This window comes from Massilia aurea (genome assembly GCF_014200505.1).
Classification (GTDB): domain Bacteria; phylum Pseudomonadota; class Gammaproteobacteria; order Burkholderiales; family Burkholderiaceae_D; genus Telluria; species Telluria aurea_B.
Map to the genome: position 1 here is coordinate 1 of NZ_JACHBX010000001.1, position 57,671 is coordinate 57,671.

The following is a 57,671-nucleotide window of genomic DNA, read 5'->3' on the forward strand; positions in this document are numbered from 1 at the left end:
AATTGGCCCATCTGATTTACGGCGTCGTCCGAACAGGCAAGCCATTCGACGCAAATTTCTTATCGAATCGGCTTGCAATTCAAGACGGTATCTGATTTACGGCGTCGTCCGAACAGGCAAGCCATTCGACGCAAATTTCTTATCGAATCGGCTTGCAATTCAAGACGGTATCTGACCCTCGCTTTGTGCAGTATCTACGCGACATGATGAGCGGGCGCGGCAAACTGCACCTGCTCGATAACGATCGCTACGGCGTTCGCGCGTGAAATGCTCAAGGAAATACATGCGGGCTGAATGCGGACAAGGCATCTGTAAGCTGCGGCGATGCTCGGTAGAGCGGCACGTAACCGCGCAGCAGAATTTGCGTGCTGCGCCGATACGCGGCGCTTAGCACGTGGAGTCCGTCGTCATCGTGTTTCACGACGACAGTAGCGTCCAGGATTCCGGCCGGGTTTTCGATGGAGACGCCAATATCGGCGAATGTCCCCGTCGTTGCTGCCAGGCCGTGCGCCACCTGCTGCGCGACCGAGCCGGGGATCAGTGCCGCTGCCGCGAGGCAGCAACCGCCGGACACTGCCATCGATCCATGCCCAGCCTGTGGCGTGAAATAGCGCACCGCGATGTTGCCGCCTGCCCGCGGCGGCGCGACGAGGCAGATCTTCGGGATCGTTTCGCTGCGTTCCAGTTCGGCTGCCGTCATCAAGCTGCCATCGCGGCGGGTTAGGCCCATGCGCAAGCCGGCTTCCACCCACACGGCGCGCAGGCGCGCCTTGAACACCGGGTCCGCATCGAGCTCGCGAACCGGTTCGTACCCCGTCTTGCCAAATTCGCTGGCAGCGCAGATGACCATCGGAACTGCCACGTCAACGCACGACACGTGCACGCCATCGATGAGGTCGATCACCGCGCCGGTCGGCAGCAGCTTGCCGGTTTTCGAGCCGGTTGGCGCTTGCATGAACAGGTCGACGGCAGGATAGGCGCCATCGACGCCGGGTATGTCGGCGTCAAGGAAACCCCCGTCGGCGCAACGTTCCATGCGGGACACCGTGATCACGCCGGTATTTGTATTGCGGATCCGCACCTCGGTCTTGCCAGCGCCTGGAACAACGATCAAGCCCATGTCGATGGCCCACAGCTGCAGCGCTGACGACATATTGCCGCAGTTCACGCTCCAGTCAACGCCGTCGTGGTCGCTTGCAAGTTGGGCCAGCGTACTAACGATGACGGGCGCACCGTTTTCGGTTGCTGTATCCGCGAAAAACACTTTATTGCTGGTTGGCCCGCCGCGGCCGAGGCCGGTGATCTGCTTGTTGTTCTCGTTCGTCCCCGCAAGCGGTGCGCCCATCAGATGGCGCAGCAATTCTTCTTTGAGGTAGCGATCAAGGGGCGTGCTGGCCGTCCACAGCACGAGCCCGGTCGAAGTCCCGCCGCGCATATGGTGCACAGGAAATTCAATAACACCGTTCTGCAGACGTGGACGGAATGCGTCGCGAAAAGACGAAGCGGTCGGCATTGGCAACTCCAATGGCAAACGCCGATTATCGCATGCAGAACGGCGCCTGCCGGCAGGGCGCCGGCAGACGAAATAACGCCGGGCGCCGGATCAGCGCAGCGTGCGGGCGAAGAACTCGTCGGTGCGGCTGTTGGCCAGCGTGGCCGCATCATGGTCGTAGTGACCGCCGCCCGGCCGCGCAAACGCGTGGTCGCAACCAGGATAGACATGGATCTCGGCATCGGTGCTGTCGGCGAACGCTTCCTTGATCTTCTCCTGCGCCTCAGGGCCGATGTATTCGTCGGCGCCGGCCAGGTGGTACAGGATCGGTGCGCCGATGTTCTTTGCTTCGGACAGGTAATTGTCGGTGCCGCCGCCGTAGTAGGCCGCGAAGGCATCGCCATCGGTGCGCGCTGCGCTCAGGTAGGTCATCAGGCCGCCCAGGCAGTAGCCGGTAACGCCGACCTTGCCGGTGCTGCCTTCCATCGTGCGCGCTGCGCTGATGGTGGCGGCAATGTCCTGCACGCCGTGGTCGAAATCGTAGCTCTTGTACAGGGCGAATGCGCGCGCGACGTCGGCTTCATTGGCTTCCGACAGATCCACGCCTGGCTCTTCGCGCCAGAACAGGTCGGGGGCGACGGCGATATAGCCTTTGGCGGCGTAGTTGTCGGCGATGCTGCGGATGCCGGCGTTCACGCCGAAGATTTCCTGCAGCACGATGATGACCGGGTAGGTACCGACGACGTCGGGACGGGCCACGTAGCAATCGAAACCGCGTTCAGCGGTGGTGACGGTGAGTGTTTCGGACATGGAATTCCTTTAGGTTGACGGGGAAGTTGCCGGCCGGCTTGCGTGGGCGGCCGTAGCGAGACATATGATAAGACGAATGGGACGGATGCTGCCACCAGCACGATTGCGGCGCAGACGTCAGCCCTGGAGACTGACGCCCATTTGCCGGCAATACTGGGCAAGATGATCGGGCAGATCCGCTGGGCACACGCCGCACGCCCGGTTGCCCGGCACGGCATAGTCGATGAAGGTCGGGTAGGGCAGGGCAAGTTCGGCCATGATCGAGCGAAACGCCTCCAGCGTCTTGCCGGCCCCGAGTCGTGCATTGCGCTGTTTTTCCTGGGCAATTGAGGAAACGCGGCGTTCCTTGTAGTCATGCGCCGGATAGACCAGCGTCTCATCCGGCAGCGCGAACAGTTTTTCGGTCACGCTGCGATACAGCGCATCGGCATCCCCATTCTGGAAGTCGGTGCGGCCGCAACCGTCGATCAAAAGGGCGTCGCCGGTGAATACGCGCTCGCCCAGCAGATAGGAAAAATGGCCATCGGTATGGCCGGGCGTATGCAGCGGCTGCAGGGATATGCCGCCCACCTCGAACGGGCAGCCTTCCTCGATCGCCACATCGGCGCACGGCAGGCAGTCGAACGCGGGTGCGGCGATCTTGCTGCCGGTGGCGTTGCGCAACGCCAGCGCCGCGGTGATGTGGTCGGCATGGATATGGGTGTCGAGCGTGTAGGCCAGTGTCAGTCCCAGTTCGTGCAGAACGCCAAGGTCGCGCTCCATGCTGACGATCACCGGGTCGATCAGGATGGCCTGGCCAGTCTGCGGATCCCCCAGCAGATAGGTATAGGTGCTCGACAACGGTTCGAAAAGTTGCTTGAAAATCATGGTGCCTCCTGTGATCGGTGGATCAGGACCTGCGTCGTTCGAGCAGTTCGAAGATGCCCATGCCCGCCAACATAGCGGCGCAGAAAATGAGCGGCTGCACCGCGCCCGTCGCGAGCGAAGCCAGCGCTGGACCAGGACAGAAGCCGGCCAGTCCCCAGCCGGCCCCGAAGGCCAGGCTCCCCAGCACCAGCCGCCGGTCGATCCGGGTGGCGGTCGGCAGGTACATGGGCTCGCCCAGCAGCGATTGCCGTCGCTTGGCAGCAATCCGGAATGCGGGGAGCGCCACCAGGATCGCGCCGGCCATCACCAGTGCCAGCGACGGGTCCCAGCGGCCGGCCAGGTCGAGAAAACCCAGGACCTTGGCTGGATTCGTCATGCCGGAAACGATCAGGCCAATGCCGAACACCAGGCCGGTAATCAATGCCATCAAAATGCGCATGCCGTTCTCCTCAAGCCAGTAGATGGCGCACGATGAACACGGTCGCGAAGCCCGCGCCCATGAAGGCCAGCGTGGCCGCCAGCGAACGGACAGAACCGCGCGCCAGCCCGCACACGCCATGGCCGCTGGTACAGCCGGCGCCGTAGCGGGTACCCACGCCGACCAGCAGCCCGGCGGCAATCAGGGTGCCCGTGCCGGCTTCGATGCGCATGGCCGGCAACGGGGCGGCCAGCGTGTACACAAGTGGCGCCGCGACCAGGCCGAGCAGAAACGCGATGCGCCAGCCACGCTCGCCCGGTGCCGGGCGCAGCAGTCCGCCGACGATGCCGCTGATGCCGGCGATGCGGCCATTGAACAGCACGAACAGGGCGACCGCCAGGCCGATCAGCAGGCCGCCGCCCAGCGCGCTCCAGGGAGTGAAGTCAGTCCAGTTCACGGTCATTGCTGCCTCCCGGTTGTGCGCAGAATTGCTGGTACAGGACCTGCAGCACGGCGCTGGCCGCATCGCTGGCCAGGCTGTAATAGATCTGCTTGCCGTCGCGCCGGGTCGTGACCAGACGCTCCTCGCGCAGCACGCCCAGTTGTTGCGAGAGGGTGGGCTGGGCAATGCCGGACGCCGCTGCCAGCTCGCTGACGCAGTATTCGGCCTGGGTCAGCTGGCACAGCAGCAGTAGCCGGTCCGGGTTGGCCAGCGTCTTGAGCAACGCGCAGGCGCGCACGGCGGCGGCTTGCATCTCGAGCAGGTTCAATGGTTCTGGATGATGGTTCATGGGTTTGCTTTCGTCAGCCCCCATTGAATCACACTATATCGAAAAACAAAATATCTTTTAATATATTGATGGGTTCGTGGCGCAGGTTTGGGCGGCGCCGACGCGTGTGTCCGGCACGGGGTAGAATTTCAGGGCATTGTGGTCGTCATGCCGTCGTCGAACGTCTTCATGGCCCACCACGACCATTGCCATATTCTGAAAGAACCGTACATGAGTCATTTCGAGCACCTCCGCAGTCACGCCATTCCTGCACTCCAGGCCACGATGGAAGAGTATGTCGCCCCGGCGTCCGGCGCGCGCCACATCCACCTGACCACCAGCGGCGCCGAGATGGCGTTTCTGGTGGGCTTCCCCACCGTGCCCGACGCCAGCGATGGCCGCGCGCACATCCTCGAACACCTGGCGCTGTGCGGCTCGCAGCGCTATCCGGTACGCGATCCGTTCTTCGCCATGCTGCGCCGCTCCACCGCGACCTTCATGAATGCGTTTACCTATGCCGATCGCACCGTGTATCCGTTCGTCAGCACCGACGAAAACGATTTTTACAACCTGCTCGATGTGTACCTCGACGCAGCCTTTTTCCCGAAGCTCGATTACCTGAACTTTTTGCAAGAGGGCTGGCGCTACACGCTCACCGATGGCGTGCTCGGTTACCAGGGCGTGGTCTTCAATGAAATGAAGGGTGCGTTCGCCGACCCGGGCCACGCGCTGTACAAGGGCCTGACTTCCACGATCCTGAGCGGCACTACCTACGAAGTCGATTCGGGCGGCGATCCGCTGGCCATCCCCGAGCTCACGCACCAGATGCTCAAGGACTTCCACGCCAGCCATTACCACCCGTCGCAGGCGGTCTTCATGACGGCCGGGCCATTGCCCGCTGCTGCGGTGCAGGCCCGCATCGCCGAGCGCGTGCTGGCGCGCCAGATCGACGCATCAACACGCCGCGTCCCGCAACTGGCCAGCGCCTTCGTGGCGCCGCAACGCAATACCGTGCGCATTCCGTCGCAGCAGGGCCGCGACAACGAATTCGGGCTGCAAATGACGTGGCTGATGGGCGAGTCGGCGGTCCCGAAAGTGGCGTTTGAAGCGAGCCTGCTGTCGGCCGGCCTGCTGGGCGACGCCGCTGCACCGCTGATGAAGGCGATGGAGACGGCGGGCTACGGCCGGCCGTCGGGCTTTAATGGCCATGACGACAGTGCACGCCAGATGCTGTTCCACGTCGGGATGGAGGGCCTCACTGAGGCCCAGGCGCCCATGGCCGAAGCACTGATCTGGGCCACGCTGGAGCAGGTGGCCGAGCAGGGCGTGGAGCACGCCACGCTGCAGGCCGCGCTGCGCGACCTGAAATACCAGCAGCGCAGTACCCGCAGCGGCAGCATGCCGAACGTGCTCGAACGCCTGCTGGTGGCGCTGCCGGTCGCGATGCGCGATGGCGACGTCGTCACCGCGTTCGACAGCGATGCGATCCTGCAGGCGATGGAAAGCGATATCGCCGATCCCGCTTACTTCAAGGCGCTCGTGCGTAACTTGTTGACGTCGCCTGGCCGCCTGGTCTCGACCATCGTGCCGGACGCCGCCTATTTCTCCGACCGCGATGCGGTGGAAAGCGCGCGCCTGGCGCAGGCCTCGGCCCAGCTGACCGATGCCGACCGTGCGCGCATCGCGGCCGATACCGTGGCCCTCGAAGCGCACCAGAAAACAGCCTTCGATTCGCAGGTGCTGCCGCGCATCCGACCCGGTGACGTGAGCACGCAGCCGCGCGCCTTGCCTGCCTTTGCACCGACCGCCGACGACATCCACGCGTTCAGCATCGGTTCGAACGGCATTTCGTCGGCCAGCATCGTGTATGACGTGTCGGCCATCCCGGCCGCCGACTGGCCATGGCTGGCGCTGTACACGCAGCTGCGCGACGACCTGGGTCTGGAGGGGCAGGACTACGCCGAGGCCGGCGCCTGGCGTCAGCGCATGGTGCCGTCGTTCGGCTTCGACCTGCAGCCGTTCCAGCTGCCGGACGGCGCGCTGCGCATCGACCTGACTGTATCGGCCAACGCCCTGCGCGAAGAGCATGCCAATATCGTCGCAGTGCTCGACGCCTACATGGCCCGGCCACGCTTCGACGAGGCCGTGCGCCTGCGTTATCTGCTTGAGCGCAAGGTGGAAAACACACTGGACGACCTGGCACAGGCGGGCAGCCACTATGCGTCCATGGCCGTGAGCGCGCCGCTGGCGCAGGTGCGGCGCTTCCAGGATGCCATTGCCGGACCGACGGCGCTGGCATTCAACGCCCGCCTCAAAACCCTGGCCGCAACGCCGGAAGGCGTGGCGCAGGTCGCGGCCGAACTGGCGCGCATTCACGCTGCCATCGTGGCGCAGCGCCCGAGCATGCTGTGCGCCGGCAGTGGCGACGATGGGCACGAACTGGCGCGCCTGCTGGCGGCAGCCTGGCCGACGTCCAGCACTACCACTGGTGCAACTGTGGCGCCTGGCGCGTCCGCAGAAGCCGCACCGCAGCCTCCGGCGAATGTCGCGCTGCACGCGGCAGGCCAGGTCAATCACTGCAATATCGCATGGGCAGTGCCGATGTCGCACGACGACGATGCCGGCGCCCTGAGCGTGGCTGCCGAGCTGTTCACCAACCAGGTGCTGCACACGGCGCTGCGCGAAGCGGGCGGCGCGTATGGCGGCAGCGCCTCGTATGCGGGCGATTCGGGCGTGTTCTCGATGGCGTCGTTCCGCGACCCGCGCCTGGCAGCTACCTACCGCGATTTCGATGCGGCAGTCGACACCATCCTGGCGTCCGACTACAGCGACGAGCAGGTCGAAGAAGCCATCATCGGCGTCATCAAGAAGCTCGACAAGCCGGAAGCGCCATGGGATGCGGTGCGCCTGGGCTGGCGCATGTTCCGGCGCGGCACCGACATGGCCACGCGCGAGCGTTTCCGCCAGGGCGTGCTCGGCTGTACCCAGGCGCAGGTGAAAGCGGTCGTACAGAAGTACCTGAAGAACGGCACGGCGAGCCGCGCAGCGTTCGCCGGCAATACCGAGCAGGATCTGGGCGGATTGGCCGTGGTGGATTTGTCGGCGCTGGCCGGCGCTTGATAACGGTTTGTTGATGGCAGGCGGCTGCCGTCGGTAGCCGCTGGTGATACTGATTCCCTCTGATTCCCTATTAAAATAGTTTAAATACTATATTTGATAGGGAATTTCTTTTTGAATATTCGGTAGGTGCAATGCCTGCTATTGGATTCAGTCAGCCCTGAATCGATCGATCCTTTCCCAATCGCTCTGCTGCATTGACGGGACGCAGAATCTGCTCGGGAGGTCCTGCATATCATCCAATGGTAGGGCATGTATGTGCACGATGTTTCAAAGATTTTCTCAATTAAATATCTACACGGCTAATGTAAGTGGGATACGCCATGAAACTATGTGAACCATTGGATATTCTGCCGGATATCGTGCATGGGATCGATATTGACGCCAAATCGCCATCTGGTGCTGTTCGGTACTGTAAAACCAGAACACCGCGTATCAGTCTCAAGCAATGGAATATGTTTCATGCGGTAATTGATTATGGTGGTTTCGATGGCGCCGCCGATCAATTGCACGTAACCCAATCGACCGTCAGCCACGCCGTTGCGAAGCTCCAGGAGCAACTCGGCGTCGCGCTGCTGGAACTGAAAGGGCGCAAAGCGCAGATCACCGCCGCTGGCCAATGTTTGCTGGAAAGGTCGCGTGAACTGGTCAGGCAGGCCAACGCGCTCGAATCGCTGGCCGATACGCTGCACCAGGGCTGGGGCCCGGACGTACGCGTGGCCATGGACCCCGGCTTTCCCTCCGATTTGCTGATCCATGCCGTGCGGCAGTGCTCGCCGTCGCTGCATGACCTGCGCCTGAGCGTCAGCGAAGTCACGCCCGACGGCGCCCGGCGCGCGCTGCATGCGGGCGAGGCCGATATCGTCATCGGCGCCCAGCCGGTGCTGGGTTTTGCGGCCAGTTTTCTGCTTGAGGTCGAGCACATCGCCGTGGCCCATCCCGCCCATCCGCTGTTCTCAGGCAAGCGCGATATCACGCACGATGAGCTGAGCACGCATTCCCAGGTCGTCATCGCTCCGGCGCAACACGGTGGCGGCGCCAGCATGGGCGAGTCGGCGCCGCACCATCCTGGTTCCTGGCGTGTGTGCAATCCCGAGCGGGCCATCGGTATCCTGCGGCAGGGCGTGGGCTATGCGTGGCTGCCCAGGTTCCAGGTGCAACAGGCGCTGGACGCCCGGCACTTGCGCGCCTTGCCGCTGGCGGGTGCACGCCATCACGGCACGCGGCTGTACCTGATGTGCGCCCAATCGGTGGCGGCGGGGTCGGTGGCCAGGCAATTTGCCGATGCGCTGCAGGCCTGCAGCGCACGCTGCCGCCAGGCCGATGCGGGTCAGGCATGAAACGCGCTCTGCAGCCGATGTCCATGCCGCTGTCACGGCGCAGCAGAGAGGGTGATGCGTCTTCAGCCGTGCTCGGGCTCCGGCACGTGCTGCGCAACGGCTGGCTGATCGCTGGCGTGGCGTGTGCGATCGCCAGCTTCGCCATCGCCGTCGCACTGGGTGTGAAGCCCGTCTATGAATCCAACATCCTGATCCAGATCACACGCAACGCGCCGCCGTCGGCCGACGTGCAGACGGAAACCCCGGCCATCACCGAAATCGAGATCCTCCGTTCGCGTTCGATTCTGGCGAAGGTCGTGAATGCCTTGCACCTGGATATCGCCGTCGAGCCCACCCTGTTCCCTGTCGTGGGCGCCTTCATCGCGCGCAGCAATCCAAGGTTGTCCGAACCCGGTCTGTTTGGCGTCGGCGGCTACGTGTGGGGCAACGAACAGGTGCGGGTGGATACCTTCAACGTGCCTGACGCACTGCTGGACCAGCCGTTCAATCTGGTCGTCAGCGGCCCGGACACCTATACGCTCAGCCAGCACGAGGCCGGCATACGGGTGCACGGCAAGGTTGGCCAGCGGCTGCAGGCCAGTGTGCCCTCGGGCCCGCTGGAGATTCTGGTCGCCCATATCCACGCCAGACCGGGCGCGGCGTTCACACTCTATCGAAGTCGCCAGGGACAGGCAGTCGACAGGCTGCAACGGTCATTGGCGATCGCCGAAAAAGGACGGCTGTCGAATGTGATTGGCGTATCGCTGCAGGGCGGCAGGCCCGAGCTGGTCAGCCGGATCCTCAATGAAATCGGCGACCAGTATATCCAGCAGCAGACCACCCAGAAAAACGACGAGGTGAAGAACCAGCTGGTGTTTTACGACCAGCAGGTCGCGCAGGCGCAACGCCGTATCCGTGAACTCGATGCCAGGCTCAACGAACTGCTGCAACAGCACGGCGCATCCGACCTGAGCGAGGACGCACGTATCCTGGCCCAGCAATCGCTGGTGCTGCAGGCCGAGCTCACGGCAAAGGAGCAGCAGAAAATCGCATTGTCGGGCCGTGTCGGCGACCGGCATCCCGAGATGATGGTCGTGACGCGGCACATCGCGTCCATCCGGCATGACCTGGCCGATATCGAGGGCAGGCGCAAGGGCTTTGGCGCAGCCCAGCAAGAAATACTGGCGGTCAATCGCGACAAGCTGGCGCACAGCCAAATGAGCTTCGAGCTGCTCAATACGCGCCACAAGCTCGATGCCTTGATGCTGTCCAATCACGTCAACGTGCGGGTGGTTGACCGGGCCCAGGTGCCGTTGCAGTCGGTCACGCTCGGCTTGCCGGTCATGCTCGCGCTGGCTTGTCTGCTGGGTCTGGCAGGCGGTGTCGGCGCCTCGGTATTGAAAAATGCGTTCGTGCGGCGCAAGCACCGGGGCGCCGCCGCCTGGGGTGTGCGGCGGCTCGCGATCAGTACGCAGGCACCGCTGGACGAAGGCAATGTGGCCCCGCAGGACGCTGCGCCGCCTGCTGCGCCGGCGGCGTCGGGGCAGGGCGAAGGTGCCGCTCGCAGCCCCAGGGGTGAGGCACCGGCGACCAGCACGCAGGCTTGAGCTGCCCTTCGGATCCTGACCGCCTGAGTTGCGCTGTCATTGCGCCCGCGGCAATTTGGCGTGCGAATTGCTATTTCTGCTTATTCATCCGGTCCGCCATCGCGAGCGTATTTCTTTCGATATTTTCTATTGGATTGGTCGCTAAAGAAACCAATCATAAAAATTCATCGGGTGACGGAGCTGAGCCGTCAGATGTATCGATATTTTCAACGTTTTCTTATTCCCTATTTTGTTAGAGTAAACACCAGTGTGAAGGCGGCGTGAGCGAATATCGGGTCGATCGATAGCATCGTATTTCTGAGTCGTGCTGTGCCTGTCGGACGTTTGTCAGATCAAAACGGAGGGCGTGATGGCGATGAACAAGAATGTCATTGGTGTTGAATCCGTATTCCCGCCTGAAGTCATGCTCCCGCTTCTCGAAACGTTTTCATTGGCATTATTGGTCAGCCTCTTCATCTGCATGCTCAATATCCTTACCGAGCGTTGGCATGGCAGGTTTTCATTTGATTTCGATGTCAATGGTGTCCAGAAAGTTCACAAGAACATGGTGTCACGCACTGGTGGCGTGGCCATGGTGGCGGGCGTGCTGGCCGTGCCGGCGTATGGCGGTCTGATGGGCTACCGGCTAGCGCTGCAAACCGAAACAAACGCGCTCATTTTGCTGCTGTTGCTGGCAGCCCTGCCGGCGTTTTTGGCCGGCATCATCGAAGACCTGACCAAGCAAGTGTCGGTCCGTCTGCGCCTGTGCGCCATCCTGACCAGCGCCGTACTCGCCGCCTGGCTGGCAGAAGCGCATCTGCCGCGCCTGGATATCTGGGCGCTCGACGGCGTCCTGCACTGGCTTCCCGTGTCGTTTGCCGTGACCGCGTTTGCAGTGGCTGGTGTTTCCAATGCCATCAATATCGTCGACGGTTTCAACGGCGTCGCCGGTGGCACGATCGTCGTCATCCTCGCCGGCGCAGGTTTTCTGGCATGGCAGGCCGGGGATCCCATCGTCACTCTGCTGGCCCTGGCCGGGATAGGCGCCACCATCGGCTTCTTGCTGCTCAATTACCCGACCGGCCGCCTGTTCATGGGCGATGGTGGTGCGTATTTCATCGGCTTCTGGGCGGCAGAAGTGGCAGTGCTGACGATTGTCCGCAATCCCGGTATCAACGCGTGGCAGATTCTCGCCATCTATGCGTACCCGGTAATCGAGGTCCTGTTCAGCATGTATCGCCGAAAGATCCTGCGCAGTGCCCTGGTCGGCGCACCAGACCGCCTGCATCTGCACTCGCTGTTTTACCGCCGCGTTGCCTGCAACAAGATCCGCATTGCCCGCTATACATGGCGCCGCAATGCGGGCGTGGCCTGCTTCGTTACCGCCTGGCTCAGCGCCGCAACGATCGCTGCCGTGCTGCTCGGCGATACCGTACCCGCTGCAGTGGCGCTGGTCCTGGCCCAGATGGTGGTCTACGTGGCGGTCTACATGCGCCTGGTGCGGGGCCATTGGGGGCGCTGCCGCCACCCCGCCGTCATTCTTGGTCTGCGGCCACAGCCCAGAAGCGAAGCGATCTGAGCGATGCAGCCCTGCATGTGCCCAGCATTCCATCCATTTGCCACCCCTGACAGGAATAGCTTCATGCCCACCTTTGACGATATCCAGACGGCGCTGCGCGCGCATCCCCGGCGGTGGCTGATCACCGGCTGCGCGGGCTTCATCGGTTCCAATCTGCTCGAAACGCTGTTAAGGCTCGACCAGACGGTCGTCGGCCTGGACAATCTGTCGACCGGCTTTCGGCACAACCTGGACGAAGTGCGCAGTCTTGTGACCGACAGCCAATGGCAACGCTTCACGTTCCTGCATGGCGATATCCGCGATCCGCGCATGTGCCGGCAGGTTGTCGCCGGCGTCGACAAGGTCCTGCACCAGGCCGCGCTGGGCTCGGTGCCGCGCTCGATCGCGGACCCGCTCGCCACCAGTGACACCAATATCAACGGCTTTCTTCACATGCTGGTGGCGGCGCGCGATGCGCAGGTGTCGTCGTTCGTGTATGCGGCGTCCAGCTCGACCTATGGGGACCACCCCGATCTGCCCAAGGTGGAAGAGCGCATCGGCAAGCCGCTGTCGCCCTATGCGCTGACGAAGTATGTCAATGAGCTGTATGCCGACGTGTTTTTCCGTTGCTACGGGCTGCGCACCGTGGGGCTGCGCTACTTTAACGTGTTCGGCAAGCGGCAAGATCCCAACGGTGCCTACGCTGCCGTGATTCCAAGGTGGATCGCGTCCATGCTGGCAGGTCGCCAGGTGCAGATCCATGGCGACGGCAGCACGAGCCGCGACTTCTGCTATGTCGAGAATGCCGTGCAGGCGAATCTGCTGGCGGCGATGGTACCGGTCGATGCCGGCAGTGCGGTCTACAACGTGGCCGTGAACGAAGCGACGACGCTGAACCAGTTGTTTGCCTACTTAAAAACCATTCTCACGGCGCATGGCGTCATGGCCATCATGGAGCCGCTTCACACCGCGTTTCGCGCCGGTGATGTGCGCCATTCGCAGGCGGACGTGAGCAAGGCGATGCGTGAACTCGGGTATGCGCCGGCTTACCGCATCGACGCCGGCCTTGCGGCGGCTGTGCCGTGGTATTGCCAGCATCTCGGCAATTCCGCGCCGGGTGCGGGCGCCGCTGTTAGCGCCGCTGTCAGCGCTGGTGTCAGTGCTGTTGCCAGTGCCAGTGCCAGTGCCGGTGCCAGCGCTGGCAATAGCGCCGACGTCACGGCAAGCGCGGATGTGAGCCATGCCCATGCCGGCTAAGCATCTGCCGCAGGCGTTCACGATGCCGCCTGGCCGCACCGCGGAGGGCAAATGAGTCTGCTCGATACGCTCGGCACACGGTGCCGCATCGCCGATCCGCAGCATCTCGCGATTTTCCGCGGGCTGTTGACCGTGGCGCTGTTCACCTTGATCGGCAAGCTGATGAGCGCGGCAAAGGAAATGGCCGTCGCCTACCGCTACGGCCTTGCGGCCGAGGTGGATGCTTACCAGTTCGTGTACAACCTCGTGTCCTGGCCGCTCGGCATCTGGGCCAGTGTGCTCGCTGCCGTGCTGGTGCCGCTGGTTGCACGCATGCGCGTGTCCAGTCCGCAGGCGATCCCGCGCTTTCGCGCCGAGCTGGCCGGTTTCACACTGGTACTGGGCGTGGCGCTGGCGCTGCTCGGGTGGCTGGTCATCGGCGCCTTGTTGCGGTTCGACCGGAGCGGCTTGCCGGCGCACTCGGCGCAGCTCGCGGCGACGGCGCTTCCCGGCCTGATCCTCATGCTGCCCCTGGGCCTGCTGGTCGCGCTGCTATCGACGTGGTTGCTTGCGGCGCAGCGCCACGTCAACACCTTGCTCGAATGCGTGCCAACGCTGTGCATTACGGCGGCCGTCCTGCTGTTTGCCGGCGGGAGTATCAGCCCTCTTGTCTGGGGCACGATTGCCGGCTGCGCCTGCCACCTGTTGACGCTCCTGGCGCCGCTGTCGACGCGCCGCGAACTCGAAACGCCTGTCTTCACCAGAGACTCAGCCCAGTGGCAATGGTTCTGGCAAGGCTTCGGCATCATGCTCGCTGGTCAGGCCTTGATGAGCTTTACCGTGATCATCGATCAGTTTTACGCGGTCGGCCTCGGCACCGGAGCGCTGGCCATGCTGGGCTACGCGAATCGCGTGTTGTCGCTGATTCTTGGCTTGGCGGCCATTGCCGTTTCGCGTGCCACGCTACCCGTGTTCTCCCAGGTCAGCGCCGATGCTAATGGGCAGGTCTACCGTGTGGCCGTGTCCTGGGCGCGCCTGATGTTCGCCGGTGGGGTTGCCGTCATGCTGCTGAGCTATCTCGCCGCGCCGTGGGTGATACGGCTTCTGTTCGAGCGAGGCCAGTTCGATGCCACCGACACGGCGCAGGTGGCCGAGGTCTTGCGCTACGGCTTGCCGCAGTTGCCCTTCTATTTTGCATCGATGGTCCTGGTGAGCTACGCGCTCAGCCAGCGCCGCTATGGCTTGATTGCCTGGTCCGGCGTCATCGGCTGTGGCGGTAAGGTACTTGGCAACCTCGTATTGGTGCCACATCTTGGCGTCAATGGCATTGCACTGGCGACGATGGCGGTGTACGGGCTTAACGCGCTGTTCTTCTGGCTGGCGCTGCGGCGCCGGTCGCTACCACGGCGCCCTGCGCCATGTCTCTGAGCGATGGAGCGCGTCCAATGAAAATTCTGTTGCTCATGCATAGCCTGTCCGCAGGGGGTGCTGAGCGCGCGGCCTGCACGCTGGCCAATTTCTGGGCGGGCAGGGCGCGCGAAGTCACCATCGTCACGCTGGCCCCGGTCAGCGCCGACTTTTATCCGCTCGATCGCAGGGTAGGGCGTATATCGCTCGATCTGGCCGGGGCCAGTCGTCATGCTTTCCATGGCCTGTGGCAGAACACCAGGCGCGTGCTGGCGCTGCGGCGCCTGTTGCGCAGTCTGCGGCCAGACGTCGCGCTCGCGATGATGAGCACGCCAAATGTGCTGCTGGCCCTTGCCAGCCTGTGGCTGCCAGCGTTGCAGACGATTGGTTCGGAGCGCTGCTATCCGCCGCACGCACCGCTCGGTCGCCTGTGGCACGTTCTGCGCCGCAGGCTGTACGGCAGGCTCTCGGCCATGGTGGCGTTGACGGGCGAGTGTGCGCACTGGATCGAAACGCGAACGTCGGCATCAAGGGTCGTCGTGATTCCCAATGCTATTGCCTGGCCATTGCCCGACACCCCGCCGCAGCGCAGTCTTCCCAAGCTGTGCCAGCCGCAGCGCAAGCGCCTGCTCGCCGTGGGGAGGCTTGACCCCGTGAAAAACTTCGACGCCCTGATTGGCGCGTTCGCGCGCCTGGCGGCTGCCTTTCCGGACTGGGATCTGGTCATCCTTGGGGAAGGGCCCGAGCGCGCCCGGCTGGCGTCGACGATCGGGCGCATGGGACTGATACAGCGTGTGGCCATGCCGGGCGTGGCCGGCAATATCGCGTACTGGTATGGCCAGGCCGATCTGTTTGCACTGACCTCGCTTTCCGAGGGTTTTCCCAACGCCCTGGCCGAGGCAATGGCCCACGGCGTGCCTGCGGTCAGCGTCGATTGCAATACAGGGCCGCGCGACATCATCCGGCACGGTATCGACGGTCTGCTGGTCCCGCCAGATGATATCGCCGCCCTGAGCGACGCACTGGCCCGTGTGATGGACGACGACGCATTACGCGGGCAGTTGGCGAGCCGTGCAACGCAGGCGAGGGAACGATTTTCGGTCGAGAAGATTGGGCAGATGTGGGAAACATTGTTCGTGTCGCTGTGCGGCAGTCAGGCGCTGGCCCATGAAGCCGGCCATGTAGGCAGCCATGACGGCAAGCCCGAAGTCAACCGTACAGGCAGGCACGGCGTCAGCCATGCTGGCAGGCAGTCAGGCAATCAGTCAGCCGCTATGAAAGACCCTGCCCATGAACCATGAACTCGCCGCTCACAACGAAGCGAGGTTGCCCGGCTTGCATCGGCCACAAACCCCGCCACGCACCGACCGCCGTTTCTTCGTCAGGTACCACACCCTGTTGATGGCGATCGCGCTTGGCACCATGTACGCCAATCTGCCAATTTATCTCTATATACTCGATGCGCGGTTATTGCCCAAGTTTATTTATTTCGGCATTTTTGGATTGGTCGCGCCGCTGATGGTCCTACGCTGGCAAGCGTTTCGCGATTACCTGATGTCGCCATTCGCCTTGTGGGCATTGTTATTATTTTCCTTGAACATGATTTATCTGGCAGGTTTTTCTGCCAGCGTGGACGTCGCTGGCGCAGCATTCATGGATATGCAGGCCGAAGCCAGACGCTCCATGATTGCAACGCGTGCACAATATATTCTGTTCGCCCTGTTTCTTGGATTCGTTGCCTATATCTCGCCCACGAGAATGTATCTGCGGATCATGTTTGTGCTGATGGCCATCGTGCCATGCGCCGTCATCATCGATTTTGCCAATCCCGGGCTGTTGTATCCGGTGGATCTGACCGGTGCCGTACTCGGGCGGGCAGCAGCGATGTTCATCAATCCGAACCTTGCCGGGGAAGCCATCCTGCACATCGTCGTGCTGGGCTTTGCCGTGCTTGATCGCCGCTGTCGGATGCCACTGTTTTTATTGGCTGGCGTCGCCATCCTGACCACGTTTTCCCGTGCCGCGATCATTGCATGGGTAGTGTTGCTGGGGCTCTTTATTTATAAGAAAACATTACCAAAGTCCGCTGCAATATCTCTGACGATTGCAATCGGTATTCTTCTTGTCTTTATCGGCAGCTTTGAAAGTTATATCTCTTCGAGAGAAGAATTCGAAGACGCAGCCACCAATATCCTGTCAAGGCTCAACTTCTTCTCCAGCTTTACCTTCGATGATGATAGTTCTGAAGAGCGGGCAGGCGTGATTCAGGCAGGCTGGGAGTTATTTCTTCAAAACCCTTTATTTGGTTCAGGTGCTGGCGCCACGCATTTTTGGCGGCACCGGGGAAGCACGCATAACCAGCTCCTTCTTTTGGCGGCCGAATATGGTGTCATGGGGATTTTATTATGGGGATGGATGCTCATCATGCTCTGTAAAAGCAGTTTTTTCAGCGATCGGGGATTGCGGTATGCGATGGCATTCCTGTTTGCGTTCATGTCGATGTTCACGCATCAAATGTTTGATGCCGCTTCGTACTGGCTGGTCACGTTTGCGCTGGTTTGCGCCATGCCGGGCAGCGCGCCGGCCGGCCCGCTGCCGCCCTGGCCCAGGCAGCGCATGGCGCGCCTGCGCTGAAAAAACACTGTCCAGCGTGGCATGACATGACACCCCGGCCAGGATCACAGCAAGCGTGCTTGCACGCATACATAGACCTACACACACAGCATCGACGACGACGCGCTCTGCGCACTCAACCATGGCTTCCGCAAAATTTGTCATTTCGCTCGATTTTGAGCTGTTCTGGGGCGTCGCCGATACGCAGACGATTGCCGGCTACGGGCGCAATGTGCTGGGCGAATGGCAGGCCGTGCCTCGTATGCTGGCCTTGTTTGCGCGTTACGGTGTGCGCGTGACGTGGGCAACGGTCGGGATGATCATGTGCCGCAACTACGATGACTGGCGCGCCACGCGGCCGACGCTTTTGCCGGGCTACACGCGCCGCGCCCTGTCGCCGTATGGCATGGACCAGTTCGTACGCAGCTACCCGCGGCTGTTCTTCGCGCGGCCACTGGTCGAGCAAATCCTGGCGGCGCAGGGGCAAGAACTGGGAACGCACACCTTTGGGCATTTCTATTGCAATGAAGCGGGCGCATCACCGGCGCAATTCGCGGCGGATCTGGCATGTGCGCAGTCGGTGGCTGCCGGCATGGGCGCCAGCTTGCGCAGCGCGGTACTGCCGCGCAATCAGATTGTCGCGGCGTTCCTCCCCATCCTGTCCCAGGCGGCGATTCAGGTTTATCGCGGTAATGCGCCGCACCCGCTGTACCGCCATGGCGATGCCGTGGTCGGCGGCCTCGCCGGGCGTGCAGCGCGCTTTGCCGATGCCTGCCTGCCGCTGAGCGGCAAGCGCACCGTATGCCCGCAGTCGCATGGGGCCCTGGTGAATGTACCGGGCAGTCAGTTTCTCTACCCATGGTCTCGCCGGCACCGCGCGTTGTTGCCGCTGCGCCTGCGTCGCCTGAAGCAGGGCATGGCACTGGCAGCGCGCGAGGGAAGTACGTTTCACCTGTGGTGGCATCCGCACAATTTTGGCGTGAACCTGGACGAGAATCTGGCGCAGCTTGAAGTATTGCTGCGCCACTACCGGCGCCTGGCCGACACCCACGGCATGCAAAGCCATTGCATGGCCGATTTTGCCTCGTCCTCGTCCTTGGCCACAGAAACTACCACTGCCACTGGCTCGACTTTCGCTTCGCCCGGCGCACCAGGCGCACGGGATCCGTCATGACGCGCCACGTCCTGCATGTCATCACCGGCCTGGCGATGGGTGGCGCCGAGATGGCGCTGTACCGGCTCATCCTCGCGTTTCGCGACAGCGAGTATCGCCACACGGTGATCGTCCTCAGTCCTGGCGGCAGCATGTATTCGCGGTTTGTCGCGGCAGGCATCACGCTGATCGTGCTCGACGTGCGGCGTGCGCCGATCGGCGACCTCGTACGCATGGTCCGCCTGATCCGCACGATGCGTCCCGATATCGTCCAGACCTGGCTCTATCACGCCGATTTCCTTGGCGGCCTGGCAGCCCGCCTCGCCGGCAACCGCAATGTCATCTGGGGCATTCGCACGACCGATGTCGACGGTGGCTGCGCGCGCAGCACGGCGCTCGTGCGCTACCTGTGCGCGTCGTTGTCGCGCTGGGTGCCGCACACCATCGTGTGCGTAGCCGAGGCGGCGCGCCGTTCCCATTCCCTGCTTGGCTACGACGCCAGCCGCATGGTGGTCGTGGGCAACGGCTTTGATCTGTCGGCATTCACGCCAGGCCACGACGAACGTGCAGCGTTGCGGGCACATTGCGGCTTCACGGCTGACGACATCGTGCTCGGCACCCTTGGGCGCTTCAACCTCGACAAGGACTATCCCAACTTCGTCAAGGCCGCTGGCCAGCTCGCCAGTCGCTACCCGCGGCTGCGCTTCCTGATGATCGGCAAGAACCTGGATGCAGACAACGCCGAGCTGTTGCGCTGGATCGATGCCACCGGTTACGCGAAGCGCTTTGTCTTGCTGGGCGAACGCGCCGATATTGCCATCTGCCTGTCCGCCATGGACATCTTCTGTCTGTCCTCGCGCACCGAAGCCTTTCCCAATGTGGTGGGCGAGGCGATGGCGATGGGGTTGCCGTGTGTGGCAACCGATGTCGGCGACGTCGCTGTCCTGATGGCGGACACCGGCGTGCTGGTGCCGCGGGCCAATCCCGACGCGCTTGCGCAGGGCGTCGCGGACCTGATGGCGCTGGCCCCCGCGCATCGCAGGCAGCTGGGGCAGCAGGCCAGGGCGCGCATCGGCGCCAGGTTCACGATGCGGTGCGTGCGGGCGCGTTTCGAGCACATTTATGAAGGCGTCATTGCGAGAGGAGAACTCTGATGTGCGGATTCACTGGATTTCTGACTGCGGCGTCTTCACCGGCAACGGACCAGGTTGGCTGGCTCAGGCGCATGACCGATGCGATCTACCATCGGGGTCCCGACGATGCCGGTTACTGGTCCGACGGCGAGCACGGCATCGCCCTGGGCCACCGGCGCCTGGCGATCATCGACCTGTCTCCGGCCGGTCAGCAACCGATGCGCTCGTGCTCGAACCGCTTTGTGCTCGTCTTCAACGGCGAAATCTATAACCACCTGGACATGCGCAGCGAGCTCGAGGCGAGCGCCGATGTCTGCGGGTGGCGCGGTCGGTCCGATACCGAAACGCTGCTTGCCGGTTTCGATGCCTGGGGTATTGCCGCCACGGTCGAACGCGCCATCGGCATGTTCGCCTTTGCCGTCTGGGACCGGGAGGCGCGCGTGCTGACGCTGGGGCGCGACCGCGTCGGCGAAAAGCCCCTGTATTACGGCTGGCAGGGCAGGGGAGACGATGCGGTGTTCCTGTTCGGCTCCGAACTCAAGGCACTGCGCGCGCATCCGGCCTGTGCTGCCGATATCGATCGCGCGGCGCTGTGCCTGCAGCTGCGGCACAGTTATGTGCCGGCGCCGCATTCGATCTATCGCGGCATCGCCAAACTGCCGCCGGGCTGCCTGCTGACCGTCTCGGCGGGGCGCCCGGAACCGGTGCTGCACACGTATTGGTCGGCAGCGCAGCAGTGGACGGCGGGCGCCGCCACACCGTTTGCTGGCACGCCAGCGCAAGCCGTCGATGCGCTCGACACCTTGCTCAGCGAGGCCGTCGGCGCGCAGATGATGGCCGATGTCCCGCTGGGGGCATTCCTGTCCGGCGGCGTTGACTCGTCGGCGATCGTCGCGCTGATGCAGGCCCGCTCGACGCGGCCGGTGCAGACATTTTCGATCGGGTTTCACGAGCACGGCTTCGACGAGGCGCCCCATGCAAAAGCCGTGGCCCGTCATCTCGGCACCGATCACACCGAGCTGTACGTGACAGCGGCGCAGGCCCGGTCGGTGATTCCACGGCTGCCGTCGATGTACGACGAACCGTTTTCCGACTCGTCCCAGATTCCCACGTTTCTCGTGTCCCAGCTGGCACGCCGGCACGTCACGGTGTCGCTGTCGGGCGACGCTGGCGACGAACTGTTTTGCGGCTACACCCGTTATGGCTTCGCCGCCCATCTGTGGAAATCGATCAGCGCGGCGCCGTTGCCCGTACGGCGGCTCGCCGCACGGGGCATCACGCGGGTGCCGGTGGCTTCCTGGAACCGGCTGGCGCGCACGCTGGGGCCGTGCCTGCCGCGCGCCATGCGCTTTGCCAACACGGGCGACAAGCTGCACAAGGGCGCCGACATCATGGCCAGCGCCTCGCTCGACGCGGTGTACCTGGGCCTCGTGTCGCACTGGGATGATCCGGCTGCGCTCGTGATCGGCGGCCATGAGCCGCACACCTTGCTGCGCGGCGCGGCGCCGGTGCTGGCCGGACTCGGTAGCGTCGAGCGCATGATGGCGCTCGACACGCTGACCTATCTGCCTGACGACATCCTGGTCAAGGTCGACCGGGCCGCCATGAGCGTGTCGCTGGAAACGCGGGTGCCATTTCTGGATCACCGCGTGATCGAGTTCGCCGCGCGGTTGCCGCTGGCGCTGAAACTGCGCGACGGCGCGAGCAAATGGGCGCTGCGGCAAGTGTTGTATCGCTACGTGCCGCAAGCACTTATCGAGCGGCCCAAGATGGGCTTTGGCGTGCCCATCGGCGACTGGCTGCGGGGCCCGCTGCGCGACTGGGCTGAAACCCTGCTGGCCGAGTCGCGGCTACGCAGCGAAGGCTTCTTCGCGCCTGCGCTGCTGCGCACCCGCTGGCGCGAGCACCTGGATGGCCGCCGCAACTGGCAATACCACTTGTGGGATGTCCTGATGTTCCAGTCGTGGCTCGAACAGCAGGCCTCACCGCACCGTGAGGCGGGTGACGCCGCGCTGCACTGTCCGGCGCCGCCGGCCGTCGCGGCGCCATGCCCGCTGGCGACATGACCCTCGTGCACTGCATCCGACCTTCCTGAGGATGAACATCATGAACAAGAAAATCGTTATTTCGGTCAATACCGCCTGGAATATCCATAACTTTCGTTCCGGGCTGGTCAAGGCCCTGATCGCGCAAGGCTACGACGTCATGGTGATGGCGCCAGCCGATGCCTATGCGCACCGGCTGGCATCGCTGGGCTGCCGTTTCAAGACGATCTCGATGGACAACAACGGCACCAGCCCCAGTCGCGACCTGTCGCTGCTGGTCAAGTATTGGCGTGTCTTGCAATCGGTGCGCCCGCTGGCCTATCTGGGCTACACGATCAAGCCGAACATCTACGGATCGATCGCCGCGCACCGGCTCGGGATCCCGGTCATCAACAATATCGCGGGCCTCGGCGCAACCTTCATCAGCAACTCGCCTTTAACCTACCTCGTCAAGCAGCTGTACCGCTGCTCGCTCAGGCAATCGAACCGGGTGTTCTTCCAGAATGCTGACGATTGCAAGCTGTTCGTCGACGCGGGCCTGGTGCGGCCCGACGTGGCGGAAGTCCTGCCCGGCTCCGGGATCGACTTGCAGCAATTCCAGCCGGATCCTGCGCGGCTACCCGCGATGGACGGATTTTGTTTCTTGCTGGTGGCGCGGATGCTTCGCGATAAAGGTATCGACGAATATGCCGCCGCGGCGCGCATCGTGCGCCAGCAAGTGCCGGGCGTGCGGTTCCAGCTGCTGGGGCCGGTCGATGCGCACAATCCGAACTCGATCCCGCTTGAGCGAATCGCGGACTGGAAAAGCAGTGGCTTGATCGAATATCTGAAAGAGACCGACGACGTCCGGCCCTACCTGGCGCATGCCGATTGCGTCGTGTTGCCGTCGTACCGCGAGGGTGTGCCGCACACGCTGCTCGAGGCGGCGGCCATGGCGCGCCCGATCATCGCCACGAACGTGGCCGGCTGCAAGGACATCGTGGCGCATCAGGCGAATGGCCTGCTGTGCAAGGTGAAAGATCCGGCCGACCTGGCCGCCAAGATGCTGCAAATGGTCAGCCTGACGCAGGCACAGCGCCTGGCCATGGGCCAGGCGGGCAGGAATAAGGTCGTCGCGCAATTCGATGAAAATGTCGTGATCGGGCGCTACCTGAACACACTGCGGCAGATCGAAGCCAATGGGCATGCACACGCCGTGCAGGGCCTCGAAACAACGGCGCAAGTCTGATATGACGCTGCGCTTACTGACCGGCGACGCCGCACTGGCCCACATCGGCGCGCAGACATTCGTCACGGCGTGGCGGGCGCTGCATGCCGTCTGCCCCTGGGCCACCGCCTGCCAGCATCCCGATTTCGTCTTGCCGTGGTACGGCTTGTACGGGGCGCTGTTCGTGCCCGTTGTCGTCCTGCAGGAAGCCGCCGATGGTGCGCTGCTCGGCCTGTTGCCGCTGGCGCTGGACGACAAGGGTCAGCGCCTCACCGGCGCTGGTGAACGGCACGCCGAATACCAGGGCTGGCTGCAGCCCCCGGACGCCGGCGCAGTGTTCATCACGGGAGCGCTGCGCGCCATCCGCGACCATCTTCCGTGCGCCGATCTTGCGCTGCGTTACCTGCCGGCCGGCACGCCGTTGTCCTGGCTCGATGCGTGGCGCAACGACGCATCCGATGCACGACCGTGGGTCACGCTGCGCTGTGTGCGCCGGCCACTGATGCAGATCGATCCGGTCGCGATGCACCGGCAGCGCAACAAGAAAAATCACCGGCAAAATAGCAATCGCCTGGGCCGGCTGGGCGCGGTGCGGTTCGAGCAGGTTGTCGAGCATGACCATTTCTTGCGGGTCATCGATGCCATCTGCGACCAGTACGATTTCAGACAGGCGGCGCTGTACCGCGCAAGGCCGTTCACGCTCGACGCGGCAAAAAAGCGTTTGTATATCGCGCTGCACCGGCAAGGGCTGCTGCACGTCACGATCCTGACGGTGGACGGCGCCATTGCTGCATCCCACATCGGCCTCTTGAGCGCAGGCCGGGCCGTGCATCTGGGGATCAATACCTATCACCCGGCCACATCCGCGCACTCTCCCGGCAATTTGCTCCTGGCCATGCTGGGCGTGCATCTCGCGGCGCAGCAGGTGCCGTTGCTCGACCTGACGCCAGGCGGCGACGGGTACAAGGAGCATTTTGCGACAGCGCACGATCACGTCTCGACACTGACGATCCACCGCGATCTGCGCAGCTTCCTGCTGGCGACGGCGCGCCAGCGCCTGGTCGATGCCGCCAGGGCTCTGGCGACCTGGGCTGGCTGGCGCCACCATGACGTGCTCGCCGTCGTGCATGGCATCCGGCCGCGGCGCTGGGCAAGCGTCGCCGCCGCATGGGTACGGCGCCGTGCACGCCCCCAGGCAGTCTCCCGCATCTTTCGATCAGGGCCTTCCCGCGAGGTCGAGAGCGCGCTGCTGCCATCCCGCGACAGCTTGCCTGACGTGCTGCAATTTGACGCCAACGATGCGGCATTGGGTTACTGCGCATTCTTGAACACGGTCATGAAGCGGATGGAACGATCCAACCATTTCTATAGCCTCGTTCACGGCAACCGGCTGGGCCTGTTTTGCTGGGCGAATGGGGCCACGGCGGACTCAGGCATGGTCCTGTCGGGTTTATACGTGCATCGACAATGCATGCAGCCCGATCTGGTCGAGGGATTCATTGCCGGCGTCGTGCAGGACATCCGGCGTCGCGATCCGCAGGCGGCGATTTACTACCAGGGCAGCCTGAGCGCTGAGCTGGACAACAACCTGGCGCGCTGTGGTTTCAGCCCGGCCAACCTGCAACAGGAGCAAGCGGCATGCATGCAAGCACATTGATTTCCCCGCCCGACAGCGTCACGTGCCACGTCGGGCAGATTCCCGCCGGCGTCGAAGAGGCCCTGGTGACAGCTTATGCCTCGCTGCATTCGTCGCTGGCGTTTTTCAAGGTGTTCCGGTCGATCGAGAACGCCAGTTGCTACCTGGCCCATCGCGCCGGCGCGCCCAGCACGGTGTTGCTATTTACATTCAGCGGTCGCCGAATCGACGTCATCAACGAAATGATCGCGGTCGAAGAAGCCGAGATGGCGCGCTTCGCGACCTATGTCTTCGCGCATTTTCCGCAGATTGACGTCATCAGTTTCAAGGCCGTCAAGACCACGACCCGTGCGCTCGGATTTCCGGTGCAACAGTACCCGGCCAAGGGCAGCTATGTCGTCACGCTGCCTGCCACGCCCGATGCCTACAAGGCACGCATCGGCAAGTCCACGCGCGCCAGCATCAACCAGGGCCTGAACGGTATCCGGCGCCACTTTCCGTCGTTCGAGTCGCGCTTTTTCGTCAACGACGATATTGACGAGCGCCATATCCAGGCGATCGTTGCATTGAGCGAACAAAAGATCAATGCCGGGGACGCCGTGTTTTTCTATGACGTGGCGCGGCTTACCCGGCTGGCCAAGCTGTGCGGATTCGTGCACGTGATCCTGATCGACGGCCGCATCTGCGCCGGCTCCGTCAATTACCAGGTTGGCGCCAGCTTCTTCGGCGACGCGATGGGGTACGACCCCCACTATGAAAAATTCGGGCTTGGCAAGTTGTGCGTTTTCCTGACGATCTCCGAAAGCATCGTGCGCGGCGGAACCCGGTTCTATCTGGGCGGCGGCGTGTTCGCTTTCAAGGAACGCTTGCTGGGCGTGCCGTTTTACATGGACGAAGTGCATCTCTATCGTTCGCGCATCAAGCTGCTGCGCAACATCGATCATGCGATTGGCGCCATGATCGCCGCAGCCACGCGATCGGCCAAGCAACTGCTGCATCAGCACAAGGGGGCGACCTGGGCCCGACTCGTGTTCAAGGCGTTTTACCTGGTACAGCGCCGCAAGTAATCCCGGCCACATGCCGCTGATCGTGCAATGAAACCTGGAGGCGACGCTGGACGATGCAATTACTGATCTACATTCACTCGCTGGAAAATGGTGGCGCCGAACGCGTGGTCGCCAATCTGGCCAACTACTGGGCGTCGCTTGGCTGGGCCGTCACGGTGGTGACCGTCGCCTCGCAGGTGCGGGATTTTTATGTGCTTGATGCCGGCGTCGGCCGCCGCTGCCTTGATCTCGCGGGCCAGGGCGGCGGCTTGCTCGCAGGTGTCGTGCGCACGGCACGGCGCGCGCGTGCGCTGCGCCGGGTGCTGCGCGAGGTACAGCCCACTGTCGCCTTGTCCGCCATGCACACGGCCAATGTCGTACTGGCGCTGGCGGCGCGCGGCCTGCCTGGCGTGCGCACGGTCGGCTCCGAGCATAATTTCCCGCCCAAGGCGCCGATGGGCATGGTGTGGGAAACGCTGCGGCGTCATGCTTACGGCCACTTGCATGCTGTCGTTGCGCTGACCCATGAATGCTCGCACTGGCTGGAACGCCATTCCCATGCCCGACGCGTTCCCGTGATTCCGAACCCTGTCGTGTGGCCATTGTCGCAGCATGCGCCGCAGGTGAGTCCCGCGACCTCGTGCGCGCCCGGTCGGCAGATCCTGCTGGGGGTTGGCCGGCTCAGCGAAGAGAAAAACTTCACGACCCTGATTGCCATCTTTGCGCGGCTGGCGCCCCTGCACCCAGACTGGGACCTCGTCATCCTGGGGGAGGGCGCGCAGCGCGCGGCGCTGTCTGCGCAGGTGCAGGCCGGCGGGCTGGGGCAGCGCGTGTTCTTGCCCGGCAGTGTCGGCAATGTGGGCGACTGGTATGCGCGGGCCAGTCTGTATGCCATGAGTTCGCATTTCGAAGGTTTTCCCAACACGCTGGTCGAAGCCATGGCGTATGGCTTGCCGGCGGTGAGCTTCGATTGCGACACCGGCCCCCGGGACATCATCCGCCATGGCATCGACGGGGTCCTGGTGGCGCCTGGCGATGTCGAAGGCATGGCGTCGGCGCTCGATACCCTGATGCGTGACAGCCGTGCGCGGGCCAGATTCGCGCGGCACGCCATCGATGCGCGAGAGCGGTTCTCGATGGAGAAAATATCGCGCATGTGGGAAACCGTATTCATGCCATCGACGTGCACGCACCGCCTCGAGGTTGACGTTGTTGCTAAATGAACCACGCAGTGTCATCACGCCCCACAAGCAGTAACCCCCGCCTGTTGTTCTAGCAGCCTCATCGCTTCTCTACCAGCCTCGAGCACACTGCGGCTGCGTCACGCATTTAAAAATTCCCTATTTGCAATTACTTAGAAGAATGTTGCAACGTTTCAGTTTGCCCAAAGAAAAATATTTGGGGAACTAATTGAGCCGAAGCATCTCCAACGCCAGTGTTTGAATTTTTAAGAAGCATTTTTCTGACACACATCAGACGTTGGCGCTGAACTCCTGTTGGCCTATTGCACCCATGTTGGGCCGCCAAGAAAACAAAGCGGTGACATTTTTCTCAAGGAAATTATTTTTTATTTCTCGGAACCAATCGCTTTGAGGAAACTCAAACGATTTCATGATTCCAGGAATGAGGAGATGCCATGATCGATAGCACGTCGTTGTAGTCACAGCACGCCCAGCAGGGGATGTCTGTGTGCGCTTTCTCGCGTCATGTCGTGGGAAGACCTCCTGTCTTCTCGTCGCCAGTTATCCACCATAGCGCCTTGCCGCGCTTCCCCGCCGCTAGCTGATCGCCAGCCGATACAGCTAGTCCATGTCAGCAGGTCCTGCGGATGTCCCTGCCACGCCGATCCAAGTGGCAGCGGGATTGTCACGCTCTTCGTCTGCGGATGCTTCCCGCCACTTGCACTGCAAGCGGCGACTGGATCGTCACGCGCCGGTTTTGTATTTTTAGATAAAGCGATTATCAAATGTCACCTATTCACATCACTTCCGTTTCTTCCGTCCGTCGCCCAATCGGACTCGCACTGCTGTGCGCCGGACTCATTTCCAGCCCGGTGCTGATGTCGGCTGCCGTCGCTGCGCCTGTCGCGCTGGCCTCGGTCACGGCGGGTCCGACGACGGCAAGCAGCGACGGCACCAATCTGAGTATCCGCATTGGTTATACCGGTACGCCGGCCTGGGTGCGCGTGTACATCGATAACGATGCCGTCACCACGTCCGGCTATGCATTCAACGGCGTCGGCGCCGGTTACATGATCGAGAATGGCCGCCTGTACCGCTACAGCGGCAGCAACGGCTCCTGGGCCTGGACCTTCGTCAAGACCGTGCCGTACACATCGGCCAATAGCCTGGCCACGATGACGGTAACTCGTGCCGAACTGGGCGGCGCGGACAATATCAGCGTCATCACCCAGACCGATCCGCCAGCGCAACTCTCGCCGATCCTGCGCCTGTCGATCACCAAGGCGACGCCTGCCCCGACGCCAACGCCAACGCCAACACCGACGCCGACCCCAACACCAACGCCAACGCCGACCCCAACGCCGACGCCGACCCCAACGCCGACGCCGACCCCAACGCCGACGCCGACCCCGACCCCGACCCCGACGCCATCCCCGGGCACCACGGTGCCAGTGAACTACACGGCCAGCACGGCGGTCATCGCCAACCCGGAGCGCGGCTTTTACCGCCACGTTGGCTGCGAAACGCCGCTGAGCCAGTCGCAACTGACGAGCTTCCGCACCTCGGGCGGTGAATCGCTGATGCTGTGCGTGTTCTATCTGCGCAGCTTCGTCAATGCACCGATCAGCCAGTCCACGCTCAATCTGTTCCAGCAACAGATGGATACGGTGCGCAAGGCTGGCCTGAAAGCCATCGTCCGCTTTGCCTACAACGACAACAATTCGCCGGTCGATGCGACCCCGGCGATGGTCAATACCCACCTGACGCAGCTGGCGCCGTACCTGACCGCCAACAAGGACATCATCGCCGTCGTGCAAGCTGGCCTGATCGGTGCGTGGGGCGAGTGGGGCAACACCAATAACTATGGCGACAGCTACAACATGACCGCCAAGAACATTGCGGACCGCAAATCGGTGGTCGACAAGCTGCTGCAAGTGGTGCCGGCCGAACGCATGGTGCAGTTGCGCATGCCGCTGTTCAAGACCAAGCTGTACACGCCGACTGCACTGACCCCGAGCGAGGCCTACAACGGTTCAGCCAAGGCGCGCCTGGGGCACCACAATGACTGCTTCCTGGCCAATGCATCGGATTACGGCACCTACGTCAATCCATCGGTGGAATTCCCGTACCTGGCTGCTGAAACCAACTACGTTGCATCGGGTGGCGAGACGTGCAGCTACTCGCCACCACGCAGCGATTGCCCGAGTGCAGTCGCGGAAATGGGCCGTTTCCATTGGTCGTACCTGAACCTGGACTACAACACGACGGTGCTGAACAACTGGAAAACCCAGGGTTGCTTCACCCAGGTCAAGCAGAAGCTCGGCTACCGCTTCGTGCTCAAGAGCGGCGCGTTCTCGCGCACGGCGAAACCGGGTGGCGGCTTCGTCGTCAACCTGCAGCTGCAAAACGAGGGCTGGTCGGCGCCATTCAACAGCCGCGACGTGGAACTCGTGTTCCGCAACACGGCGAGCGGGGCAACGTACCGCGTCAAGCTGGCAACCGACCCGCGCCATTGGCTGTCGAACCAGACCGTGACGATCAACCAGACCGTGGCGTTGCCGGCCAATATGGCGGCGGGTTCGTACTCGGTGCTGCTGAACCTGCCGGATCCACAGGCGTCGCTGCGCGACCGTCCCGAGTATGCAATCCAGCTGGCCAACAGCAACACGTGGGAAGCGTCGACCGGGTTCAACAATCTGCAGCATACGGTTGGCGTCGCGCCATAAGCAGCGTAAGCAGCATCCCGGCCTGATGCAAGGGCCGGGCAATAAAAAAGCCAGACCGGTTTGCCGGTCTGGCTTTTGCCTGAGCGTCGGCACGGCACTGGTGTAGACTGGCAACTTGTGGTTGATCGGCCGCATCAGACCATCTTTCAGACCAGGACAGCACACGATGAACAGTTTTGCCTCATGGCAGGCACGGGCGGCGGTATACAGCGCCACCAACAAGCGTGACACCGTGTTGTTTCTGGCGTATGAAGCGGCGTCGGCATCTGAGGCCAGTGCTGCAGGCTTTGAATTAATGGGAACGACTTGGGACGCCAATGGCGTCGAAGTCAAGGCGTATAAATCGAAGCCGCCGGGCGTACCGGAATTCGGGTGTGTCATTTGCGGTAAAAATTCGCAGTATTACCATGGCGTGTATTGCTGCGGAAAGAAACGGGTTTTGATGCTGTGAACGCTGCAATCTCAGCATGACGACAATCACAACGTGACGCGGCTCGGTATCGCCCAAAACGACCACGGATCCAGGCATGGACAAATGAAAAGCCAGACCGGCTGACGCGTCGTCTGGCTTTTTGTTGTCTCGTCGGGGTGAGAGGATTCGAACCTCGCAGAGAACCAATCTGCTGATGACGGCCCAGCGGGGCGCTCCCACCTCGTAGGTGACGGCCGTACCGCATACATCCCTGGCAGACAGTATTATTTTTCGCTCACGGCGATATTGCCCGATGCATAGAACGTAGCACCGGCGTGCGCATGGCGCTCGATCAGGTACAGTCCGCGCATGTTCTGGAAACTACCGCTCTTTCCCAAACCGTCGAAGTTGAAGGTGGCGCAAATGTATGACTTGCTGCCTTCGCGCGCCTCGCCCCATATCGCTTCATACGGATTGAACACTGCAGGCAGCTTGCGCTTGTCAAGACGCGTGACACGTGCCAACGGCATTTCCTTCCCATTGAATACCAAGCCGAACGCTTGCGGTTTTTTTATTTCCCAGGTTCCGACGGTGTCTGGGCCGTGTTGCAGGGTGATATTAGTTTTTCCCGCTTCTTCATCTTCGGTTACCTGGAAGGCGTCTGCTGTTATCGAAGTGTAACGCACCTTGGGCGACGCGCTTTCGGTACGCAGGCAGGCGTCTACGACAGCAAGGCTGGGCCTGGCGCTGGCCTGCGCAGTGAGGATGCCCAGTAGTAGTCCAGCAAAGAGTGCTTTCACTTGTATTCCTTCGCGCCGGTGGCTTCCATATAGGCTGGATTGTGCTTCCAGAAGATTGTCCCGCCATACGCGGCGGTGGAAACATAGATGTGGTCGTACCTGGCTACTTCCACTGTTTCCGAACTGATCACCTTGCCTTTTTTCTTCTTGACTATCGTCTTGTTGATGATCACCAGCTTGGTCGATTCCTTGATGTCATAGATGTTATGCGCAGGATCGGAAAACTGGATCCCATGTTTCACTTTAAAATGATTTTTATAATTGGACTTGATATCGGCGCCATCCCAGAAATAGCCGCCGTTCGAAAAATCCGTACCCTCGTTTGCGAGTGCCTTCTTCGCTGCGTCAAGCGCAGCACTCATGCCGGCATCCTTGGCGATCTCTGCTTCGCTGGCATTCGTGAATTTCTTGTAGCGCGCATTGCCGTCGTTGACCACGAAGGAAAACGTTTTGTCGGACGTAACGAAGGTGCTCATGTCCGAATGCCCGCGCGCATTTCGCTGGCGTACCAGCACATACGCGATGGCGCCGATTTCTTCGGCCACATCGTTGTGCGAGGCTTCGCCATAAGCCATAGCTGCCAAGATACGCACTTCCTTACTGATCTTCTCGGTGTCACTCATGCCGCAATCCGCCGTCCCTGTCGAGCCACGTGACAAGGCGGGTTTGTTCTTCACCCTTGATCACGACCGTTTCTCCATTTGTATAGGTGCCCGCTTTGGTGTACAGCGTTTCGGCCATGCGCAGGTCGTAACGGTAGGCATCGACTGGCTTGCCGTCTTCACCAACCAAGCTGTAAAAATGCTCGATTTCAATTTCGTCGTCATCCTCATTGCCGGCCTGCGCAGCATTGCCTGAAGGGGCCGCTTGTGTTGCCGCCGCTACGCTGGCGCTGTTGTTGAAATTCGCGCCGGCGCCGGAGCTCCATTCGACGACGTCGGTGAACTGACCGGCCAACAGTACCGCACCGCAGGCGACTGCCACGCCCTTACCATAAAAGGTGGTGGTGATTACGCCTTCTACAATCGGATAGGTTCCCTTGCACTTGGGACAATGGGTCTGGTGGCCGATGTACGCGATAGGCCTGCCCATGCAGATATCAGTCAGCGATCCTTCCAATACGGTACCGCCGTGGCTTGTCTTGTCTCCAAGCCGTATAATTTCGCCCGCCATGCTTATCCTTTTTAGCCAGGCCTGGCGTCAGCCTTCACCGAAATTACGGCGCCAAGGTGCAGCAATCATAATCCAAGAAATTGGTGATGAGCTAATGGTCGTGCCGGCACGGCAGTTAGTGGCGCGGGACATCCCCGTAAGACGAGGTGTGCCAACCCGGGGATCCGAAGGCTTCCGCAGTTCTCGATCCCCAGCCTTACTGATAGGGCGATATCGCAAAGAGGGCCTGCGTAAACGAAAACAGCGGCTCGCAGGCCGCTATCGTTTACTAAATTCTCTGGTCGGGGTGAGAGGATTCGAACCTCCGGCCTCTACGTCCCGAACGTAGCGCTCTACCGGGCTAAGCTACACCCCGACGGCTCAGGGTGTACGTACAACCACCCCGGGATGGTCGTAATATAAAATCGCTTAGTGGTTCCTGTCAACGGCGAAGCTGCTCAGTTGCAGCAAGCTGTTCTTGAACAAGCTGTCGGGCAAGCCGGCAATCGCTTCCGATGCCCGGCGCGCTGCCTGTTCGGCCTGCGCCCGCGTGTAATCGAGCGCGCCGCTTGACGTTACGGCGGCCAGCACGGCGTCGAATTGTGCTTCGTCGCCTTGCTCGATGCAGCTGCGCACCAGTTCGCGCTGCTCCGGCGTGCCGTGTTCCATCAGCCAGATCAGGGGCAGGGTCGGTTTGCCTTCGCGCAGATCGTCCCCCAGGTTCTTGCCGATCTCGGCGGGGTCGCCAGCGTAGTCGAGCACGTCGTCGATGAGCTGGAATGCGGTGCCCAGCGAGCGGCCGTACTCGCCGGCGGCGGCGATCTGGGCGTCATTCGCGCCGGCGATCAGCGCGCCCAGTTCGGCAGCGGCTTCGAACAGCTTGGCGGTCTTGGAGCGGATCACGAGCAGGTAGCTCGCTTCGGTCACGTCCGGGTCGTGCATGTTCAGCAGTTGCAGCACTTCGCCTTCGGCGATCACGTTGGTGGCGTCGGACAGGATCTGCATGATGCGCATGCTGTCCAGGCCAACCATCATCTGAAACGCGCGCGAGTAGAGGAAGTCGCCGACCAGCACTGAGGCGGCGTTGCCGAACAGCGCGTTGGCGGTCTGGCGGCCGCGGCGCATCGACGATTCGTCGACGACGTCGTCATGCAGCAGCGTTGCGGTGTGGATGAATTCGACGACGGCAGCCAGCTCGTGGTGCGCGGTGCCCCGGTAGCCATAGGCATTGGCCAGCAGCAGCACCAGTACCGGACGGATGCGCTTGCCGCCGGCACTGATGATGTACTCGGCGATCTGGTTGACCAGCGTGACTTCGGAATGCAGCCGCTGGCGGATCACCGTGTTGACGGCCTCCATATCGGGCGCGATCGACTGGACGATGGTGTTCTGTTGGGCGTGTTGGGTAGCGGCTGACAAGGCTGACCTGCGTGAGCGTTGGGTTAACTATAAGAGTGAGGCGATTATACGTCATGGGAGGGCGAACCGTCGGGCTGACAGGGGTGCGCTTGCGAGAGAGCGGGCGATGCATCCGTGGATGCCGCCCGATGTCTTGAAGCGATCGCCGAATGGTTTTGACGCACTGCACCGACTTATGTATAATCCTCTGTTCCCCGGCTTAAGATTAGTCCTGCGTATCAAGCGCGGGCCGACGCGCCGAGGGGTTCTTTTAACATTTGATGAGGTTTCAAATCATGTACGCGGTCATAAAAACCGGTGGCAAGCAATACAAAGTTGTCGCTGGTGAAAAACTTAAAGTAGAACAGATACCGGCAGACATTGGTTCCGAACTCACGATCGATCAGGTCCTCGCCCTCGGCGAAGGCGAAAGCATCAAGTTTGGTGCTCCGCTGGTCGAAGGTGCAACGGTGCTGGTGAAAGTGGTTTCGCAGGGTCGCCACGACAAAGTGCGTATCTTCAAGATGCGTCGTCGTAAGCACTACCAGAAGCGTATGGGCCATCGCCAAAACTTCACCGAAATCCAGATCGTTTCGATCAACGGCTAATCCCCGTTCCGGTTCCCAGCAACGTCATCCAGGAGTAAATAAATGGCACACAAAAAAGGCGGCGGTACTACCCGCAACGGCCGTGACTCAGAAAGCAAGCGCCTTGGCGTGAAAGTCTACGGCGGCCAGGCAGTCAATGCCGGCGGCATCATCATTCGTCAGCGCGGCACCCCAGTGCGCGCCGGCACCGGCGTCGGTACGGGCAAGGATCACACCCTGTTCGCGCTGGTCACTGGCACCGTCAAGTTCGTCAAGCAAGGCGTCGGCTCGAAGCAATTCGTGACCGTCGTTGCTAACGAAGCAGCGGAAGCAGTCGCAGCGTAATAACGCACTCGCGCCGCTTTCGAGCGGCGCTTCTTTGCAAGGCGCAAGCCTTCCATCGAAAGGCTCTGCCCACGGTAGGGCCTTTTTTAGTTTTTAAGCGGTCACAATCATGAAGTTTATCGACGAAGCAAAAATTGAAGTCATCGGAGGCGACGGCGGCAACGGATGCGCCTCGTTCCGGCGCGAAAAGTTCCGCCCATTTGGCGGTCCCGACGGCGGCGATGGCGGCACGGGCAGTTCGATCTTTGTGGTTGCCGACCGCAACGTCAACACGCTGGTCGACTTTCGCTATTCGAAAGTCCACACCGGTAAGCACGGCGAACCGGGCCGCGGCTCGGATTGCTATGGCAAGGGCGCCGAAGACATCTATATGCGCATGCCGGTTGGGACGCTCATCATCGACGATGTCAATGGCGAAATCATTGCCGACCTGACCGAACATGGCCAGACCGAACTGCTCGCCAAAGGCGGCGAAGGCGGCTGGGGCAATATCCACTTTAAAAGTTCGACCAACCGCGCCCCGCGTCAAAAGACCGAAGGCAAGGAAGGCGAGCGTCGCACGTTGCGCCTGGAACTGAAAGTTCTGGCGGACGTGGGCCTCCTGGGCATGCCGAACGCCGGTAAATCGACCTTCATCACCGCCGTCTCGAACGCGCGCCCGAAGATCGCCGATTACCCGTTCACCACCTTGCACCCGAACCTGGGCGTGGTGCGCGTGTCGCACGAAAAAAGCTTTGTCGTGGCCGACATTCCGGGCCTGATCGAAGGCGCCGCCGAAGGTGCGGGCCTGGGTCACCAGTTCCTGCGTCACCTGGCGCGCACCGGTTTGCTGCTGCACATCGTCGACCTGTCGTCGTTCGAAGCGAACATCGATCCGGTCAAAGAAGCCAAAGCACTGATCAAGGAACTCGAAAAGTACGACGAAGAGCTGCTGAACAAGCCACGCTGGCTCGTGCTCAACAAGCTCGACGTGCTGGATGAAGCCGAGCGCAAGAAGCGCGTCAAGGACATGATCAAGCGCTTGGCCTGGAAGGGGCCGGTGTTCGAGATTTCGGCGCTAAACCGCGAAGGCTGCCAGGAACTGATCAACGCGATCTACCTGCACCTCGAAGAAAAGCGTCATGCCGAGCACCGCGCCGAAGAGACCGCGATGACCGAAGAAGCGCGCGGGATTTCGTCGATCGATCCGGACGATCCACGCTTCAAGATTCTCGAAGACTGACCCTTGGCTGGTAGCGTTCCTCAGCCCGCCACCTGGTCGCGCGCCTGGTTGCGCGGCCAGCTGTTGCAGCTGGTCGCGACCGTCAGCTCGCTGGCTTCGCTGGCGGCATTGCTCGATCCCGACCGTATTGCGTCGGCGATGGGCCTGTTTTTGGTTGGCGTAAATGGCTACAGCCAGTTCTACGCCATCTATGTGGGCGTCCGCCTCGCTACCGCGGGGTTGGCGCTGTTGGCGGCCAGGAACGGCAATCAGCCGATCCTGGGCGACCTGACTGCCTTGTTCCTCCTGGCCCAGCCGGCCGGCCGCCTCGCTGCGGCCTTTGCGATCGGCTTGCCCACGGGGGTCTTACTCGCTGTCTGCGCGGTTGAACTGCTGGCAGGACTTTCCCTGCTCGCATTGCGCCCGCGGGGAAAATTCCTGTCGCCATGAACTCTGCCCTCCAACAAGCTTCCCGCATCATCGTCAAGGTCGGCTCCTCCCTCGTCACCGACGAGGGCAGGGGGCTGGACCATACCGCCATTGCCCGCTGGGCATCCCAGATTGCCGCGCTGCGCGCCCTTGGCAAGGACGTGGTCCTGGTCAGCTCGGGCGCCATTGCCGAAGGCATGCTGCGCCTGGGTTTCACGAAGCGCCCTACCGATATCCATGAACTGCAGGCGTGCGCCGCCTGTGGCCAGATGGGCCTGGCGCAAATCTATGAAACGAGCTTTCGCGCGCACGGCGTGCAAACGGCCCAGGTGCTGCTCACGCATGCCGATCTGGCCGACCGCGAACGCTACCTGAACGCGCGCTCGACGCTGACCACCTTGCTGCGCCTGAAGGTGGTGCCGATCATCAATGAGAACGATACCGTCGTCACCGACGAGATCAAGTTCGGCGACAACGACACCCTGGGTGCGCTGGTCGCCAACCTGATCGAGGCCGATGCGCTCGTCATCCTGACCGACCAACCCGGCTTGTACTCGGCCGACCCGCGCAAGAACCCCGATGCGCGCCTGATCGCGCACGCCCAGGCCGGCGACGTGGCACTGGAAAGCATGGCGGGCGGGGCCGGCAGCAGCATCGGCAGCGGTGGCATGCTGACCAAGGTGCTGGCGGCCAAGCGCGCCGCGCGCTCCGGCGCGCACACCGTGATCGCCTGGGGGCGTGAGCCGGATGTCCTCACGCGCCTGGCGGGTGGCGAAGCGATCGGCACGCAGTTGCTGGCCCCCACCGGTCGCCTGACGGCGCGCCGCCAGTGGATGGTCGACCATCTGCACACGAGCGGCGAAGTCGTCATCGACGCCGGCGCGGCAGCCAAGCTCACGCGCGAAGGCAAGTCGCTCTTGCCGATCGGCGTCATCGCTGTCAAAGGCGAGTTCGGCCGTGGCCAGGTGGTTACGTGCGTCGACGAAGCGGGCAAGCCGCTGGCGCGCGGATTGACCAATTACGCGAGCAGCGAAGTGCGGCGCATCATGCGCCATTCGTCGACCGAAATCGAGCGCATCCTGGGCTTCGTCGAAGGGCCTGAGCTCATCCATCGCGACAATATGGTCTTGCTGTAGGCAGCGAGCACTCGCTCACCCGCTGTTGCGCCGATCTGACGTAACGGCGGGTTTGTACATCAAATCGTCCAAAAATATTGCTGTATGGATTCAAGCGTTGGACTTGGATATACACTGCGCTTGAGCGCGTCGTGCGTATATTCAGGATGTTCACCATGAAACTAAGTCGCAAATTACCACTGGGTTTTGCCGCCGTCACCTTGCTCGTCGCCTGTGCTGGCTTCTTCGGCATGGCGCAGCTGAACAGCTCGGTCGATACCTATCGCCAGGCGGTGGTCACCGAAGGCCAGGCACAGCAGGTGCAAGCGCTGCTGTCTCATTTCCGCAAGCAAGTCCAGGAGTGGAAGAACACCCTGTTGCGTGGGAAACAGGAAAGCGAACGCGTCAAGTACTGGAACGCGTTCCAGAAGAACGAGACGGAAGTCGCACAACAGGTCAAGGCCTTGCTGGACGCCATGCCGGAAGGCGAAGTGCGGACGCTGGTGACGCAGTTCGGCGCGGCGCACGCGACCATGGGTGCGGATTTCCGGCGCGGCTACCAGGATTTCGAAGCGGCCGGTTTCGATGCCAGCGCCGGCGATATCGCGGTCAAGGGCAAGGACCGTGCCCCGGCCGAGCTGCTGGTGCAGGCCCAGGAAAAGATGTCGGCCGTCAGCCTGGCCACTGCGGCCGAGGCCGATGCGGTCGGCAAGCGGGCCACGCTGCTCAGCTACAGCCTGATGTTGCTGGGCGCCGTGGTGGCCGTTGTCGCCGGCGTGCTGGTGTCGCGCTCGATCACGCGGCCGCTCGACGAAGCGGTTGAGGCTGCGCGCAGTGTGGCGGCGGGCGACCTGCGCACCGCGATCACGGTGCGCAGCAACGATGAAACGGGGCAGCTGTTGATGGCGTTGAAGGAGATGTCGGCCAGCCTGCAGCGCATCGTGCTCGAAGTGCGGGGCGGGGCCGAGACCATCGCGGTGGCGTCCGGCGAAATCGCGCAGGGCAACCTCGACCTGTCGGCGCGCACCGAGCGCCAGGCCGGCGCGCTCGAAGAGACGGCCTCGTCGATGGAAGAACTGACATCGACCGTCATCCAGAATGCCGACAATGCGCGCCAAGCGAGCGTGCTGGCCGTGTCGGCCTGCGACGTAGCGGTCAAGGGCGGCAAGGTGGTCGAGCAGGTGGTGGGCACGATGGCGTCGATCAGCGCATCGTCGCGCAAGATCACCGACATCATCGGCGTCATCGACGGCATCGCGTTCCAGACCAATATCCTGGCGCTCAATGCAGCGGTCGAAGCGGCGCGCGCCGGCGAGCAGGGCCGTGGCTTTGCCGTCGTGGCCGGCGAAGTGCGGACCCTCGCGCAGCGTTCGGCGACAGCGGCAAAGGAAATCAAGGACCTGATCGGTGAATCGGTGGCCTGCGTGGAAACGGGCGACCGGCTGGCCGGTGAAGCGGGCGTGACGATGGGCGAGATCCTGGCCAGCGTGCGCGGCGTGATGGACATCATCACCGAGATCAGCGCCGCCAGCAGCGAGCAGAGTCAGGGCATCTCGCAGGTCAACCAGGCCGTCACCGAAATGGATGTCACAACCCAGCAGAATGCAGCGCTGGTCGAGCAGGCTGCCGCCGCAGCACAGTCGCTGCGCGAGCAGACGGTGGCGCTGACGGAAGTGGTCAGCGTGTTCAAGGTCGAAGAGCCGGCCGGCGTCGTGGCGCCGCCCCGTACCAAACTGGCACTGGCTGCTTGACCGGCGTTACGCGGATTTAACTTGCCGCAGGTATCGCGGCCTCAGCTGCCGCGGCTGCCGCGACGGCAGCCGGATCGAGTACCCCGCTAGGCGCTGGCGTCTTGTCCCTGAACTCGCACAGGTCGGCAATCAGGCAATTCCAGCATTTCGGTTTACGCGCAACGCAGGTGTAGCGCCCGTGCAGGATCAGCCAGTGGTGGGCGTCGTGCAGGAATTCCTTCGGCACGAACTTCAGGAGCTTCTGTTCGACGATGTCGACGTTCTTGCCCGGCGCGATCTTCGTGCGATTCGAGACGCGGAAGATGTGCGTGTCGACCGCCATCGTCGGTTCGCCAAAGGCGGTGTTGAGCACGACGTTCGCCGTCTTGCGGCCCACGCCCGGCAGCGCCTCGAGCGCTTCGCGCACGGGCGGTACTTCGCCGCCATGCTGATCGACCAGGATCTGGCAGGTGGCGATCACGTTCTTGGCCTTCGTGTTGTACAGGCCAATGGTCGCGATATAGGTCTTGAGCTCATCGATGCCCAGGTCGAGGATCGCCTGCGGCGTGTTCGCCACCGGAAACAAGCGGCGCATGGCCTTGTTCACGCCGACGTCGGTCGACTGTGCTGACAGCAGCACCGCAATCAACAGCTCGAACGGGGTCGAAAATTCGAGCTCAGTGGTGGGCGTCGGGTTGGCCGCGCGAAAGCGCGTGAAAATCTCGTAACGTTTGGCGGAATTCATGCAGGTCAGGTCGGGTCGGTATTGCCGGCGGCTTTCAGGCGCGCGCGTTCCATGGCGGCGGCGATGATCGCGCGCTTGCGCTCTTTTTCTGCCAGCTCTTCGGGGGTATTGGTTGCTTCGGCCGTGACTTCACGCATCTTTTGCACGGCCTTGGCGGCCAGCCGCGCGTCGTTCTCGTCGCGCTCGCGGCGCAGGCGCGCTTCGCGGAAGTCGTGGCGGCTGCGCGCTGCATCGGCGGCCGGCTGGCTCCAGGCATCCCAGCCGGTGCGCTCGCCGGTGACCGGCACCATCGCGATGCAATCGACCGGGCAGGGCGCCACGCACAGGTCGCAGCCGGTGCACAGGCTCGGCAGGATCGTGTGCATCTGCTTGGCCGCGCCCAGGATCGCGTCGACCGGACACGCCTGGATGCACAGCGTGCAGCCAATGCACAGCGCCTCGTCGATGAATGCCACCGGGCGCGGACGCTCAATGCCATTGGCTGGATTGATCGGGATGACGGCGCGGCCCGTGGCAGCGGCCAGGCGGCGCACGCCTTCCATGCCGCCGGGCGGGCACTGGTTGATGTCGGCTTCGCCGCTGGCGATCGCTTCCGCATACGGACGGCACGCGGGATAGCCGCACTTGGTGCACTGGGTCTGCGGCAGCAGGTCTTCGAGCTGGTCGGCGAGGGCTTTGGTCACGGTGTGGCGGATCTGGTAAAGCCGACATTATCCGCCAAAATGCCGGGCGCTGCGGTGAAACCCGGCGCGCCGGCATGGCGTGGAAACGGACGCATCACGTGCGTGCTCAATCGAACAGAGGTGTTGGCCGTAACCTGCTGTACTATAAACCGATCCACCGACGAGGACTGACATGAACGAATTGATCGCCCCGTTGCTGTTTGCTGCCATTTTTTCTGCAGGCGACAACCTGCACACGCGCAACACCAAGGACAGCCATGCCACGGCGCTGCCCGAGCAGACCGAGGTGCTGGCGCTGCCGTCCTTGTACCGCAGCGTGGAATCCAGCGGCGAGTTGCGCCGTGGCGAGCGCTTACCTGCACGCTATCAGGCCGCCCAGTACGTGGTCGAGGACTGGCGCAAGCTGCGCCTGACCAAGCCACCGCGCGGGCATCAGTGGGTGCAGGCCGATCGCAGCTTCGCGCTCGTGGCCATCGCGACCGGCCGGGTCGAGCAGGTGGTGCTGGGGCGCTGAGCGCATCTAGCGCACAAAAAAAATGCCATGGCGCTTGCCATGGCATTGTTCATTCAGCGGTCGCTTATTTGTTGTCGCGGATGAATTGTGTGATCTTCGGACACACGATCTCGCGCCAGCGGCGGCCCGAGAAGATGCCGTAGTGGCCAGCTTTCTCGACGACGAACGCCTGTTTTTTCTCGGCCGGCACGCCACTGCACAGATCGTGCGCAGCGCTGGTCTGGCCCAGCCCCGAGATATCGTCCAGCTCGCCTTCGACGGTGAGCAACGCCACCGTTTTGATGTCCTGCGGGCGCACCAGATTGCCGCCGACATTCCACGTGCCTTTTGGCAGGCTGAAGTCCTGGAACACGGTCTTGATCGTGTCCAGGTAGTACTCGGCGGGCATGTCGAGCACGGCGTTGTATTCGTCGTAGAACTGGCGGTGCGATTCGGCTGAATCGTCGTCACCCTGCACCAGATGCTGGTAAAACTCGCGGTGGCTCTGGGCGTGGCGGCCCGGGTTCATCGCGATGAAACCGGCGTGCTGCAGGAAGCCCGGATAGACCTTGCGGCCAAAGCCCGGGTAATTGCCCGGCACCGAATAGATCACGGTGTTCTCGAACCACGAGAACGGCTTTTCGACGGCCAGGTCGTTGACGGCGGTGGGCGATTTGCGCGGATCGATCGGACCGCCCATCATCGTCATCGTCTTCGGCAGTTTGGCGTCCTTCTCGCTTGCCATCAGCGCGATCGCGGCCAGCACCGGCACGGTCGGCTGGCACACGGAAATCACGTGCACGTCCGGGCCCAGGTGGCGGATGAAGTCCTGGACGTAGAAGATGTAATTGTCGAGGTGGAACGGGCCATCGGACAGCGGCACCATGCGCGCGTCGGTCCAGTCGGTGATGAACACGTCATGGTCGACCAGCAGCGCCTTGACCGTGTCGCGCAGCAGCGTGGCATGGTGGCCGGACAGCGGCGCGACGAGCAGCACGGTCGGCTGGGCGAGGGCGGCGATGCCGGCGTCGGGCAAGTCCTTCTTGAAGTGCAGCAGGCCGCAGAACGGCTTTTCGAGCACGATCTCTTCGACAATACCGACTTCTTCGCCCTTGATCGTCGTGGTCTTCAAGCCGAAGGCCGGCTTCTGGTATTCCTTGCCCAGGCGGTACATCAGCTCGTATCCGGCGGCGATCCGCTGCGAAAACGGGGTGTGTGCAAACGGCGAGACGGGATTGGAAAACATCTTCGACGACGCCTCAGCCCACTGCATGAGTGGGGTCAGGAAGGAGCGTTGCATTTCGTGCAATTGGTAAAGCATAAATAAATCCTTCTATTAACTGCGCGCGCCGCAAAAGATTTGCGTTGAAGCTTCAACGATTATAGGGGATTTGCTTTTGGCTTGTGGAAACCTGAGCGGGCCTGATGCTGAAGCATGCTGCACTTGTAGCATATTTACCCGTGCGCGCTTCGTTGGGCATCCCACATAAAACAAAACGCCCCGCGATGCGGGGCGTTTTAACGGGACGTTGTCGTTGCGATGTTACTGAACGACGGTGACCGGCTGTTTAGTCGAAGACTGGCGTCTCGACGCCGAGGATCTTGTGCAGCTTTGGCGACGTGGTCGTGTACTGCATGTGGATCTTCTTGTCCGGGAAGATGTAGGGTGCAGCGCCGAACGCAGCCAGTGCCGCTTCGTGGAAGCCCGACAGGATCAGCTTTTTCTTGCCCGGATAGGTGTTGATGTCGCCGACGGCGAAGATGCCCGGGACATTCGTCTCGAACTTCTCGGTGTCGACCACCTTCAGCTGCTTGCGCTCGATGTCCAGACCCCATTCGGCGATCGGGCCCAGTTTTGGCGACAGGCCGAAGAACACCAGCAGCATGTCCAGCGGGACGCGGCGGGTCACGCCGTCGGCGCCGGTGACTTTTACTTCGGTCAGCTTGCCGTCTTTTTCATCGAAGCCGGTGACCTGGCCGGTGATCAGCTGCATTTCGTATTCGTCGCACAGCGCCTTTATCTTGGCCACCGAGCTTGGGGCCGCGCGGAAGTCGTCACGGCGGTGCACCAGCACCACGGACTCTGCCTTGCCGACGAAGTTCAGTGCCCAGTCGAGCGCCGAGTCGCCGCCGCCGCAGATGACGATGTTCTTGCCGTCGAAACGTGCCGGATCCTTGACACGGTAGAACAGCTGTTCGTTTTCGAACTTGTCGATCGCGTCGACCTTGATCGTGCGCGCCTGGAACGAACCGACGCCGGCAGCGATGAAGATGGTCTTGGTGATGAACTGGGTACCGGTCGACGTCTCGACATTGAACCGGTTGTCTTCACGGCGCTGCACGCCGGTGACTTCCTGGCCCAGGTGGAACGTTGGCTCGAACGGCTCGATCTGCTTGAGCAGGTTGTCGGTCAGTTCCTGGCCGGTGCACACCGGCACGGCCGGAATGTCATAGATCGGCTTGTCCGGATACAGTTCCACGCACTGGCCGCCGACAGCTGGCAGCGAATCGATGACGTGGGCCTTGATTTCGAGCAGGCCCAGTTCGAAGACCTGGAACAGGCCGACCGGACCGGCGCCGATGATGACGGCATCGGTCTCGATGGCGCCGGCGAACGAACTGTTGGGAGCGATGCTGCCCGCTTCGTGGGTGGCACTGATAGTCATGCGCTTAAATCCTGTGATGTTTGAATGGTGAGGCGAGGGCGGCCAGAGCCGCCACGCGTAACGCCCGCGCGACCGGTGCCGGCGCACAACAGCCGGCGCGACGGCGACCTGACCGCCCGATCAGCGAACCAGTTGGTCGAGTTTGTCCGTGACGTCTTTCCACTTGTCGGCCTCTGGCAGGGCGGCCTTCGTCTTGGTAATCGACGGCCAGAAGCGCGACAGATCGGCATTGATCTTGATGAACTGCTGTTGATCGCCGGGCACGTCTTCTTCGGCAAAGATTGCATTCACGGGGCACTCGGCGACGCACACGGCGCAATCGATGCACTCGTCGGGATCGATGGCGAGGAAATTCGGGCCTTCCCGGAAACAATCTACCGGGCATACATCGACGCAGTCGGTGTAACGACAGCTGATGCACGATTCGGTGACAACGTGGGTCATAACAGTCCTATCAGTTGGTGGGGTGTCGCATTGCCGGGCGCACGAGGGCCGGCCGGACAAGACAAAGCACTGTATTTTAGGGCAATTCGGGTTTTCTCACAAACTCGCTTATATACACAATGGACATAAGCAAATGACGAGCGGTACCGCACGGGCGTGCGGTTCGCGCACGGGTGCGGCGTCAGGCAGCCTGGCGCAAGGGTACCAGCTGATTGTGCCATTCGCTGCCGCCGATGGCGGTGCGTGTGCTGACACTCATGCTCATGCTCATGCTCATGCTCACGCGCGCAGTGACGCGTCGGCTTCCAGGTCAGCTGGGGAAGTGGGCAGTGTAGGCAGGCTGAGGCCGCCCGGACCGGCGTTGCCGGGTTGGGTAGACCAGCGGGCACTGAGGCAGGCGGCGTCTTTGTATTCGGGCAAATGCATGGTACCGCAGCAGGCGTGCCGGTCTTGCCGGGCGCCAGGGGCATCGCACACGCAGGCAGCCAGCGGCGCGCCGGGCAGGTACACCTCTTCGGTTGTGCCGGCTGGCAATGCGCCGGTCTCGACCACTTCGCGCCGGCTGAACTGGTTGCGGATGAAACCGCCATACGCAGCGGGCTTGCCATCGGCCGCGACCACCACCAGCATGCCGTTGACGACGTCAGCGAACGTGGCGGCGGTATCGGGCGCGCCGATCAGCGCGCGCAGCAGCACGCCGCCCAGGTAGGCCGCCACCCGGTGCAGCACGGCCGCGTCGTCTTCGCGCTCGGGGTTGCGCTCATGGGCGAACAGATCGGCCAGCACGTCGTACACGGCGCCCGTAAACACCTGGGAAATGGCGTGCACTTGGGTGCCCACCTGGCTCAGGCGCAGGTCGTTGTCGGCATTGCGCAAGCCGTTGCGGTTGCCCAGCGCCAGCCCGAACTGCTCGGCGACGTCGCTCAGGAAGGAGGTGTCGTGCAGATTGGCCTTGGTCTGGGCGACGAGGGCTTCGCACTGATCGAACTGCGACAAGGCCAGAAACACGGCAGTGAGGTCGCCGAACGATTCGTGCAGGCCGCCCGTCTGGGGCGGGGCGTCGGCCTGCAGCCAGCGCGGCTTGATGCCGTCGAGGATCGCGTGGGCGGTTTCATGCGAGACGATATCGAACGAGCGGCAGGTGAACACACGCCCGGCGCCACCGGCGGGGACGAAGTCGCCGAACTTCAGGCAACCCTGGGTGCGGCTGTAGAACGCGTTCATGATGTCGGGTAGACCGTGCGGGAAGACGCGCAGCGGGCTGCTGTCGATGCTGCTGTTCCACTGCCATGGCAGCGGCATGGCGACGCCGGCTGTTGCCAGCACGCGCTGGTACATGGTCAGGGTCTGGCGCACGACGGCAAAGGTGTGCACGGCGTCGAACTGGGGCGTGTCGGCCTGGGTGACGAAGTCGCCGGCGGCGTTTGGTTCGACCTGCTCGATGCCGGGCACGCCGGGCGCGATGCGGGCGTCGCGCGGGCCAGCCAGCACGGCGCCGGGTAAATACGCCGTGCGGGTGCCGATGGCGCCCACCGACGGGTCTTGCTTCCACATCAGCACGCGGGCGCCAAAGGCTTGCGGCAGCGGCTCGGCATCGACGGGCGGGTCGGGGTCGGGCGGCGCCTCGTGCGGTTGCTGGAGATGCATATCCATGAAGGCTCCTCGCGTCATGATGGCGTTCGCTTTCATGGTCGCGCGCCATGACGGGCACGCTTTGAGACGCGTCAATTGCGGCGTGACGAATGCATCAGTTCTAGCGAACTCTGGCATACGACCGCGTCAACTGGCATCATGGCGGATTGTTCGCAATATTTAGGAAGGAATGTCCCGATGGCGGAAATCAGCATCGTCCAGCAACACACCCTGAGCCCGGCTGCGGCGCGTACGGCGGCCGAGCAAGTGGCGCAGCGTATTGCGACGGAATATGGACTGGCATGCCAGTGGGATGGCGACGTGCTGCGCTTTGAGCGCAGTGGCGTGGAGGGAGCATTGACGCTGGAAGACCAGCAGGCGGCGATGCGGATCAACCTGGGATTCTTGATGGGCGCCTTCGCGCCGGCCATCGAGGCCAAGGTGGCGGAGAAGATGCGCAAGACCTTCGCCGCCTAGTACATTGATTCGTTGAATCAGCCTTTCAGCTCTTCGATCAGATCGATGTATTGCTGCTGGGCTTCTTCTTGTGACGTGCCGGCCAGACCCGCCCAGGCGTCGAACTTGGCGCGTGCCACGAAATCGGTCATGCCCGGACGCTCGCCGGTCGCGTCGCCGCTCGAACCCTGCTTGTACAGCGCATAGATCTTCAGCAAGGTCATATTGTCCGGACGCTCCGACAGATTCTTCGAATCGAGCTGGGCCTGGGTGAATTGTTCTTGGACGCTCATGGAAACTCCTGTGATGGTGGGTTGCAGTCTTGTCGCTCGGACAAGGCGGCAGGCATCTTAGCGCAGGAGGTGAGGGCGACCCGGGGATTGCGTCGTACTTTAGAGGGGAACTTCAAATGCGGTGCAATACCTGCCATGCGCCGCCGGAGAGGCGGCGCATGGCAGTGAAGCGATGCTGCGGCTTAGACAGCCAGCAGGTCGACGTCGAAGATCAGGGTGGCGTTTGGCGGAATGACACCGCCGGCGCCGCGCGCGCCATAGCCCAGGGCTGCAGGGATGGTCAGGCGACGCGAGCCGCCGATTTTCATGCCTTGCACGCCTTCGTCCCAGCCGCGGATGACCTGGCCGGCGCCGAGTGCGAACTCGAACGGATCGCCACGGTCTTTGCTCGAATCGAACTTGGCGCCGAGGCTGCCGTCGTCGTTGCGCAGCCAGCCGGTGTAGTGCACGGTGACGTGCTGGCCAGCCTTGGCCTCGTCGCCGGTGCCGGTGACGAGTTCTTCGTATTGCAGGCCAGAATCGGTAGTGATGGTGGACATGGTCTTCCTTGTTGTTCAGATTGAACGGCGATTGTAGTGCATGGGTCGGGAAACCGCCATTGTCCGGGCCAGCCGTGCGCCCGTTGCAGCCCGGCGCGCTCCCGTAGAATGCGCTCTTGACCTTCCAAACTGGAGTAGCCATGCCGCATGCCGACAGCGCGACCGTGATTCCGAGGATCGCCCCGATGAAGGGTGTCCTGCTTGCCTGGCGGCGCGCCCTGCGCTCGCAGTTCAGCGGCCGCATGCTGTTGCTCTCGCTGGTCCCGCTGCTGCTCTCGCTCTCGCTGTGGGGCGTGGCGATGTGGCTGGGCCTGCAGCCGCTGCTCGACTGGCTGCATGGGCTGTTTACCGACTACGGCGGTTTTGATGCAAGCAACAGCATGCTGGGCATGGTCGGGCTGGGCATGCTCAAGGTCATGGTCGTGCCGCTGCTGGCGATTGCCTTGCTGCTGCCCCTGATGATTGCCTCGAGCCTGCTGTTTATGGGCATCGTCGCAATGCCGGCCATCGAACGCCACGTGAGCGGCCGTCACTTCCCCGCGCTCGACAGGAAAGAGGGCGGCTCGTTCGTCGGCAGTCTGGCCATCAACGTCGGTAGTACGGCCGTGTTCGCGCTGCTGTGGCTGTTCACGCTGCCGCTGTATGCCATCCCGCCGCTGGCCTGGCTGGTGCAGGCCGGCCTGTGGGCCTGGGTCACGTCGCGCGTGATGAGCTACGACGCGCTGGCCGCGCACGCCAGCGGGGCCGAGCGCCAGGTGCTGATGCGCACCTGCCGTCCGGCGCTGCTGACGATCGGCCTGGTCTCGGGCCTGGCCGGTGCGCTGCCCGGCATCGCGTGGATGGGCGGGGCGGTGATCTCGGTCGTGCTGTTCCCGGTGCTGGCGCTGGTGTCGCTGTGGCTGTACATCATGCTCTTTTTGTTTGCCGGGCTCTGGTTCCAGTACTACTGCCTGCAGGCACTGGCGGAGCTGCGCGCGCAGCAGCTTCCAGCACATCCCGGCGCTGACGCGTCCATTTAAATCAGTGGTGCGCGGTGCACCGGCACCGTGTCGGGCGCGTTAACCGCCAGCGTCGACCGTGCATACGGCGCTTGATGCGTTGCTGCCAACAGTCGTGACGCACGGGCATCGCTTGCGGTCATGCCATTTAACCAACCCGTTGTTTTTTTGCGAAAATATTCCGGTATAGGGCGATTTGTTAAACGGTATCTCGCGTCTATCTTATTGATGTGGTGGAATATTACCTATGGACGGGGCGATCTGGAGTGGGATTGCACTGCTGAAATTTGTGAACTAACAGACACCACAATCACTCGAACGGACCAGCAGCAATAGATGGCGAGCAGGTTGGCGGGGGTTGCAAGCGTTTTGATTCGGACCGGTTAAGCCATCATGGAAAGTATTCGTCGCCTCGTGCGACCAAACAATGTATTCGGCAAGCGCGCCGCCACCTCGCGGAGCGAACCGACCATGGACGGCGCAGTTGCTGCGCCAGTCGTCGCCGCAGCCGGTGCTGCAGCGTCGGGGGCGTCTGCGTCCCCGTCCGTGCCGGATTCGGCGGGTGACGTTCCCCTGCACGATGCCTTCCCGCACCTGGCCGACAACGGTCATGGCGGCGGCGGACCGGGCGACCCGTCCGGCGGGCCGGATGGCTCGCCGCCGGCGCCGCGCAAGCGCCGCTGGAAGCTCTGGCTCGCCCTGATCGGCTTGCTGCTGGTCGCGGCTGCGGCCGCCTGGGCCGTGATGGAAACCCGCACCTCGCGCCTGCAGTCGAAAATCTTCGCCGACATGGCCAGCGAACTCACGTTCCGCATGGCCAATGGCCCGAGCGATTCGATCCGCTTCCCGGCTGCCAGCCCATACGACACCCGGCTCGGTTACGCCGGCCTGCCGAAATACCTCGAACGCCTGCAGACGCGCGATTACGCGATCGCGTCGCAGGCGCGCATCTCGCCGCAGATGGTCAAGATGGCCGATCTCGGCCTGTACGCCACCTACCACGAGAAAACCAAGGTCGGCCTCGAGATCCTCGATTGCCGCGCCCAGCCCCTGTTCACGTCGCGCTTCCCCGAGCGCTACTACGATAAATTCGACGCCGCGCCGTCGCTGCTGGTGCAAAGCCTGCTGTTCATCGAAAACCGCGAACTCCTCGACGCGAGCCACCCGCGCCGCAATCCGGCCGTCGAATGGGATCGCTTCTCCAAAGCGGTGTTCGACAAGACACTGGCCAGTGTCGGCCTGGGCGGCGACGGCCGCGTGGCCGGTGGCAGCACGCTGGCCACGCAGATCGAAAAATACCGCCATTCGGCAGAGGGCCGCACCGGCTCGCTGACCGACAAGATCATCCAGATGGCCTCGGCCACGCTGCGCGCCTACCAGGACGGCGAAGACACCACGGGTTCGCGCCGCCAGGTCGTGCTCGACTACCTGAATACGGTGCCGCTGTCGGCCAAGCCCGGTTACGGCGAAGTCAACGGTATCGGCGACGGCATGTGGGTCTGGTACGGCCGCGATTTCGCCAAGGTCAACGCGATGCTCAAGGGCCCGATGACGAGCCCGGACGCCGTGATGGCCTATAAGGAGGCGCTGTCGCTGATGATCGCCCAGCGCCGCCCGGCGTATTACCTGGGCGCCGGCGAGAACGACCTGGAAACCCTGACCAACAGCCACCTGCGCGTGCTGACGCAGCAGGGCGTGATTTCGCCGCAACTGCGTGACGCCGCCCTGAGCGCCAACCTGAAACCGGCGCTGCACACGGGCGTGGCACCACCACCGGCGGACGCGTTCGTCTCGCGCAAGGCGGCCAATGCAGTGCGCAATCACGTGGGTTACCTGATCGGCGACGCGCGTCTGTACAACGTCGACCGTCTCGATCTGTCGGTGGTCTCGACCCTTGACGGCAATGCCCAGCAAGCTGTCACGACCGCGCTGCGCAAGCTGTCCGACGCCGAACACGCGAAAGAAGCCGGCCTGACCGGCAAGGGCATGCTGGGCAACGGCGATCCGGCGCAAGTGGTCTACAGCTTCACGCTGATGGAGCGCGGCGAGCACGTCAACTACCTGCGCGTGCAGACCGACAACTACGACCAGCCACTGGACATCAACGAAGGCGCCAAGCTCGACCTGGGTTCGACCGCCAAGCTGCGTACGCTGGTAACCTACCTCGACATCGTCGACCAGCTCCACAAGCGCTTTGGCGCGATGGACAAGATCGGCCTGATGGGCGTCGAAGTCGATGCGAAAGACCGTATGTCGCAGTGGGGCCTCGACTACTTCCGCACATTGCCTGATGGCGCTGACCGCAGCCTCAAGCCCATGCTCGACGCTGCCATGGCGCGCAAGTACTCGGCCAATCCGGGCGAGCGCTTCTTTACGGGCGGCGGCGTGCACACGTTCGGCAACTTCAGCAAGCTCGACGACAGCCGCATCATGGACGTGAACCAGGCGCTGCGCAGCTCGACCAACCTCGTGTTCGTGCGCATGATGCGCGACGTCGTGCGCTACTACATGTTCCAGTTGCCGGGCTCGTCCGCGCAACTGCTGGCCGACGCTGACGATCCGCGCCGCGCCGCCTATCTGGCGCGCTTTGCCGACAATGAAGGCAAGGTCTTCATGGCCAAGTTCTGGAACAAGTACAAGGGCAAGACGCCGCAGGAAGTCGAGACGCTGCTGTTCTCCAGCGTGCGCCCGCTGGCTTCCAAGCTCGCTGCGGCCCACCGCACCGTGGTGCCGAACGCCACGCTGGCGCAGTTTGGCGCGTTCATCGATGCGTCGGTCCCGGCCAGCAACGAGATCGATCCCGACCGCATCCCGAAACTGTACGAGACCTACGATGTCCGCAATATGTCGCTGGCCGACCGCGGCTACGTGGCGTCGGTGCACCCGCTCGAACTGTGGCTGGTGAGCTATCTGCGCACGCATCCAAAAGCGACCTGGTCCGAAGTGACGGCCGCCAGCGTCAAGGAGCGCCAGGAAGTCTACCAATGGCTGTTCAAGACGCACCGCAAGCACGCACAGGACAACCGCATCGCTGGCCTGCTCGAAGTCGAAGCGTTCCTGAAGATCCACGCGCAGTGGAAGAAGATGGGCTACCCGTTCGACTCGCTCGTGCCGTCGTACGCGACCACGCTGGGTGCTTCGGCTGACCGGCCGGCCGCGCTGGCCGAGATGATGGGCATCATCGTCAATGGCGGCGTGCGCAAACCGATCGAGCGCATCGATTCGCTGCACTTTGCCAAGGCCACGCCATACGAAACGCTCGTGCGCCGCAACAAGGGCGGCGGCAAGGAACAAGTGCTGGCGCCCGAAGTCGCGCGCGCCGTGGCCGACGCCATCCAGGGCGTGGTCTCGGACGGTACCGCCAAGCGCGTCAAGACCGCTTTCCAGCAGGCCGACGGCAGCATCATCGCCGTGGGCGGCAAGACCGGTACCGGCGACCAGCGCTTCGATGTGTATGCCCGTGGCGGCCGCCTGATCGAGTCGCGCTACGTGAACCGGTCGGCAACGTTCGTGTTCAACATCGGCGAACGCTTCTACGGCAGCATGACCGCGTATGTGCACGGGCCGCAGTCCGAGAACTATGACTTCACCAGCGCGCTGCCGGTGCAGCTGCTCGTCACGCTGGCGCCAAGCCTGATGCCGATGATCGAGCCGCCGGTCGCGCCGGCGCCCGTGCCTGGCCAGGCCGTCGCCGCCGCGCCGCGGCAGTGCGTGCGTTGAGGCCAGGGCAGGATATTCCGGGCGCGCCAGTCAAGGGGCTGCGCGCCCGCCTGCAGAACTTCAGCATCGTCTCGCTGCGCGATCTGGTCGTGGCCACCGGCCCGACGATCCTGATGGTCGCGGCGGCCGTGGTGCTCGCCTACTGGTGGGTCGACCCGGCGCCGCCGCGCACGCTCCGGCTGGCCACGGGCCAGGAAAATTCCGCCTACGAACAATTTGGCAAGCAATACGCCAGCGTGCTGGCGCGCGATGACATCAAAGTCACGCTGAGCGGTACCCTCGGCTCGCAGGACAATCTGCAGCAGTTGCTGGCCGGGCAGGCCGATGTCGCATTCGTCCAAAGCGGCTCGACCGACGACAAGACAGGCAACGCCGACAGCGTCGAGCGGCGCGGCCTGGTCTCGCTGGGCAGCCTGTTTACCGAACCCGTGTGGCTGTTCGTGCGCGACGAAGCGAAGGTCACGCGCCTGCCGGATCTGCGCGGCAAGCGCATCAATCTGGGGCCGGAAGGCACGGGCGTGCCGCGCCTGGTGCGCCAGCTGCTCGACGCCAACAATATCGCGCCGGGTGCCTTGACGATCAGCGACCTGGCCAACACGCCGGCCACCGTTGAATTGCTGGCCGGGCGCATCGACGGCCTGGTCTTCAGCTCGGCGCCCGAAGCGCCGCTGATCCAGATGCTGCTGCAAACGCCGGGCATCCGCCTGTTCGATTTTTCGCAGGCCGAGGCCTATACGCGGCGCCTGCCGTTTTTGACGCACGTGGTGCTGCCGCGCGGGATCGTCGACCTGGGCCGCAATATCCCGAACCAGGATTACCATCTGATCGCGCCGACCGCCACGCTCGTCGCGCGCGAGGAAATCCATCCGGCGCTGGTGGGCCTCCTGGTCAAGGCGGCGACCGAAATCCATGGCGGCGCTGGCTGGTTCCAGCAGCAGGGGCAGTTCCCGTCGCCGAAATACACGGAAATCCCGGTCGCACCCGAGGCGGCGCGCTACTACCGCGATGGCCCGCCATTCATGCAGCGCTATATGCGGTTCTGGCTGGCCAACCTGGCCGAGCGGCTGTGGGTCGTCGTGGTGGCGCTGACGGCGCTGTTGATTCCGCTATCCAAGATCGTGCCGCCGATTTACGTCTGGCGCGTGCGCTCGCGCGTCTACCGCTGGTACGGTGAGCTGCGCGCCATCGAACAGTCGCTCGAGGAGAGCGGGGCCGATGCCACCGACGCGGTGCGTAAGGAGTTGCTGGGCCGGCTGGACGGGCTGGAAGACCGCGTCAACCATATCTCGGTGCCGCTCGCTTATGCGGATGAGCTGTACCGCCTGCGCAGCCACATCCACCTGGTGCGCGAGCGGGTGCGTGGCGTGCACGAAGAGCAGGCAGCCCAGCCGTTGGCGTGATCATTTCTCTTTGAAATTGGCCGGGGAATCCCATTACACTGGCGTCCCCAGTCATCTCTTCGAAGGCCGTCATGATCCGCCGCATGCTTCCCGCCCTTGTTTTCGGCTTCTGCCTTGCCGCTGGCCTGGCCAGCCCGTCTGCCGCGATTGCCGCGGACAGCGCCAAAGACAGCAAGCGCCCGACGCGCGAAGCCTATACCAAGTACGAATACCGGATCCCGATGCGTGACGGCGTGCAGCTGTTCACGGTCGTCTACGTGCCGAAGGACAGCACGCGCAGTTACCCGTTCCTGATGCAGCGCACCCCGTACAGCGCCGGCGTGCGCGCCGAAGGCGAACTGCGCTACGGCGTGGACTGGCTGCCCGAGTCGCTGGGCCCATCGCGCGAATTTGAAGAAGCCGGCTACATCTTCGTGAGCCAGGATGTGCGGGGCCGCTATATGTCCGAAGGCGTCTGGCAGGAAATGACGCCGCACGGCAAGGCGACACCCGCCAAGGGGGAGGGCCGCGAGAGCGACGATATGTACGACACGGTGGCCTGGCTACTCAAGAACATCCCCAACAACAATGGCAAGGTCGGCATCTGGGGCATCAGCTACCCGGGCTTCTACGCCGCTGCCAGCGTCATCGATTCGCACCCGGCGATCAAGGCCGCTTCGCCCCAGGCGCCGATTGCCGACCTGTACATGGGCGATGATTCGTACCACGGCGGCGCCTTCAAGCTGGCCGCCAACTTCGACTTTTATGCGGCCTTCACGGCGGCGCCCAACCCGACCCCGCTGCCGAAAACCGGCAGCGAATTCGATTACGGCGTGGCAGACGGCTATGATTATTTTCTCAAGCACCGCACGCTGGCGAATATCGCCGCCACGATGACCGACACGCAGCGCGAGCTGTTCATGCCGAACATCGAGCACGACACGTATGACAGCTTCTGGAAAGAGCGCGCCATCGGCCCGCACATCAAGAACGTCAAGGCGGCCGTGCTGACGGTGGGCGGCTGGTTTGATGCGGAAGACGCCGCCGGCCCGTTCATCGTGCACCGCGCGCTGGAAGCGCAGAACAAGGGCGGCAACCATGCGCTTGTGGTGGGCCCGTGGGTGCACGGTGGCTGGGCGCGCGGCGACGGCGCCCGGCTTGGTCACGTCAAGTTCGACGCGAAAACAAGCGAATGGTTCCGGCGCGAGGTCCAGTTCCCGTTCTTCGAGCAGCACCTGAAGGGCGTCAAGCCGGGCACCACGCTGGCGCCGGTGACCGTGTTCGAGACGGGGTCGAATGTCTGGCGCCAGTACGACGCCTGGCCACCGAAACCGGCAAAGGCGCGCACGCTGTACTTCGGCGCCAATGGCGCGCTGCGCTGGCAGCAGCCGACCGCGACCACGACCACGACCACGGGCGCCGGCTTCGATGAATACGTGGCCGACCCGGCGCGCCCGGTGCCGTACATCGGCTACCCGGCGCTGGGCGTGCCGCGCGAATACATGGTGTCGGACCAGCGCTTTGCCGCCACGCGGCCCGACGTGCTGGTGTACCAGAGCGCCGTGCTGGAAGAGGATGTGACGGTTGCCGGGCCGGTCACGCCCAAGCTGTTCGTGTCCACGAGCGGCACCGACGCCGACTGGGTCGTCAAGCTGATCGATGTCTACCCGGCCAGCTTCCCGAGCCCGGCAGGGGAGCGGGGCGGCGATGTCGGCCCGCCCGCGGTGAGCCTGGGTGGCTTCCAGCAACTGGTGCGTGGCAATCCGCTGCGCGGCAAGTTCCGCAACAGCTATGAAAAGCCCGAACCATTCGTGCCGGGCAAGGTCGAGCCAATCAAGTACGAACTGGGCCAGGTGAACCACACCTTCCGGCGCGGTCACCGGATCATGGTGCAGGTGCAGAGTTCGTGGTTCCCGCTGATCGACCTGAATCCGCAAACGTTCATGCGCATTCCCGACGCGCAGCCAAGCGACTTCAAGAAGGCGACCCAGCGCGTGTACCACGCGCCAGGCACGGCGTCCGGGCTGGAGCTGATGGTGCTGCCGAACCCGGGTTAGCTAAAAGCTCAGGCGCCAACCCACGGCAGGCCGGCCGTGCACCAGCCGCCGATCGTCTTGCGGTGCCCGTCGCCGTCGCGATCGCCTTCGAACCCTTCCAGGATGTCGAAGGCGTTTGCATAGCCCAGCTCGGTCGCGACACGCGCGCTGTGGCGCGAGCGCACGCCCGAGCGGCACAGGAACAGCAGCACGTCGTCCTTGTCCGCCACCTGTTCGAGCTGGGCGCCGAAGTCGGGATTGGGCGCGCCGCCCGGATAGGTGGCCCACTGCACCGCCAGATGCTGCGCCTGGCCGATCGCGACGCGGCCGACCCAGTCGCGTTCGGCGTTGGTGCGCACATCGACCAGCTTGACGTCCGGGCCGCTCTGGAGCAGGTCGAACGCTTCCTGAGGCGTGACTGCACCAGCATAGGGCTGGTCAGCGCCACGCTGGCGCGCCGCCGTGAGAATCTGTTCTTTGGTCATGTCGGGTAGGTCCATTCGTCGTTCGTCATCATCAATGCACCATCCTGGAGCGCAACCAAGTGCGCTGAATTGGTGCAAGCACGTAGAATTGCTCGTTAGTGGTGCAAATTGGCGTACAGGTAAATCTTGCCATACGCCCCCGGTCGAGGCGATTTTATGGGTAAACTAACCCATTGCCCAAGAACGATTTGCGCATAGCCTCATGCACTGAAGTTGGCATCGTCGTTGACACCCAGTTGGCACATTTCGTGCTTCATCATGATGCAAGTTGTCGGTTCGCATAGACCGACATCCTTTTTTCAATTAGGAGATTCCGAATGGCAAAGTCCGCCGCAGATGTAATGCAAATGGTCAAAGACAACGAAGTCAAATTCGTTGATTTACGCTTCGCCGATACCCGCGGCAAGGAACAACACGTCACGGTCCCGGTGTCGCACTTCGACCTGGACAAATTCGAATCCGGCCACGCCTTCGACGGTTCGTCGATCGCCGGCTGGAAAGGTATTGAAGCGTCGGACATGCTCCTGATCCCGGATGCAAACACGGCCAATATCGACCCGTTCATGGAAGAGACCACGCTGTTCATGCAGTGCGACGTCGTCGAGCCATCGGACGGAAAGGGCTACGACCGCGATCCGCGCTCGATCGCCAAGCGCGCTGAAGCCTACCTGAAATCGTCGGGCATCGGCGACACCGCCTACTTCGGCCCAGAGCCAGAGTTCTTCATCTTCGACGCCGTGCGCTGGAAGCTGGACATGTCGGGTTGCTTCGTCAAGATCGATTCCGAAGAAGCATCGTGGTCGACCGACAAGGAATTTGAAGGCGGCAACAGCGGTCACCGTCCAGGCGTGAAGGGCGGCTATTTCCCAGTGCCACCAGTCGACTCGTTCCAGGACATGCGCTCGGAAATGTGCCTGATCCTCGAATCGATGGGCATCCCGGTCGAAGTGCACCACCACGAAGTCGCCGGCGCCGGCCAGAATGAAATCGGCACCAAGTTCTCGACGCTGATCGAGCGCGCCGACTGGACCCAGAACATGAAATACGTGATCTGGAACGTGGCCCACAGCTACGGCAAGACCGCGACCTTCATGCCAAAGCCGATGGCTGGCGACAACGGTTCGGGCATGCACGTGCACCAGTCGATCTGGAAAGACGGCAAGAACCTGTTCGCAGGCGACGGCTATGCAGGTCTGTCGGACACGGCGCTGTTCTACATCGGCGGCATCATCAAGCACGCCCGCGCCCTGAACGCGATCACCAATCCAGGCACCAACTCGTACAAGCGCCTGGTGCCAGGCTTCGAAGCCCCGGTCAAGCTGGCGTATTCGGCCCGTAACCGTTCGGCCTCGATCCGCATCCCGCACGTGGCGAACCCGAAAGGCCGCCGCATCGAGACGCGTTTCCCGGATCCACTGGCCAACGTCTACCTGTGCTTCGCAGCACTGATGATGGCCGGTCTGGATGGTATCCAGAACAAGATCCACCCGGGCGAAGCGGCAACGAAAGACCTGTACCATCTGCCGCCTGAAGAAGACAAGCTGATCCCGACGGTGTGCGCATCGCTGGAAGAAGCACTGGACGCACTGAACGAAGACCGCGAGTTCCTGACCCGTGGCGGCGTGTTCAGCGACAGCATGATCGATGCCTACATCGACCTGAAGATGCAGGAAGTCCAGCGCATGCGCATGACCCCGCACCCAGCCGAATTCGACATGTACTACTCGTCGTAATCGGTCCATCCAGGCTGGCGCGGATGGGCATCGCGCCAGCCTGGCGGGTAGAACAAACGCGGGGAAAGCCATGCTTTCCCCGCGTTTTTTGTTGCTTGGGGTTTATATTCCTTGGGGTATAGTCGGGCGCATCTACAATAGCGTGCCCTTGCGACCAACCGGGATGGGAATGACAAATAGTGTGTTTCAGGCCAGTGTGGCCGTTTTTACCGCCGTGTTTGCCTCGGTGCTGCTGTGCGCCAGTGCGCAGGCGCAAATCTACCGTTGTACCGATGCCAATGGCCGGCCGCTGTACACCGACACCAAGGTCGGCAAGTGCCAGCTGATCGACACCGGCTACAGCGCGCCGCCGGCAGCCTCGGCCCCGATTCCTGCACCGCGCTCGGCGGGCGGTGGGGGCGGGTCATCCGCGTCGAATTCCGCCCCGACGGCGGCCCCGAGCGCGGCCCAGTCGAACTTCCCGCGCGTGGACAATGTGCTGCAGCGCGCCCGCGACGACGAGCGGCGCGAGATCCTGGGCGATGAACTGCGCCTGGAAGAACGCAAGCTCACCGACCTCAAGCGCGTCTTCAACAACGGCGAGCCGGAGCGTCAGGGCAACGAGCGCAACTACGCCAAATACCAGGAGCGCGTGGCGTCCATGCGCGACGAAATCAACCGCAGCGAACGCAATATCGAAGCGCTACGGCGCGAGATCGGCAATATCAGATGACCCTACCTCCGATGGCCCCACCCGTGTACGACCCGGGCAACCCGGCCCGTTATGCCGGCCTGGACTTGCTGGCCTCGGCCGTGATGATGACCGGGCCCGATGGCGAAGTGGTGTATGCCAACGCCGCCGCCGAAAACCTGATGGAGCTGTCGTTCAAGTCGCTGCAGC

Annotated in this window: 51 protein-coding genes and 1 tRNA gene (1 of these 52 running past the window's edge); 32 read left to right on the forward strand and 20 right to left on the reverse strand. The window is 62.9% G+C overall.

Annotated elements, in window-relative coordinates; genetic code table 11:
- Positions 1-271 precede the first annotated feature (271 nt).
- The 6 genes from HD842_RS00005 to HD842_RS00030 all read right to left on the reverse strand — a co-directional run bounded on the left by HD842_RS00005 (position 272) and on the right by HD842_RS00030 (position 4,378).
- Entirely contained in the window at positions 272-1,513 is a 1,242-nt protein-coding gene (locus HD842_RS00005) for a PrpF domain-containing protein (RefSeq protein WP_183549273.1), read from the reverse strand.
- Between the two features lie 90 nt (positions 1,514-1,603).
- The gene (locus HD842_RS00010; protein WP_183549275.1) at positions 1,604-2,302 is read right to left on the reverse strand and encodes a dienelactone hydrolase family protein; all 699 of its coding nucleotides are present in this window, start codon (positions 2,300-2,302) and stop codon (positions 1,604-1,606) included.
- Positions 2,303-2,419: 117 nt separating this feature from the next.
- Positions 2,420-3,169, reverse strand: coding sequence for an MBL fold metallo-hydrolase (locus tag HD842_RS00015; protein ID WP_183549277.1), 750 nt, complete (start codon positions 3,167-3,169; stop codon positions 2,420-2,422).
- Between the two features lie 22 nt (positions 3,170-3,191).
- Positions 3,192-3,608, reverse strand: coding sequence for a YeeE/YedE family protein (locus tag HD842_RS00020; RefSeq protein WP_183549279.1), 417 nt, complete (start codon positions 3,606-3,608; stop codon positions 3,192-3,194).
- Between the two features lie 10 nt (positions 3,609-3,618).
- A complete protein-coding gene (locus tag HD842_RS00025; protein ID WP_183549281.1) occupies positions 3,619-4,050 on the reverse strand; it encodes a YeeE/YedE family protein in 432 nt (143 codons plus the stop codon).
- Positions 4,031-4,378, reverse strand: coding sequence for an ArsR/SmtB family transcription factor (locus HD842_RS00030; protein ID WP_229424523.1), 348 nt, complete (start codon positions 4,376-4,378; stop codon positions 4,031-4,033). Before HD842_RS00030 ends, HD842_RS00025 begins: the two co-directional genes overlap by 20 nt.
- A gap of 210 nt (positions 4,379-4,588) precedes the next feature.
- Here HD842_RS00030 and HD842_RS00035 point away from each other — a divergent pair, with 210 nt between their 5' ends.
- The 17 genes from HD842_RS00035 (at position 4,589) to HD842_RS00115 (ending at position 29,771) form a co-directional block, all read left to right on the forward strand.
- A complete protein-coding gene (locus tag HD842_RS00035; RefSeq protein WP_183549284.1) occupies positions 4,589-7,477 on the forward strand; it encodes an insulinase family protein in 2,889 nt (962 codons plus the stop codon).
- 320 nt (positions 7,478-7,797) lie between these two features.
- Complete coding sequence (locus HD842_RS00040) at positions 7,798-8,814, forward strand: LysR family transcriptional regulator (protein ID WP_267875148.1); 1,017 nt, start codon at positions 7,798-7,800, stop codon at positions 8,812-8,814.
- Positions 8,811-10,400, forward strand: coding sequence for a GNVR domain-containing protein (locus HD842_RS00045; protein WP_183549290.1), 1,590 nt, complete (start codon positions 8,811-8,813; stop codon positions 10,398-10,400). The genes HD842_RS00040 and HD842_RS00045 overlap by 4 nt, the downstream gene beginning before the upstream one ends.
- A 544-nt stretch (positions 10,401-10,944) precedes the next feature.
- On the forward strand, positions 10,945-11,958 hold the full coding sequence (locus HD842_RS00050; RefSeq protein WP_183549293.1) for an MraY family glycosyltransferase: 1,014 nt from the start codon (positions 10,945-10,947) through the stop codon (positions 11,956-11,958).
- 63 nt (positions 11,959-12,021) lie between these two features.
- The gene (locus HD842_RS00055; protein WP_183549295.1) at positions 12,022-13,194 is read left to right on the forward strand and encodes an SDR family oxidoreductase; all 1,173 of its coding nucleotides are present in this window, start codon (positions 12,022-12,024) and stop codon (positions 13,192-13,194) included.
- Between the two features lie 51 nt (positions 13,195-13,245).
- Positions 13,246-14,601 (forward strand): murein biosynthesis integral membrane protein MurJ, encoded by a 1,356-nt coding sequence (murJ, locus tag HD842_RS00060; protein ID WP_183549298.1) that lies wholly within the window; start codon positions 13,246-13,248, stop codon positions 14,599-14,601.
- 17 nt (positions 14,602-14,618) lie between these two features.
- Complete coding sequence (locus HD842_RS00065; protein WP_183549301.1) at positions 14,619-15,881, forward strand: glycosyltransferase family 4 protein; 1,263 nt, start codon at positions 14,619-14,621, stop codon at positions 15,879-15,881.
- A complete protein-coding gene (locus HD842_RS00070) occupies positions 15,871-17,214 on the forward strand; it encodes an O-antigen ligase family protein (protein ID WP_183549304.1) in 1,344 nt (447 codons plus the stop codon). Before HD842_RS00065 ends, HD842_RS00070 begins: the two co-directional genes overlap by 11 nt.
- 121 nt (positions 17,215-17,335) lie before the next feature.
- Positions 17,336-18,367: a hypothetical protein gene (locus tag HD842_RS00075; RefSeq protein ID WP_183549307.1), complete on the forward strand. Its 1,032-nt coding sequence runs from the start codon at positions 17,336-17,338 to the stop codon at positions 18,365-18,367.
- Positions 18,364-19,500 carry a glycosyltransferase family 4 protein gene (locus HD842_RS00080; RefSeq protein ID WP_183549309.1) on the forward strand — a complete coding sequence of 379 codons (1,137 nt, stop codon included), beginning with the start codon at positions 18,364-18,366 and terminating at the stop codon, positions 19,498-19,500. The genes HD842_RS00075 and HD842_RS00080 overlap by 4 nt, the downstream gene beginning before the upstream one ends.
- Entirely contained in the window at positions 19,500-21,545 is a 2,046-nt protein-coding gene (asnB, locus tag HD842_RS00085; protein ID WP_183549312.1) for an asparagine synthase (glutamine-hydrolyzing), read from the forward strand. Before HD842_RS00080 ends, asnB begins: the two co-directional genes overlap by 1 nt.
- A 40-nt stretch (positions 21,546-21,585) precedes the next feature.
- Complete coding sequence (locus HD842_RS00090) at positions 21,586-22,752, forward strand: glycosyltransferase family 4 protein (RefSeq protein WP_183549315.1); 1,167 nt, start codon at positions 21,586-21,588, stop codon at positions 22,750-22,752.
- A gap of 1 nt (position 22,753) precedes the next feature.
- Positions 22,754-24,388, forward strand: coding sequence for a GNAT family N-acetyltransferase (locus HD842_RS00095; protein WP_183549318.1), 1,635 nt, complete (start codon positions 22,754-22,756; stop codon positions 24,386-24,388).
- Positions 24,370-25,434 carry a GNAT family N-acetyltransferase gene (locus HD842_RS00100; RefSeq protein ID WP_183549320.1) on the forward strand — a complete coding sequence of 355 codons (1,065 nt, stop codon included), beginning with the start codon at positions 24,370-24,372 and terminating at the stop codon, positions 25,432-25,434. The genes HD842_RS00095 and HD842_RS00100 overlap by 19 nt, the downstream gene beginning before the upstream one ends.
- A gap of 53 nt (positions 25,435-25,487) precedes the next feature.
- Positions 25,488-26,636 carry a glycosyltransferase family 4 protein gene (locus HD842_RS00105; RefSeq protein ID WP_183549322.1) on the forward strand — a complete coding sequence of 383 codons (1,149 nt, stop codon included), beginning with the start codon at positions 25,488-25,490 and terminating at the stop codon, positions 26,634-26,636.
- 836 nt (positions 26,637-27,472) lie between these two features.
- Complete coding sequence (locus tag HD842_RS00110) at positions 27,473-29,320, forward strand: DUF4832 domain-containing protein (RefSeq protein ID WP_183549324.1); 1,848 nt, start codon at positions 27,473-27,475, stop codon at positions 29,318-29,320.
- A 166-nt stretch (positions 29,321-29,486) separates the two neighbouring features.
- Positions 29,487-29,771, forward strand: a complete 285-nt coding sequence (locus HD842_RS00115; protein WP_183549327.1) for a hypothetical protein — start codon at positions 29,487-29,489, stop codon at positions 29,769-29,771.
- Positions 29,772-30,016: 245 nt separating this feature from the next.
- Here HD842_RS00115 and HD842_RS00120 read toward each other — a convergent pair whose 3' ends face one another.
- The 5 genes from HD842_RS00120 to ispB form a co-directional block, all read right to left on the reverse strand.
- Positions 30,017-30,532, reverse strand: coding sequence for a hypothetical protein (locus tag HD842_RS00120; RefSeq protein WP_183549330.1), 516 nt, complete (start codon positions 30,530-30,532; stop codon positions 30,017-30,019).
- On the reverse strand, positions 30,529-31,155 hold the full coding sequence (locus HD842_RS00125) for a hypothetical protein (protein ID WP_183549333.1): 627 nt from the start codon (positions 31,153-31,155) through the stop codon (positions 30,529-30,531). The genes HD842_RS00120 and HD842_RS00125 overlap by 4 nt, the downstream gene beginning before the upstream one ends.
- Positions 31,148-31,705: a PAAR domain-containing protein gene (locus tag HD842_RS00130; protein ID WP_183549336.1), complete on the reverse strand. Its 558-nt coding sequence runs from the start codon at positions 31,703-31,705 to the stop codon at positions 31,148-31,150. The genes HD842_RS00125 and HD842_RS00130 overlap by 8 nt, the downstream gene beginning before the upstream one ends.
- A gap of 278 nt (positions 31,706-31,983) precedes the next feature.
- Positions 31,984-32,060 (reverse strand) — tRNA-Pro (locus tag HD842_RS00135).
- Between the two features lie 53 nt (positions 32,061-32,113).
- Positions 32,114-33,103: an octaprenyl diphosphate synthase gene (gene ispB / locus HD842_RS00140; RefSeq protein ID WP_183549338.1), complete on the reverse strand. Its 990-nt coding sequence runs from the start codon at positions 33,101-33,103 to the stop codon at positions 32,114-32,116.
- Positions 33,104-33,378: 275 nt separating this feature from the next.
- Between ispB and rplU the strand changes: the two genes are divergently transcribed.
- The 6 genes from rplU (at position 33,379) to HD842_RS00170 (ending at position 38,510) form a co-directional block, all read left to right on the forward strand.
- Entirely contained in the window at positions 33,379-33,690 is a 312-nt protein-coding gene (gene rplU, locus HD842_RS00145; RefSeq protein WP_183549341.1) for a 50S ribosomal protein L21, read from the forward strand.
- 42 nt (positions 33,691-33,732) lie between these two features.
- Positions 33,733-34,014: a 50S ribosomal protein L27 gene (gene rpmA / locus HD842_RS00150; protein WP_183549343.1), complete on the forward strand. Its 282-nt coding sequence runs from the start codon at positions 33,733-33,735 to the stop codon at positions 34,012-34,014.
- Positions 34,015-34,123: 109 nt separating this feature from the next.
- Positions 34,124-35,236, forward strand: coding sequence for an Obg family GTPase CgtA (gene cgtA, locus HD842_RS00155; protein WP_183549345.1), 1,113 nt, complete (start codon positions 34,124-34,126; stop codon positions 35,234-35,236).
- Between the two features lie 3 nt (positions 35,237-35,239).
- Positions 35,240-35,665 (forward strand): hypothetical protein, encoded by a 426-nt coding sequence (locus tag HD842_RS00160; protein ID WP_183549346.1) that lies wholly within the window; start codon positions 35,240-35,242, stop codon positions 35,663-35,665.
- Positions 35,662-36,780 carry a glutamate 5-kinase gene (proB, locus tag HD842_RS00165; protein ID WP_183549347.1) on the forward strand — a complete coding sequence of 373 codons (1,119 nt, stop codon included), beginning with the start codon at positions 35,662-35,664 and terminating at the stop codon, positions 36,778-36,780. The genes HD842_RS00160 and proB overlap by 4 nt, the downstream gene beginning before the upstream one ends.
- Positions 36,781-36,935: 155 nt before the next feature.
- Positions 36,936-38,510 (forward strand): methyl-accepting chemotaxis protein, encoded by a 1,575-nt coding sequence (locus HD842_RS00170; RefSeq protein WP_183549348.1) that lies wholly within the window; start codon positions 36,936-36,938, stop codon positions 38,508-38,510.
- Between the two features lie 16 nt (positions 38,511-38,526).
- On the opposite strand, the gene nth is transcribed toward HD842_RS00170, so the two are convergent.
- Both nth and rsxB read right to left on the reverse strand, forming a co-directional pair.
- Positions 38,527-39,234, reverse strand: a complete 708-nt coding sequence (gene nth, locus HD842_RS00175) for an endonuclease III (RefSeq protein WP_183549350.1) — start codon at positions 39,232-39,234, stop codon at positions 38,527-38,529.
- 5 nt (positions 39,235-39,239) lie between these two features.
- Complete coding sequence (rsxB, locus tag HD842_RS00180) at positions 39,240-39,917, reverse strand: electron transport complex subunit RsxB (protein WP_183549352.1); 678 nt, start codon at positions 39,915-39,917, stop codon at positions 39,240-39,242.
- Positions 39,918-40,089: 172 nt separating this feature from the next.
- On the opposite strand from rsxB, the gene HD842_RS00185 reads away from it, so the two are divergent.
- On the forward strand, positions 40,090-40,431 hold the full coding sequence (locus HD842_RS00185; RefSeq protein WP_183549354.1) for an RcnB family protein: 342 nt from the start codon (positions 40,090-40,092) through the stop codon (positions 40,429-40,431).
- 64 nt (positions 40,432-40,495) lie between these two features.
- Here the strand turns inward: HD842_RS00185 and HD842_RS00190 are convergent, their stop codons facing one another.
- The 4 genes from HD842_RS00190 to HD842_RS00205 form a co-directional block, all read right to left on the reverse strand.
- The gene (locus tag HD842_RS00190) at positions 40,496-41,731 is read right to left on the reverse strand and encodes a polyhydroxyalkanoate depolymerase (RefSeq protein WP_183549357.1); all 1,236 of its coding nucleotides are present in this window, start codon (positions 41,729-41,731) and stop codon (positions 40,496-40,498) included.
- 247 nt (positions 41,732-41,978) lie between these two features.
- Positions 41,979-43,076, reverse strand: coding sequence for an NAD(P)/FAD-dependent oxidoreductase (locus HD842_RS00195; protein WP_183549364.1), 1,098 nt, complete (start codon positions 43,074-43,076; stop codon positions 41,979-41,981).
- Between the two features lie 120 nt (positions 43,077-43,196).
- Positions 43,197-43,520: a ferredoxin FdxA gene (gene fdxA, locus HD842_RS00200; RefSeq protein ID WP_183549368.1), complete on the reverse strand. Its 324-nt coding sequence runs from the start codon at positions 43,518-43,520 to the stop codon at positions 43,197-43,199.
- A gap of 279 nt (positions 43,521-43,799) precedes the next feature.
- On the reverse strand, positions 43,800-45,173 hold the full coding sequence (locus HD842_RS00205) for a hypothetical protein (protein ID WP_183549370.1): 1,374 nt from the start codon (positions 45,171-45,173) through the stop codon (positions 43,800-43,802).
- Between the two features lie 177 nt (positions 45,174-45,350).
- On the opposite strand from HD842_RS00205, the gene HD842_RS00210 reads away from it, so the two are divergent.
- Entirely contained in the window at positions 45,351-45,629 is a 279-nt protein-coding gene (locus HD842_RS00210; protein ID WP_183549374.1) for a polyhydroxyalkanoic acid system family protein, read from the forward strand.
- A 17-nt stretch (positions 45,630-45,646) separates the two neighbouring features.
- Here HD842_RS00210 and HD842_RS00215 read toward each other — a convergent pair whose 3' ends face one another.
- A complete protein-coding gene (locus HD842_RS00215) occupies positions 45,647-45,901 on the reverse strand; it encodes an acyl-CoA-binding protein (RefSeq protein WP_183549378.1) in 255 nt (84 codons plus the stop codon).
- A 182-nt stretch (positions 45,902-46,083) separates the two neighbouring features.
- Positions 46,084-46,440: an FKBP-type peptidyl-prolyl cis-trans isomerase gene (locus HD842_RS00220; RefSeq protein WP_183549381.1), complete on the reverse strand. Its 357-nt coding sequence runs from the start codon at positions 46,438-46,440 to the stop codon at positions 46,084-46,086.
- A gap of 140 nt (positions 46,441-46,580) precedes the next feature.
- On the opposite strand from HD842_RS00220, the gene HD842_RS00225 reads away from it, so the two are divergent.
- The 4 genes from HD842_RS00225 to HD842_RS00240 all read left to right on the forward strand — a co-directional run bounded on the left by HD842_RS00225 (position 46,581) and on the right by HD842_RS00240 (position 54,594).
- Positions 46,581-47,459, forward strand: coding sequence for an EI24 domain-containing protein (locus tag HD842_RS00225; protein WP_370660764.1), 879 nt, complete (start codon positions 46,581-46,583; stop codon positions 47,457-47,459).
- 372 nt (positions 47,460-47,831) lie between these two features.
- A complete protein-coding gene (locus tag HD842_RS00230; protein WP_221290030.1) occupies positions 47,832-51,158 on the forward strand; it encodes a transglycosylase domain-containing protein in 3,327 nt (1,108 codons plus the stop codon).
- On the forward strand, positions 51,155-52,558 hold the full coding sequence (locus tag HD842_RS00235; protein WP_183549384.1) for a TAXI family TRAP transporter solute-binding subunit: 1,404 nt from the start codon (positions 51,155-51,157) through the stop codon (positions 52,556-52,558). The genes HD842_RS00230 and HD842_RS00235 overlap by 4 nt, the downstream gene beginning before the upstream one ends.
- Before the next feature lie 83 nt (positions 52,559-52,641).
- Positions 52,642-54,594, forward strand: coding sequence for a CocE/NonD family hydrolase (locus HD842_RS00240; protein WP_229424524.1), 1,953 nt, complete (start codon positions 52,642-52,644; stop codon positions 54,592-54,594).
- Positions 54,595-54,602: 8 nt separating this feature from the next.
- Here HD842_RS00240 and HD842_RS00245 read toward each other — a convergent pair whose 3' ends face one another.
- Positions 54,603-55,058, reverse strand: coding sequence for a rhodanese-like domain-containing protein (locus HD842_RS00245; protein ID WP_183549390.1), 456 nt, complete (start codon positions 55,056-55,058; stop codon positions 54,603-54,605).
- 317 nt (positions 55,059-55,375) lie between these two features.
- On the opposite strand from HD842_RS00245, the gene glnA reads away from it, so the two are divergent.
- From glnA to glnL, 3 genes are all read left to right on the forward strand, one after another.
- Positions 55,376-56,791 carry a type I glutamate--ammonia ligase gene (gene glnA, locus HD842_RS00250; RefSeq protein WP_183549392.1) on the forward strand — a complete coding sequence of 472 codons (1,416 nt, stop codon included), beginning with the start codon at positions 55,376-55,378 and terminating at the stop codon, positions 56,789-56,791.
- 169 nt (positions 56,792-56,960) lie between these two features.
- Positions 56,961-57,503 (forward strand): DUF4124 domain-containing protein, encoded by a 543-nt coding sequence (locus tag HD842_RS00255; protein ID WP_183549394.1) that lies wholly within the window; start codon positions 56,961-56,963, stop codon positions 57,501-57,503.
- Between the two features lie 11 nt (positions 57,504-57,514).
- A protein-coding gene (gene glnL / locus HD842_RS00260) for a nitrogen regulation protein NR(II) (RefSeq protein WP_229424525.1) crosses the window boundary here: on the forward strand, positions 57,515-57,671 show its start. The gene runs 929 nt beyond the window's last position; the window shows 157 of its 1,086 coding nt (coding positions 1-157); its start codon is at positions 57,515-57,517; the stop codon falls past the right edge of the window.

Bases quoted from the DNA above. Each gene is read 5' to 3' on its own strand.
- HD842_RS00005 (WP_183549273.1), bottom strand. From the start codon at position 1,513: ATGCCGACCGCTTCGTCTTTTCGCGACGCATTCCGTCCACGTCTGCAG.
- HD842_RS00010 (WP_183549275.1), bottom strand. From the start codon at position 2,302: ATGTCCGAAACACTCACCGTCACCACCGCTGAACGCGGTTTCGATTGC.
- HD842_RS00015 (WP_183549277.1), bottom strand. From the start codon at position 3,169: ATGATTTTCAAGCAACTTTTCGAACCGTTGTCGAGCACCTATACCTAT.
- HD842_RS00020 (WP_183549279.1), bottom strand. From the start codon at position 3,608: ATGCGCATTTTGATGGCATTGATTACCGGCCTGGTGTTCGGCATTGGC.
- HD842_RS00025 (WP_183549281.1), bottom strand. From the start codon at position 4,050: ATGACCGTGAACTGGACTGACTTCACTCCCTGGAGCGCGCTGGGCGGC.
- HD842_RS00030 (WP_229424523.1), bottom strand. From the start codon at position 4,378: ATGAACCATCATCCAGAACCATTGAACCTGCTCGAGATGCAAGCCGCC.
- HD842_RS00035 (WP_183549284.1), top strand. From the start codon at position 4,589: ATGAGTCATTTCGAGCACCTCCGCAGTCACGCCATTCCTGCACTCCAG.
- HD842_RS00040 (WP_267875148.1), top strand. From the start codon at position 7,798: ATGAAACTATGTGAACCATTGGATATTCTGCCGGATATCGTGCATGGG.
- HD842_RS00045 (WP_183549290.1), top strand. From the start codon at position 8,811: ATGAAACGCGCTCTGCAGCCGATGTCCATGCCGCTGTCACGGCGCAGC.
- HD842_RS00050 (WP_183549293.1), top strand. From the start codon at position 10,945: ATGGTGTCACGCACTGGTGGCGTGGCCATGGTGGCGGGCGTGCTGGCC.
- HD842_RS00055 (WP_183549295.1), top strand. From the start codon at position 12,022: ATGCCCACCTTTGACGATATCCAGACGGCGCTGCGCGCGCATCCCCGG.
- murJ (WP_183549298.1), top strand. From the start codon at position 13,246: ATGAGTCTGCTCGATACGCTCGGCACACGGTGCCGCATCGCCGATCCG.
- HD842_RS00065 (WP_183549301.1), top strand. From the start codon at position 14,619: ATGAAAATTCTGTTGCTCATGCATAGCCTGTCCGCAGGGGGTGCTGAG.
- HD842_RS00070 (WP_183549304.1), top strand. From the start codon at position 15,871: ATGAACCATGAACTCGCCGCTCACAACGAAGCGAGGTTGCCCGGCTTG.
- HD842_RS00075 (WP_183549307.1), top strand. From the start codon at position 17,336: ATGGCTTCCGCAAAATTTGTCATTTCGCTCGATTTTGAGCTGTTCTGG.
- HD842_RS00080 (WP_183549309.1), top strand. From the start codon at position 18,364: ATGACGCGCCACGTCCTGCATGTCATCACCGGCCTGGCGATGGGTGGC.
- asnB (WP_183549312.1), top strand. From the start codon at position 19,500: ATGTGCGGATTCACTGGATTTCTGACTGCGGCGTCTTCACCGGCAACG.
- HD842_RS00090 (WP_183549315.1), top strand. From the start codon at position 21,586: ATGAACAAGAAAATCGTTATTTCGGTCAATACCGCCTGGAATATCCAT.
- HD842_RS00095 (WP_183549318.1), top strand. From the start codon at position 22,754: ATGACGCTGCGCTTACTGACCGGCGACGCCGCACTGGCCCACATCGGC.
- HD842_RS00100 (WP_183549320.1), top strand. From the start codon at position 24,370: ATGCATGCAAGCACATTGATTTCCCCGCCCGACAGCGTCACGTGCCAC.
- HD842_RS00105 (WP_183549322.1), top strand. From the start codon at position 25,488: ATGCAATTACTGATCTACATTCACTCGCTGGAAAATGGTGGCGCCGAA.
- HD842_RS00110 (WP_183549324.1), top strand. From the start codon at position 27,473: ATGTCGGCTGCCGTCGCTGCGCCTGTCGCGCTGGCCTCGGTCACGGCG.
- HD842_RS00115 (WP_183549327.1), top strand. From the start codon at position 29,487: ATGAACAGTTTTGCCTCATGGCAGGCACGGGCGGCGGTATACAGCGCC.
- HD842_RS00125 (WP_183549333.1), bottom strand. From the start codon at position 31,155: ATGAGTGACACCGAGAAGATCAGTAAGGAAGTGCGTATCTTGGCAGCT.
- HD842_RS00130 (WP_183549336.1), bottom strand. From the start codon at position 31,705: ATGGCGGGCGAAATTATACGGCTTGGAGACAAGACAAGCCACGGCGGT.
- rplU (WP_183549341.1), top strand. From the start codon at position 33,379: ATGTACGCGGTCATAAAAACCGGTGGCAAGCAATACAAAGTTGTCGCT.
- rpmA (WP_183549343.1), top strand. From the start codon at position 33,733: ATGGCACACAAAAAAGGCGGCGGTACTACCCGCAACGGCCGTGACTCA.
- cgtA (WP_183549345.1), top strand. From the start codon at position 34,124: ATGAAGTTTATCGACGAAGCAAAAATTGAAGTCATCGGAGGCGACGGC.
- proB (WP_183549347.1), top strand. From the start codon at position 35,662: ATGAACTCTGCCCTCCAACAAGCTTCCCGCATCATCGTCAAGGTCGGC.
- HD842_RS00170 (WP_183549348.1), top strand. From the start codon at position 36,936: ATGAAACTAAGTCGCAAATTACCACTGGGTTTTGCCGCCGTCACCTTG.
- nth (WP_183549350.1), bottom strand. From the start codon at position 39,234: ATGAATTCCGCCAAACGTTACGAGATTTTCACGCGCTTTCGCGCGGCC.
- HD842_RS00185 (WP_183549354.1), top strand. From the start codon at position 40,090: ATGAACGAATTGATCGCCCCGTTGCTGTTTGCTGCCATTTTTTCTGCA.
- HD842_RS00190 (WP_183549357.1), bottom strand. From the start codon at position 41,731: ATGCTTTACCAATTGCACGAAATGCAACGCTCCTTCCTGACCCCACTC.
- HD842_RS00195 (WP_183549364.1), bottom strand. From the start codon at position 43,076: ATGACTATCAGTGCCACCCACGAAGCGGGCAGCATCGCTCCCAACAGT.
- fdxA (WP_183549368.1), bottom strand. From the start codon at position 43,520: ATGACCCACGTTGTCACCGAATCGTGCATCAGCTGTCGTTACACCGAC.
- HD842_RS00205 (WP_183549370.1), bottom strand. From the start codon at position 45,173: ATGGATATGCATCTCCAGCAACCGCACGAGGCGCCGCCCGACCCCGAC.
- HD842_RS00210 (WP_183549374.1), top strand. From the start codon at position 45,351: ATGGCGGAAATCAGCATCGTCCAGCAACACACCCTGAGCCCGGCTGCG.
- HD842_RS00215 (WP_183549378.1), bottom strand. From the start codon at position 45,901: ATGAGCGTCCAAGAACAATTCACCCAGGCCCAGCTCGATTCGAAGAAT.
- HD842_RS00220 (WP_183549381.1), bottom strand. From the start codon at position 46,440: ATGTCCACCATCACTACCGATTCTGGCCTGCAATACGAAGAACTCGTC.
- HD842_RS00225 (WP_370660764.1), top strand. From the start codon at position 46,581: ATGCCGCATGCCGACAGCGCGACCGTGATTCCGAGGATCGCCCCGATG.
- HD842_RS00230 (WP_221290030.1), top strand. From the start codon at position 47,832: ATGGAAAGTATTCGTCGCCTCGTGCGACCAAACAATGTATTCGGCAAG.
- HD842_RS00240 (WP_229424524.1), top strand. From the start codon at position 52,642: ATGCTTCCCGCCCTTGTTTTCGGCTTCTGCCTTGCCGCTGGCCTGGCC.
- HD842_RS00245 (WP_183549390.1), bottom strand. From the start codon at position 55,058: ATGACCAAAGAACAGATTCTCACGGCGGCGCGCCAGCGTGGCGCTGAC.
- glnA (WP_183549392.1), top strand. From the start codon at position 55,376: ATGGCAAAGTCCGCCGCAGATGTAATGCAAATGGTCAAAGACAACGAA.
- HD842_RS00255 (WP_183549394.1), top strand. From the start codon at position 56,961: ATGACAAATAGTGTGTTTCAGGCCAGTGTGGCCGTTTTTACCGCCGTG.